Source organism: Streptomyces sp. NPDC002730, from assembly GCF_042888805.1.
Taxonomy (GTDB): Bacteria; Actinomycetota; Actinomycetes; order Streptomycetales; family Streptomycetaceae; genus Streptomyces.
Map to the genome: position 1 here is coordinate 1 of NZ_JBIAQG010000026.1, position 52,128 is coordinate 52,128.

Here is a 52,128-nt window from a genome sequence, read left to right on the forward strand (position 1 = left end):
TCGCTACGAACGCAAAGCCGACCACTTCCTCGCCTTCACCAGCATCGCCTGCACCCTCATCTGCTACCGCAGACTCACCAAATGAGATGACGTCTAAGTAACACAGTCACCGACGCAGACGGCGACATGAGCACCCTGACCTTCGAGGTGTGGACGACTGACGCCAGCGGCAAGCCCAAGGCGCAGGTCAAGCTGACCGACGCCAACCCGTACGGCGTTCTGGTATCGGGCTATGTCGCCTCGGGCAAGCCCGCGTCCGTCCCCGTCCCGTACGGGAAGCTGAAGCCGGGCGTGACGTACACGTTCCACACCAACGCCTTTGACGGCAGCCTGTACGAGACCAATTGGTCCCCGTGGGCGAACTTTCGGATCGAGCCTTACGTGACGTTTCCTGCGCCGCAGGCGTCCTCGTCGATAGATCCGGTCGCGCAGAAGGTGATCGAGGTGACGCGTACCGATCCGGGCCCGGCGCTGTCCACGCTGCGCAAGGACGGTACGACCCTTGAGGCCGGACAGAAGCGGACGTGCGGCATGGCCGACGCGCAGGGGCACAAGCTGTGCATCGAGATCAGCCCGAAGTCCAACAAGGTCAAGCGGTCCTTGGCAGCCGCCCCTTACGTCGAGTTGGTCGGCTGGTGCTACGACAAGCCGTCCGGCAAGGACTACATGACCCGCACCGAAGCCTGCCTGAAGACCATCGGCAGCGGCACACTGATCTTCACCGACACCGATCCTGAGAAGCCCGCACTGGGAACGGCCACCTTCAACATCGAGCAGCGCATAAAGACCTACCCGAAGAAGGGCGACAGCGGCTCTGACTTCGCCGAGTTCGACCAGCAGATCATGCTGGTGCCGACGCACATCGACCCCGTCCTCAAGGGCGTCCACATGAAGTGGAACGTCGGGTCGACGTGCAAGTCCTGTGTGACGTCGAACATCAGGTGGGCGGACGACCAGAACAACCCAGCGGGTGGTGATGCGTACTGGCCCATCGAGATGGACGACCGGTACGGCGGCCGGTGGGGCACCATCCAGACCACCTGGTCCGGCACTGGCAAGGAGATCATCGACCTCGGATGGTCGATCACCGCCAACGTGGACGCCGGCGGAAACCCCGCAACAGCGAACTTTGGCACCAGCGGTGACGTGCGAGTGAGGGAACTCGCCCCGCGCTGCGACGACATCCTCACGGGTGTGGCACCCGGCTGTGTGCTGCCGTTCTTCAAGCCGACCTACACCGTCGACACCAACCTCTACCCGGCGGCCGGTGCGTACTACTGGCTGATGCAGGAGAAGATGCCCGACCACGCCGGCTCGGTGAAGTGGGACTCCCTCCTGCACTACCTCGGCCCGGACACCACGGTCACCAACCCCAACACCGGCAAGCCGTGGACCTCGAAGAACAGCCGCGACAAGGTCTGCCCGGACAGCTGGACCGCGCACCCCAGCGACGCGTCCCTGGGGGCCTTGGGCTGCGACGAGTACGCGATGGCCTCCACGCACGAGAGCGGAGGCTTCCCCGGCGGAGTCAACCAGGTCGGAAACGGTAACGAGTGCGCCCAGCTGTACGCCGACAAGCTAGGCGACGGCAGCGCCAACTTCGGTCTGCTCGCGGACACCCGCGTCGCCAAGAACGGCCCCACCGGCAAGGAGCGCTGCGGGCGGGCCGCGGTCCCGAGAGTCCAGAACGAGGAAGCGTTCAAGAAGCTCCAGCCGTCGGTGTGGCGGCTGCTGGATGATGACGGCTTCTTCGTCAGCAATCCCGGCTTCGAGCACTGCGCAAACGCGAACACCGTCTGCACCTGGCGCAAGGTCGGATAGCAGTTCCTGAACGCACAACGGGGGGACCGACAGATTCCGGTTCCCCCGCTGTAATGTCAGCCAGCAAACGGCACCCACGCCGCCTCGATGTCGGGATCGGTCGGCGGCCCCCACGCCAGGCCCCCATCGGCCAGACCGGGCCTGGCGCCCGTGACAAGGGAGGGCGCTTCAAGAGCATCGGCCATCTCTTCCAGGTAGGTGGTCAGCGACGCGTACTCGGGCCGACGCTCCCCGTACCGGTCCCAGTAGCAGAGCTGTCCGGTCTCAGCATCCAGGTAGAGGCCATAAGTGCGATCGTCCGCGCCGAACGAGCACACCGGAATCCAGGAGACCGTCCAGAATGTGAACTCGTCGTCGCCGTCCCGCTGCTGGGATCGCATCTGCTGCTGGTAGAAGCTGACCACCGAGTCGAGGTCCATCAGGGCCCAGTTCTCCATCAGGAACCGTGCGCCGTGCACGTTGTGGACACCAGAGTGCAGGGACCACAGCGCTTTCAGGTCCGCGGGGATCCTTACACCCAGCGCTTCCTCTAGTGCGGCGATTTCGCCTTCGGATGCGCCGGCCTTGAGCGATGCGTACGAGGCCGGAGCGTGGGCGTGGAGCCAGGTTTCGATCCGCTGCCACGCACCGGTCACCTGCCGCGCCGCAATCTCTTCCAGATGGGGGTCCGGCGCCTGGTCTCGGTCGTGGGCGTCGGTGCCGGTGCCGGAGGCGGGCAGCTGTGCCCCTGCGATGTCTCTGATCTGTACCTGCCCCTCCACCAGCAGGGGAGGGCCGTAGGCGTAGTGCACGTGCAGCGCCGGGCAGTCCTCGAAGGTGTCGCCGTCGATCTCCGCGACGTAGAGGTACCGGTCGCCCGTGGGGCTGCCCAGCAGGGGGTTGTCCTCAAGCTGCCTGCACAGCACCTTCAGGGCGTATTCAACGCCCTTCCCCAACTCTTTGCAGAGCTCCTGTATGTCCGCCGGTATTTCAACAGCCACAGCCTGCTCCTCGTCAGTCGCCGAATACTCAAGGCTCTCAGACCCCGGAGCGGTGGCGGCCGGTTGGCCTGTACCGGGGCCCGGCCGGACGGGGCCGGGCTGCGATACGGGACAGCCGCCCGCCTGCTGGTTCTTCAGCTGGGGCGGGGTGGCGCAGCAGCCGGGTGCGGGGCCCGCTTCGGCCGAGCCACCCCGCCCCCCGGATCATCGGTCCCGGAGCGATCCAACCACTTCGAAGTTCATTTCGTTAGGAGTTCTTAGGGGCAGGAGGAGCCGTCGGTACCGCCTGGATGGCCGGGCTCGTCGTCGGGCTGCACGAGGCCGGTGTGGACCTAGCCGAGGCAGATCTGTTCATCGACCTCGGCAGGCGCGATCGTCGGCGCCCTGCTGGCCTCCGGCCAGAACTGCAGCCGACTTGCCACCCCCGCGCGTGCCGTTGGTTCCCAGGGCACTCCGCCCCAGGTGGACGCTGGTTTACGCGCTGCGTGAGTTGAAGATCGGGGACTTCGGCCTGGGAGTGACCTACGCCTGCGCGGGGCTCGGTGCCGTACTTGGTGGTGCGCTCTCGGGGTGGGTGGTGCGAAGACTGGACGTTGGTGCCACCTTGATCGTGTTCCGCATCCTTGCCGCGGTTGCCTGGCTGCCGCTGGTCCTTGCTGAGCGTGGACCGTGGGGGCTGCTCTCGGTATCGCTGGCCTTCTTCGTGATGTCCTTGGCGATCTCGATCGAAAGCCCGGTGGAGATGAGCTATCGCCAATCGGTGACGCCCGACCGGCTAAGGGGTCGGATGAACGCCACCATCCGCTCGTTCAACTGGGGGATGGTGGCGGTGGGGGCGCCGCTCGGCGGATTGCTCGCCGACCAGGCCAGCTATCGGTTTGCCTTGTGGGTGGGACTGTGTGGAGCGGTCGTCCAGGCACTCGTACTCGCGGTATCCCGCACCCGGGACGCCCGCGCCGCCGATGAACTCGAGCCCTTGGCGACTGCGTAAGACAGGGCGGCGCGGGCGGTGTTGCGGCAACAGGCACTCAGCCTCTGGTCAGGCAGAAGGGGTGCCCGGCCGGGTCGGTGAAGACCCGCCACCTGTCGCCGCCCGGTTGGTACTTCGGCTTGACCGCGCCTAGCTCCAGCAGCAGGTCCTCAGCCTCGTCAAGGTCATCGACCGCGAAGTCGAGGTGGACTTGTTGCGGGACGGTCTGGTCGGGCCAGCGCGGAGCTTGGTAGTGATCGACCCTCTGAAAACCGATGAAGTACTCGTCCCCTCGGGTGAGCCCGGCGAAGTCGCTGGTGGACTTTTCGTGGAGTTCGAGCCCGGTGGCCTGCTGATAGAACGCGGCCAGCGCCAATGGGTCGGGGCAGTCAAGTGTTATCGCCGTCAGCTTCATCTGCGCGGGCATGGAGACTCCGTAACGGCTATCACACTCTCGGACTTTCGCGATGTCCCACGATAAGGATCAGCACCACACTTCGCGATCTAGTTTCGCGTCAACGCAGAGCCCCAGCGCAGAGTGGGGTGTCAACCTGTGCTTCTTTTCTGAGCCTTTCGGGGAACAAGACGCTTCGTGCAGGCTCGGGCACCACGTTCCAGGCCGCGGTCAGCACTGCGACGGCGTGGCTGTCCACCAGGTGCGGCGCGCCGAACGCCATTGCTGCATCGAGTAGCGCACCCCCGGCTGTCCGCCACGGATCCAACACAACCTCGTCGCCGTCCTCGTCGACGTACTCACCCACAGCTCGCCCGGTCGGCAGGGCTGTGCCACCAGCGCGATGCAGACCACCCAGAACCTGGGCCAGATAGCAGTGTTGTGCGTCTCTTGGCCTGTTCAACGCCTGCCTGGGCGCCGGCTCGACCGACGCCGTCGGCTACGGCGCCGCCTTCGGCCTGCTGCTCGCACCGTGCGCCCCGGCCGTCGTGCTCACCGCCCGCGCCCGCAGCGCGTGAGCCGAACCGCTTGGTGGCCAGCGGACCATGGTTCTCACAGCGGGCGTGGGGGGCGGCGCGTGGCTAGTGTGACTGTCATGAACGACGCTTCAGTGACCCGGTTCTACGATCAACTTGCAGCGGACTATCACCTCATCTACGGCGACTGGGACAGCGCAGTAGTGCGCCAGGGCAAGGCTCTGGATGCAGTGATCCGCTCAGCCCTTGGTGCAAAGTCCGCCGCGGTGCTGGACTGCGCATGTGGGATCGGTACCCAGGCTGTTGGCCTCGCGCTGCAAGGACACCGGGTCACGGGTACCGACATCAGCCCGGCTGCCGCCGAGCGTGCGGGGCGGGAGGCGGCTCAGCGCGGCCTGAAGATGCCCACGCAGGCAGCCGACATGCGATCGCTCCCATTCGAAGACGCCGCCTTCGACGTTGTTGTGTGCGCCGACAACTCCCTGCCTCACCTGCTGACCGCGGAAGATCTGCGCACGGCGCTGGGCGAGATGCGCCGCGTGTTGCGCGGCGGGGGCCTCCTGCTGATCAGCACCCGGCCCTACGACCAGATCCGGCAGTCCCATCCCGCCTCGACGGCCCCGCAGCTCCATGGATCAGGAAGCGGTCGGACTGTCACCTTCCAGCTGTGGGACTGGCACGAAGATGGAGAGCACTACGACTTGGAGCACTTCCAGTTGATCCCCGACGGCCATGACTGGCGTGTCGAGGTACGGCGTACCACGTACTGGGCCCTCACCAAGGAACAGCTCACCGGTTTCGTGACTGAGGCGGGATTCGATGCGCCCGCGTGGATGCTGCCCGAAGACAGCGCCTTCTTCCAGCCTCTCCTCACGGCGCGGGTTCCCTGACGCGGGCTGCCACCTTGGGATGCTATCGCTGAGAGTGGTCGAGCGGGCCTTCGCCTGGCTGCACGGCTTCCGGCGCCTGCACGTCCGCTGTTGAACGACGTTGCGACATCCACGAAGCTTTTCTCAAACTCGCCAGCTGCTGCCTCATCACCACCGCCAACTCAGCTCACTGTGTTGGCCGTTGTTGGTCCATGTAAGCCGCGAAGCCGCTGTCGTGAATCACGGGACACGCTTGTTGCGTAGTGACGATCCAGGCATCGACCTCATCAGGGGATGTCCTGATGGCGCTGATCAGCTCTTCGACGACTTCCAGCTTCGACTTGTGCACGTTCATCCTGAGTTGCTCGATCGACACCTCCTGATACGACAGGCTCAGCTGCCACCACAACCGCATGAGATAGCGGCACTCTTGCTGATCCCGGTCGTCCGCGAGCCGGTCATGGATCACTGCCTGGACCCGTCGCCGCTGAGCTTCGTCACGAAAACGCTCACAGAGGTCCGTCAAGGTCACGGTCGGACACTACCAACCACGTTCATCAGCTATCGATCAGTCAGCAGCAGGTTTTCGACGACTCTCCCGAGCCAACGTGCTCAGCCGTCTGGGAGAAGATCAAGCCCGGCTGGCGAAGCTGGCCGGGCCGGGTGTCGCCTGCGGGGGGAGGAGTCGATGTCGGAGCCGAGACCGGCGGTGATCCACCGCAAGCCGCCGGACACACGGCCAGGCAGGCTTTGCCGTGCCTGATGACACGATCAGGGTGAAACCGGGCAGCTCATTCCGTCAGGAGCTCTAACAACGGCTAACACAATGACGTGGAAGGTTGGCGACGCCTCGGTTCATGACGGCCGCCCGCCGAACTGCCAGTTGTGAACCTCGATGTCGGCGTATCGGTCCGGGGTTAGGACGGCGCGTGCCGTGTCCGGGTCCGGTGCCCGCACCAGCGCCGCCGTACCCAGCCAGGTGACGCCGTCATCAGACAGCAGCGGCCCGTACGCGATCAACTCGTCCTGGTCGGGCGGCACGGCGAGGTCGGCGGCCTGGCCCGTGCCGAGGCCGAGCACCAGGTACCGGTTGCCACCGGTGCGGCCACCGGGGAAATCCCACATGGTGCGCCCCAACGTGTTGCGCCACCGGCGCAGCAGCACGTCGCGGTACATGCCTGCCTGGTAGCCAGGCTCGTCGAAGGCGAACGCGCGGGCGGCGGCGGGATCTGACAGGTCGACGATGTGCACGCTGCCGGTGGGCGCGTCGCCGTCGCTGGTGAGGGTCGGGCCGCGGGCGATCATCTCCGTCGCGTACTGGTCCATGTAGGACCAGTGCTCCTCCAGCAGCTCGTGGCGCAGCGCCACGGAGCCGGGCCGATCGCGGTGGTAGCAGAAGAACTCCATGCCCACAGTCTTCATCACCACGCGCAACCCTCTTACATCGGCTCACACAATGAGTTGAGTTAGCGGTGGGTGAAGAGACAGCAGGCCACTTTGAGGAAGGCTTCATGGATGTCGGCTCATCGTTCCCAACGGATTCTGAGGCGTTTGAAGCCGTGAAGCCAGGCGAAGGTTCGCTCGACCACCCATCGGTAGGTTCCCAGGCCAGTTCCGTGCCGGGTGCCCCGGCGGGCGATTGGCGGGCACGATGCCCAGGGCTCGGACCTCGTCGCGGTAGATGTCGTGGTCGTAGCCGAGGTCGGCGAAGAAGGAGTCGGGCTATCGGCGCGGGTGGCCGACGCGGCCCCGGATGGGCACGCGCGTCGAGAGGGGCTGCCGCGCCGTTCTGCCGGTCGAGGTTCGAGCGGTGGACTGACCGGCCCAACTTCGTCTCACCCACCACCCGCCGACCAGCGGTCAGCTCCTGGGCGGCCCGACGCACCCACCCGCCGAGCGGCTCCAGGCTCACGGCCGGCCGCCTGTTCCGGCAAAGCTGGCCGGGCTGCCCGGCCGAGAAGGAGCCGCTCCTGCCGCCTGTAGCCGGGCCCGAGCAGGTCAGGACGGGGTTGTTGGCATCTGCGGTCCATCTCTCGTGGCGGTTACCCTCCCGTCAGGCTTTCGACCTTTCTCCGCGTTTCTCTCGTCAGTTCTTCCACTCGACTGATCTCCGCATTTACTTCCATGATCTGATTCTCGAGAATGACCGGGATTCCGACTCCAGCATATCGAGCCCTCTCGATTTCCAATTTATTCAACGAGCCGTAGTGGACGTTGAGGAGCGTACTCAGCCCTTCAAGTCTCGTTTGCAGCGCTTTTCTCTCAACGTGCAGATCTGTCCAGTTTCCGACACCGTCCGCGTCATCAATCAATTCGACTACATGTCTTCCAGTATTTGCGACGCCACTCTCTTGGTGCCGCCGATCAATTTCCTCGACAGACCGAGGGCTCCTCGCGAGGGTCGCGAGTTCATCCCTGATTTCCGACAGCAGGTCCGACAGGTTGGATTTGAGGTCCGAGGGGGTTGTATCAGCGACCACATCCTGCAGGCGCCCCATGGACGCGGCGAGCCTCTGCCCTTGGGCGGCCACCGACGCCAGCGAGGCGGCACGTTCGTAGAAAACGGTGAGATCACTCTCTCCGACTCCGCCTCTGGCCATAAGGAGCAGGTTGACCTCCTGCAGCGACATGTTCCGGGCGAGCCGGTCACAGATCGTCGGGACCAGGGCAGCGGCAGCGTCGTAGAGAGGGAAACCTGCGACACCAGTCCCCAGAGCCGGGAAAGAAATGCTTCGGATGCGGAGAGTTTCCGCCAAATCCAGGGCGCGGTTCACCAGGGCCCTGATGCATCGATAGTCCGGATACATTCTGCGGTCCAGGTCAATCGTCACCGCATGGAAGATGTATTTTGCAGGGAGTTTCCCTGCGGTCGTCACGGCCACATCGCCGATGCTCAGCGGAATTATCTTCCTGGAATGTTTAAGAACCTCTGAGCCGCCCGACCTCAGGAGAGACTGAGAAACTCCCCCGCCCATGGTCAGGTAATTGTCGTCGGAACTTACGAGAACCTCGGCATTTGAGTCCTGCAGAGGGCCGTAACTGACGCTGAAGGTGGAGCTTCCAATGCGGTAGACGGGTGAATTCCGCGACAACGGCTTGCACCTCTCATTCTTCCAGTCCGAGCCGACGACGCAGCTCGGACAGCCGGCTGCGCTCGTCCTCCAGCTGTGTCAGGAGATGCACGGGGGCGATTCCCGCGTACCGCGCTTCCTGCTCTTCGAGGATCTGGATACTGCGCTCATGAATGCGGAGTAGCTTGTTGAAATGCTCACGCTCCGTTGCTCCGATGCCGGATGGCCCCACGGTCGGAGGACGGGAATTGATTGGCAGCGGCCATGATGTCCAGTAGCGTCCGATGACCTCTACAGGGATCGCGTAACCGGTCCGCGGATCGCCGCTGTCTCCCCGGGGCCGGTCTCGTGTGACGACCATCCCGATCACTGCCGCGAGTTCGACGTCCCACACCGGCGATCCCGAAAAGCCCCGTTCCAGCGCGAAGCCAAGGGAGGAGTCCGATTGCAGCTGCAGCCGCTCGGCACCTGCGGCACCGATCACTACTCCTCGTGAGGGCACTCCGGTTTCCTCATGCCCTCGCGGGTAGCCATACGCACGGAACCGGTGGTCCCATACCCCCACTTCCGTCGAGCAGAGAGGGGCAGGCATGGTGCCCCGTGGCGGTGGCAGCTGCAGTTCGAGAACCGCCACGTCACCTGTGCCGATATTCGGATCCGGGTGCCATCCGTCTTCAACCACCCTCGCGGGAATCGACTGGTGCGGCTCTGCGTGCTGGAACTCGACATGCACAGTGTCCATCAGGGGCGTTCGCCACGCCTCGGCCATGACGACATGCGCGCAGGTGACGATATATCGCTCCCCCACGAAGATCCCTGCTCCTACTGGTGCCTCACTCGTGCTGCGGCGGACCCGCAGCAGCCAGGGGGGCCGCTCGATCGTCGAATCAAGCACCAGCCCGTCCCTCGCTCGACCGTTGCCACCCGAGCCTGACGGTGAAGTGTCCCTCTGCGGCTGTCTTCGCCACGACAACGCCGGCCTCGGCGTTCAACTTGAGCCCGAATTCGATCTCGAACTCGTCCGGCACCATTTCCCGCACGGTCTGGACCACCGCGCGAATGGTGGGACGTGCGGCTTGTAACGCTTCGTCCAACCGACGTCCTGCTTCGATCACTCCGTTGCGATCGCGAGATACGCGCTCAACCCCGAAAGATTCTTCGTCAACTTCGATCAGCACAGGGCCTTGCGTAGTCTCAAAGCGAACTAAATCGCTCATCATCACCGTCCGATGTTCTGTATGAGCACGCGGGCTAGCGTTTCCGGGTGATCAGCCGCTCCAGATGCTGGAGCTCTGGCAGTGGAAGAGTCCCCTCAATGGCTCGCCGACTTTACCCGGTTGGTCACTGACCCGCGCCCGAAGCTCCAGCTCAGTGCGGGCGGGGTTCTGACTTGAGTGCCAGACCTGACAGCGCAGCTGCCATGAAGGCGGCGTCAGTGCCTGCCGATACGGTCCGGCCATGACTGCCAGACCTTCTGAGGCCGGCGTGACGGAGCGGCCGAGGAAGCCCGCGCACTCCGAGCGGGTGCCAACCGCTTTCCAACCTCGCCCCCCGGCATCCACGGCACCCGCAAGCGATTCACGAAGAGAGACGCGACGTTCTAGCCCATCGGGTATCCCTTCTCGAACGCCCAACGGCCGGGCGGGTACGTCGCCTCGTCGACCTCCACCGGGTGATCCTGCATGTCGTATACGACGTGATGAACAATCAGCACCGCCGAACCAGGCTCCAGCTCCAGATCGCCTGCCTCCCCCTCGGTGGCCGGGCACACATCCGGTCCTCGGCATAACTGCCCTGCCGGCCAGTTGATTCTCGACGTACATCAGCGTCCCCTCCCGCCTCCGGTCCGAATCCGGGAGGTTCGGCGCACGCTCACCCGCATCCGGACCGAACCAGGAGGTAGACAGAGTGATCGGGCCCGGACTCATTCTTGGTAACCCGGTGCCGGTGCATCGCGCAGGCGCCGGCCGTCAGATGCAGCGCCTCGGCGACGTAGCTGGGAGCCTCCAGCCATCCGGCCGAGGTGATCAGTACGCTGATGAGGGTGACGCGCTTGATCGTGGCAGCAGGTGGAGGGGGCGACGCAGTCGCCGCCGCAATGCTCGACGCCGCCCTCTACAGCGGAGGGAGCCGGGCGGTGATCCTCACCTATGCGTGGGACCGCCTCTTGATCGACCTCGTGCCCGGTCCGCGAGGGCCGGCCAACTTCACCGGCCTGCGCCCTCTCACCAGAAGCGTCCAAGCCGTGCCCGCCGACGCGACACCCGTCGCGCCCGCCGGATCGACACTCCCCCGGCTTGCCGCCGAGCTGCCGCACACCTTCGCCCTGATCGACCCGCATCACGGCGCCGAGGGCATCACCCGCCAGCTCGAAGAGCTCATCCAGTACCTGGAACCTGAGTCGATCGACCTCCTGGACGTCGGGGGCGACATCCTCGCGCGGGGCGATGAACCAACCCTCCGCAGCCCACTCGCCGACGCCCTCACGCTCGCGGCTTGCTGCCAAGTCAACGCTCCCGTACGGCTCCTGGTCGCCGGCCCCGGCCTGGACGGCGAGCTTTCCGCCGACGACCTACGGAACCGTATGGGCCCACCGGTCATGACTCTCACGGCCGAGCACGTCGAGCCGGTCAGCTCGGTCCTGGAATGGCATCCCTCCGAAGCAACGGCAATGCTCGCGGCCACCGCCGGAGGAGTTCGAGGCCTCTGCGAAGTTCGGGACGCAGGTCTACCGGTCCCCCTCACCGACGAGGGCCCCACCGTCCATGAAGCCGACCTGGACGACGCCCTCAATCGCAACGCACTCGCCCGCGCCATCCTCGCCACGGAAACTCTCGACGAGGCCGAGCAGCACAGTCGTGAAGTGTGCGGCTACTCCGAGATCGACTACGAACGCAACAAGGCCAGTTGGCTCGGCACTCAGCCAGAGCAGAAGCTCGACCCCGAGTCCGCACTCCACCAACTCGACCGATTCGAGGCCGAAGCCCGCAGTCGGGGCGTCACCCACACGACGTTCCGCCGCATCACCGAGGCCCTTGGCCTCGGCGGCAAGCAGCGCCAGGACCTCAGAGCGTTGCTGCTCAGCAGCCGTCCTGAGCAGTACGCGGCCCCGCTCTGGCACATCCCTTCCGATGTGTCGAGCTTCGTTTGACGGCTGACGATGAGGCGTCGGGTGATGCTTGACGCCTGTCCTGGACGATCTTCCGCCGGGTGTACTCGCCGGGCTCGCTGACAACTACCTCCTTGCCCGTGGTACGGGGGAACGGCCGGGCTCCGTTCCCCCGTCAAGCCACCCGCAGCGAAATATTGCAGAGCCTTCTCTGCAGAGAATCCTCTGCAGAGAAGACTCTGCAACATACGCTGTTGGCATGTCCGACCAACCCGAACGCACACCAAAGCCCGCCAAGCCCACCCGGCGCATCGACGCGCGCAGCCTGCGGGGGCTGGCCCATCCCCTACGGATGAACATCTTTGAACTGCTCAGTCTGGACGGCCCCGCCACCGCCACCGGGCTCGCCGAACGCCTCGGGGAGAACACCGGCACCATCAGCTGGCACCTGCGCCACCTCGCCGAGCACGGCTTCATCGAGGAAGAAACCGGACGGGGCACAAAGCGCGAGCGCTGGTGGAGAAGGGTCGGCATCACGAACGAGCTGAACACCGCCGATTTCCGCGACGATCCCGACACCCGGGGCGCGCTGTCGGTCTACCTGCACGAACTGGTACGGCATTACTTCAGCCGGGTCATGAACTACCTCAGCGAGGACTGGGACGACAGGTGGCGGAGCGCCGGCACCATCTCGGACTGGCGTGACCTGCGGATGACACCGGATCAGCTGGAGGCGCTCAACGCGGAGCTGATGGCCGTCATCGCCCGCCATACCCCTGCCCCGGACGCCGAGCCTGCCCCGGACGCGCTCCCTGTCGTTGTGCAGCTCCAGTCCTTCCCCCGCAAGGAGCGTGGCGCCACATGAGCCAGGGCATACGCGGTGGCCTCCTGCGTCGCCACCGCGATTTCCGCCTGCTGTGGTGCGGCGAGACCGTCGGCAAGTTCGGCACGTCCGTCACCGGGGTGGCGATGCCGCTGGTCGCCGTCTCCACCTTGCATGCCAGCACGTTCAAGGTCGGTCTGCTGAGCGCCGCCGCCTGGGCCCCTTGGCTGATCATCGGTCTCCCGGTCGGTGTCTGGGTGGACCGGCTGCGGCGCAAACCGATCATGGTGGCCGCCGCCGCGGTCTCCCTTTTACTCTTCGCCGGCGTCCCGGTCGCCGCCTGGTTCGGCTGGTTGAGTATCGGACTACTGCTGGCCGTCGCACTGCTGACGGGCACGGCAGCGGTGTTCTTCCAGACCGCCTACAGCGCCTATCTCCCCAGCATTCTGGAACCCGATGACCAGCCCGAGGGCAACGCCAAACTGCACGGCAGCGCGTCCGCCGCCCAGATCGCCGGGCTCGGCTCCGGCGGCCTGATCACACAGTTGGCGGGTGCCGTGAACGGGATGTTCGCCAACGCCACGACATTCCTCGTCTCCCTCCTGTGCCTGGCAGGTATCCGGCATCGCGAGCCACGCGTCACCAGGACCGAACATCGCCCCAAATCATTGGTCAGTGAAGTCTGCGAAGGGCTGCGGCTGATCGCCGACGACCCCTGGTTCCGCACACTGACGCTCTTCGGGGCCGCCTCCAACCTGGCTCTGATGGGATACCAGTCGATCCAGGTGGTCTTCCTGGTCCGGAGTGTCGGCCTGACCCCCGGGCCGGTCGGCGCACTCATCGCGGCTACCAGCACCGGAGGCGTTGCCGGGGCCTTCGTCGCACGCCGGGTCGCCGGCCGGATCGGCACGGCCCGCGCCACGCTGCTGTTCGAACTGGGACTTCCCGTGCTCGCTCTGCTCATCCCGCTGACCGTCGGCGGTGCCGGGATCCTGCTCTTTGTGACAGGCGGCTTCTGCGTCTCCGCAGGCGTCGTGGCCGGCAACGTCATCAAAGCAAGCTTCCAGCAACGCTACTGCCCGCCGGATCTCCTCGGTCGCCTCACCGCAAGCACAGCATTCCTCAGCTACGGGACGATCCCTCTCGGAGCACTGCTCGGCGGCTTGCTCGGAACCGCGCTCGGCATCCGCACCGCAATGGCGATCACGACAGCGGGGGTCCCGCTCGCCGCACTGATCCTGTTCTTCTCCCCGATCCGGCGGTCCCGAGACCTGCCGACGTCCCGTCAGCCAACGAGCAATTCCAAGCTTCCGCTGGGTCCCGATGGCGAGCCGGTCCTACCTCGTCATTGACCACGACCGCGCCTGGCGACCGTCCCTCGGCGCCGAGCGCCAGGACCTCCCGTCGTATCTCACGGGAAAACTGCCAAGCGAAGTGAGAGCCAAGCCGTCGGCGTGCCAACGGTTCAGACACACCCCCACCCATAACCCACACCCACACCCACACCCACTGCCATGATCCATGGGACATCCGCGCGAGTCTCGATCCCGCCACCTCGGTAACGGCCCGCCAGCTCCTCTCGCTGTCCGGTGCTCGCTGACGGCGGCGACCACATCGACCTCCAAGACATGCTCCAACTGCACGCCCGCATCGGCGTCGACCTTCCCGCCCTACCGCGACATCGGTTCCTCACAGGAAAGCGCCTCAGGTAGCTCCTTAGCGCTTGAGCTGGCCCGTCTCCTCTCGGCGGCCGCACCGTCCGACTCGCCCCGAGCCCAATGCGACGCGCCTGCGGACGGGCGGTGTGTGTGACGTAGCGTCATGGTCATGACCGCGCCGTCACAGCAGCCACACCAGAGTCCGGGCCCGTACGGGCAGCCCGCCCAGCAGCAGTATCCGCATCACGTCCCGTCTCAGCACCCGTACGGTCAGGCCGGGCCCTATCCGCAGTTCTCGGGCGCCTGGGTGCCGCCGCAGCCCAAGAAGAGGGCGGGTCTGGTAACCGGCGTCGTCGCCGGCGCCCTGGTCCTGCTCGGCGGCCTCGGCTACACGCTGTTCCTCGTGCTGAACGCGGCCGGGGTCGCGGACGGCAACTGGCCGAAGGCCACACATCAACTGACCGTGCCGAAGACGCTGCTGGACGGCGAGTACACGCTGGCCAAGGACTCGTCGAAGACGGAGGGGAAGCAGAGCCTCAAGGATCTGCACGACCACCGTATTCGGAGTCATGCGGCGACCATTGCCTCCTACACCGGCGGGGTGTCCGGTTCCGACGCGCTGGTCATCACCGGTCTGCACGGACAGATCCGGGAGGCGAAGTACGTCCGCCGGGAGATGGTGCGGGGCCTCGAGGAACCGTCCGAGGGCAACGAGCTGTTCGCCCCACCCACGGACATCACCCCGGCAGGGACCAGCGTGACGCTGAGCTGCGCCGTGATGAGCTCCCACGACCACAAACCAGTCACCAACACTGCCTGCGCGTGGGCCGACGGCAGCACGGCAGCCACTGTGTTGTTCGCCAGCGCCGAGCTGGACAAGCAGCGCCCGGAGAACATCGACCTCAGCGAGTACGCAGAGCTCACCCTCGAGGTCCGCGCTCAGACACGTCAGCCGATCGGCTGATCCGACAGGAGGCCGCCCCGCCCAAGGTTTTCAGCCAGCAGGGAGGCACAACCGTTTGAAGGGCTCATCAGGCCTCCATTACGGTCGCGCACTGGGCACAGACGAGCTGGGCGTACTTCGGTGTGTACCACGATGAACCGGGATGCTCCGAGGGCTTCCAGGTGGCCGCCTCCATGGCGAACGTGTCGTGACCGCACAAGGTGCGTGGCCCTGGAGTGGTGGAAGACCCGGGAGCGGCGTTCGCCGCGTGCACCCGCAGGACGGGCCGCTCCTCTACCGGGGACCTTCCGGTGAATGATCGCGCTGCAGGCCGCTGATCGAGCTCGTACATCACGAAGATCTCGCTCATGTTCCGAGGGTAGGCCGATACGGCGGATCATGCAGTGGTGACGTGGACCCGTCTGCTGACCGCAGCAGCTTGGCCGATGTGCTCTCTCCCTGACTGTCAACCGGTGGATGCGCACATGCGAGGGCATATACCCCTGCCACCGTGTGAGGTCGGTTTGAGCATGAGTTCACGCTGAGCCCAGCTGCTCGCGGTCCGTGGTGCGATGATGCGTTCGTGGTCACAGACGCGGAGTGGGCTCGGATTCGAGGAAGCCTGCGTTTCGGGCAGGTCTTCGAGGGCACGATCGTGAAGGTTCCCCGTCCCGGTGCGATCGGGATCTTCGTGGACATCGGGCTGAGCGTCGGAGGCTTCGTCGACGTCCTGCTGCTGCCGGAACAGAATAGTGACTGGCCGGCGGAAGGCACGGTCGCCGACTTCGAGATCTGGTGGGCTGACAGCCGTCAGCAGATCCGGGCCGTCCGATCCTCGCTATCTGCGGAAAGACTTCACGGACTTCGTCGAACGCTTCCGGCCCAATTGGTCATCCGACGTCGGCCGTCCCGTTCGTGCACCAGGGGCCTCCGACCCCCGATGAGTTGCTGGCAATTCGCTCTGATGGAGTACCGGCCAACTCTCCGTGAGACGCAGGTGAGTTGGCCGACGGTCTTGGCGATAGTCAGTCAGCCGGCCACGGCTGAATCTGAAGCTCAAGCTCGGGTGCTAACGGGGCGGTATCGGCTCCGGTCATCCCGACGCTGCCCTGGCAAGTACCTGAGTGCCGTCAAAACTCGGGTTCTGGCTCAACTTCTGTGAGACGAACTCGGCCTCGGACACCACCATGCTGCGCGCCGTCACCACCCAGTCGATCGTCCCGGCGGGCTCGCCTTGGACGTGGGGGCGGTCTTGGCGTGATCCTGCGTGCTGTCCAGAGCGCGCGTTTCACCTTGTCGAGACCAAGACCGCCAGGGGTGAGTCTGCTGCATCACGATGTCCGGCAGGAAGCGATCGCGGAAGCGTCACGCTTCCCTATGAGGATGTGGCCGGTGAGCGGCCCGGTCACGCCCAGGACGCATATGTCGGTGCAACCCATTTCGAGGATGCGGAGGAACAGTCGCTGCCGCGTAGTTCGCGGCCTGCGCCGTCGAAGCCGCGTGGTGCCCTGGTTTGTCGGCGGGATTCATGACGGATGACGACCATCGCTCCATCAGCATGAGGCCGTAGAACGGTGCTGCGCCTGAGCTGCCGACGTGCGTTCGGAACTGTCGGGAAGGGTCAGGAAGAGCGATGTCGTGCTCGGCCTCGAGCGCGGCGATACGCGTTTTGGTCAGCTTGGATCCGAGGCGGAACTGGTGTTGTTCTTCTCCGAAGGAGTGGCTGCGCGGTGGCTGGAGGGCAGTCGCGGCCAGCTTGCGACGCAGGTGGGGACGGCCCCACCCATGGCAATAGAATGCTCGTTCTGCAGCAAGGGGGGAATTCCGCCTTGCCCCACCATGACCCACGGGGAAGACAATGCGGCGTTCAGCCATTCTCATCAGCATCAGTGCCATAGCCGTGTTCGGCTCCGCCTGCTCCTCCGGCTCGGATGGCAAAGCGGCGGAAGGCAAGGGACAGGTGTCGTCCACCGAGTGGTCCGCGTCCCCGTCCGCCGATCCGGGCTCCGCGGTACGGGCCGCGGTCGGCGCCGCGGAGAAGAGCACCGCCCGGATCGACGAAGAGATCCGGCTGACCAATGAGGGCAAGGACTTCACGATCGCGGTGAAGGGCATCTTCGACATGAAGGCCGACAAGGGTCGCCTGACGGCCTCGCTCGGGCAGACCGGCGGCCCCGCCGAGCGCGCGGTGCCCCTGGATGAGGTCTTCAGCGACGGCACCATCTACTTCCGGATGCCGGGTGAGAGGAACGGCGATACCGGCTGGCGCTCCACTCCCCGGGACAAGGCCGAGGTCCACTCCCTGATGCGCGCGCCCCTCAACGACCCGGAACATGTCCTGCGCCAGGTGGCCATGGCGAACGACGTGACCGAGGTGGGTCAGGAGAAGGTGAACGGCACCTCGGCCGTGCACTACCGCGGCAAGCTGGACCGCAAGGCCCTGCTGCTGCGGATGGCGCAGGACCGGCGCGCGAAGCTGGAGACCCCGTTGGAGCAACTGGGCGACAGGCTCCCGGCGTTCGCCGACGTATGGGTCAGCAAGGGCGGACAGATCGTCCGTATCCGTCTTGGCTGCGACTTCGGCGACGTGAAGGTCACGGCGACGGTGAACCTGACGGACCATGGCAAGCCCGTGGCCGCGCCGGTGCCCCCCAAGGATGCCCAGGCCGTGGCCGCCGACTCCGTCGGAGGCCCGCTCACGGGCTGATCGGCATGCGGCCGCTGGTTGAGCTTGCTCTCTATCTTCGGGAGTCACGCAGAGCGACCGTGTCGGGTTGACCCCTTGTCCGAGGCTCTCGACCAGGGTTCGTACTTGGGGCGGGCCTTCGTTGTTCGCCGGTTGTGCGGGCGGCCTTCGCGCGATCGTGTGCCGTGTCGAGTCAGGCATCTAATCAGCACGAAGGCCGTGAACATCACTCTGCCCCGATCCGGGCCCCGGCGGGAAGCGTTGGCGCAAGCCTCCCGGTTCCGGGGCGATTTCTATGCGTGTCTGACCGCCCGGCGCGATGAACTGTTCGAGCTCGCGGACGCGGTGTTGTGTGCGGACGGTCCGGTGAAGTCACCGGTGGACCTGACACTCGTGCCTGAACATCGGCGTGGTCACGGCGGGATGTACGGCGGCCTGAACAAGGGGCGCATCGACGTCGAGCGGCTGAGGAAGGTACTGGCCGCCCTGCCGCTACCGCGCTTTCCCGACGATCGGCTGGTCCTTGCCGTCGACGTCTCGCCGTGGCTGCGTTCCGACGCGCCGTGCTCGGCGGAGCGGCTGTTCTGCCACGTCTACGGCCACGCGAAGTCCGCGTCCCAGTTCATCCCGGGCTGGCCGTACTCCTTCGTCGCGGTCCTGGAGCCGGGCCGCACCTCCTGGACCACAATCGTGGACGTGGTCCGCCTGGGGCCGGCCGATGACGCGACCGCGGTGACCGCAGCTCAGCTCCGAGCCGTGATCGAGCGGCTCATCGCGGCCGACCAGTGGGTACCTGGGGATCCGGAGATCGTAATCGTGGGCGACGCCGGTTACGACATCACCCGCCTGGCCTGGGTGCTGAGGGACCTGCCCGTCGAGCTGGTGGGCAGGGTCCGCTCCGACCGGGTGATGCGGCTGCCGTAGCCGCCCCGCGTCTACGACCCGCAGGGCGGGCGCCCGCCCAAGCACGGGCCGGAGTTCCACTTCACCAAGCCGGAAACCTGGCCGGAGCCCTCCGTCGTCACGGCGACGGACACCACGAACTACGGCAAGGCCCAGACCCAGGCATGGGACCGAGTCCATCCACGCCTGACCCACCGCTCGGCCTGGCTCGACCACGAAGGCGAACTCCCCCTGGTCGAGGGCACATTGATCCGGCTGAAGGTCGCACCTCAGCAAGGACCGCGAGGCGCCGCCGGTGTGGTTGTGGTCCTCCAGGACCGGAGCCTCCCCGCCGGACGTGGACCGCTGCCGGCAGGTCTACCTCCGACGCTTCGACCTGGAGCACACCTTCCGCTTCACGAAGCAGACCCTCGGCTGGACCACCCCGAAACTCCGCACGCCCGAAGCAGCAGACCGCTGGACCTGGGTCCTCATCGCCGCTCTGGCCCAGCTCCGACTCGTCCGCTCCCTGACCGCGGATCTCCGCCGCCCCTGGGAAAAGCCCGTCCTGTCCGAGCAGTTGACCCCGGCCCGAGTCCGCCGCTGACTCCCGACTGCGCACCGTCCCAGTAAGACCGTCCAGGGGTGGGTGTCTCCTGATCGAACCCGCGTAAGCGTCACCAACGTTGTCACGACCGGCGTCCTGATCTTCTGCACCGCAGTCGTCATCGCGCTGATCAACTGCCACTGAAATCAAGCATCACAACGGGGAGTGGATCCGCCAGAACACCTTCCGTACCCATGCCGCAACCGCCACCGTCGCGCTCGCGGCGGGCTGTCCCTGACGGCTTGCCAGAACGACGACAATGCCAACGCGGCCAAGTCATGTGAACGGGCCTTCGCTTGTGAAGCGGCGCAGGTGGTGGGCGAATGTCTCGGCTTCGCCCGGGGGCCACGAGGACAGGCTCGCCACGATGTGGGCAGCCAGACGTGTTCGCAGTTCTGCCACTGCGAGTTCGCCCTGCTCGGTGAGGACGAGTAGGTGTGCGCGTCGGTCGGTGGGGTCGCTCTCGCGACGGATGAGGCCGGCGGCCTCCAGCCGGGAGGCGCGGCGGGTGACGCCGGAGCGGTCGACTCCGACGTCGGGGGCCAGGTCGGCCGCGCTGCGGGGTCCGGTCCGGGCAAGTGCGCTGAGTACCGGGTACGTCAGTTCGTCCACCGCCTCACCCATGCCCTTGGTGAGTTTCTTGTGCAGCTGTGCGCGAGTGGTGCGCCGCAGCAAGATGCCCAGCGCGTCTGCGATCTCGTGTCCTACTTCGTTCTCCACACTCCAAGAATAGCGTGCGCTGCGCACGCATCGCCTGTTACAGTGAAGGAGAAGCGTGCGCGGCGCACGCATTTCTTCGTTCTCGTCCTCGAAAGGGAAGTCCCATGATCCGCACTGGCATAAAGGCCGCCCTCACCGATCTGATCTTCAGCAGCGACCTCACCGTGCAGGAGGCTGCCGACCGCCACTTCACCCCGGAGTACCGCCAGCGCACCGACGGGCAGTGGGACGACCGCGCCGCGTTCGTCGAGCACATCACCCATGTGCGCACCATCGTCGCCGGCGGCCACGTCGAGGTTCACGACGAGCTGTATGACGGCAGCAAGTACGCCGACCGGCACACCGTGCGCGTCACGAAGAAGGACAACTCGACGGTGAGCATGGAGGTTTACGTATTCGCCGAGCTTGCACCCGACGGCCGATTCAGTCGCATCGAGGAGACCACCTTGATGCTCCAGGGCACCGACGCCGATCGCAACATCGGCAGTGCCCGCTAGCACCCGGCACTCGATCACCGACTTGAAGCATGTGGCCCGCGGGTTACAGAGACGTCTCGGGCGGCGAATCACCCGTTCCCAGACCCTTTCGACGCCCGGCCGGGTCGGAGACGAATGCTGCCGTATCCGTGGGTGTCAGAGACTGATACCGCGCTCGGATACGGCAGTTGCATCTTCTGAGCTTGTGTCGGCGGCGGGAAGCATCACTGCCCGAGCTTGGGCGCCTGAGCCGTAGCCTCCTCATGGACCACGCGGTCGAAGTCGTTGCCGCTCAGATATGTCCACTTGCCCAGGTAGATCGGGTCTATACCGACATGCTGAAGCTGGGCGACGATGTGGCGGAATGTGCGCTCGGGAAACGCTGAAAAGGGATATCCGCTACGGAAGATGCGGGTATCGGTCTTCCCGGGGGCCATGGTGTGGGTGCGTGAGATGTTGATGTCGATGCCCGCGAGGTCCGCCTCGACCCACGCCCAGTAGTTCTCGGCGTCGGTGATGTGAACCCGCGCGTCGAGCGCTGCCGCGAGTTCTCCGAGTGACAGATGGCTCCGGAACCAGATGTCGGTGGACTCTTGGGCTTCCATGGATGTGTCGGCTCCTTCGACCGGAGAACCGGCCCTTATTTGGTAACGGCGGTTCTGCCGAGGTTAAGTAGTGGTGGCCACCGCGTGATCACGGGTGCCTGTGGAGTCAACTTCAACACATGAACCACCAAGTCGCACCGGAGTAAAGGCCGGTGAGCAGCTGCGGCCCCGCTGCGCCATGTCGGTGGCGACCACGAGCCGGGTGGTGCCGTCAGGGCCCCACCGGCCCAGCTGTGCGTCGGCGGCCCACCAGGTGGCGGTGTGCCCGTCGCGGAAGGTACGCGTGACTGCCGTCAGGTGCGGCGCCGCTCACGAGGCTCTGCCCACGAGGTCGCACAAAGCGTCGATCCGTGGCCCGTACCGCGCGTCCGGCTCAGTTCGCGCAGTGCGTGTCCTGCTCCGGCCGCTCGCCGGTCGTCAGGAACTCGGTGACCTTCCGGTCACCGCACGCGTTGCCGTTGCCCAGATATGCGCCGTGGCCGCCCTGTCCCACCGTGACGAGGCGGGTCCGGTCGCCAAGGGCTCGGCGCATCTTCAGGGCACCGAAGTACGGGGTGGCCGGGTCGCGGAGGCCCTGGATCATCAGGATGTTGGACGGGCCCCGGGAGGTGATCCGGGTGGGCTTGTCCGCCGGGGCGCTTTTCCAGAACGTGCAGGGTGTGATGTTCGCCGGCATCCCGGCCGTCAGCGGGTACCGGGCCCGGTCGGCGGCGACAGCGCGTGCGTACGAGGCGGCCGTCCCGCGCCACCGCACGTCGTTGCAGATCACAGCGACCGTGAGCGACGCGTCGGAGTCCGGCAGGGGGTACGCCAGGTCGTCGGGGAGAACGGGCTTCCCCTCGGGGTGCCCGGCCGCCTGGATCAGCTGGGCCAGCCGGGGGAAAGAGCCATTGCTGTACAAGGCGCTCTGGACCGCCAGACGCAGCATGTTGCCGGTGAGCGGAACACCTGCCGTGTGCGTCTCCTTCGGCTCGCGGTCCAGCTTCGCGGCCAGGGCGAGGACCAGCGGGAGCACCTCCTCGCTCCGTCCGGCCAGCCGCAGGTTCTCGTACTCGGCGGGCGGGTTGGCCGCCCAGTCGGCGAAGTCCGGGAACCTCTCGTGCGCAGCCCTGGACATGTTCTCCAGCCAGCCCTGCCCGACCCGCTCCGGATCCGGGTCGCCGCTGCTGTCCAGAACCCAGCGGTCCGTGTGCCGGGGGTACTTCTGCGCATACACGGAACCGACGTAGGCCCCGTACGAGGCGCCCCAGGCCGACAGCTTCTCCTCGCCCAGCGCCTGACGGAGACGGTCGATGTCGCGCACCTGGTTCGCGGTGCTGAAGCTCCGCAGTGCCTCGCCCCCGTTCCGGTCACAGGCCTCGGCGGTCCGCCGGGCGCGGGCAACGTTCTCCGTGATGTCGCCGCCCGGCTTCGGCCAAGCCCGCAGGGTCCCCAGCCGGCGGTCGTCCTCGTCGAGCCCGCAGCCCGCCTTCGTACTGCCTCCCACCCCGCGCGGATCGAGGCTGACGAGGTCGTACGCGCCGTCCATCTCCCCCACCAGCGCCTTGCCCTTGTCCGTCAGCCGCCGCACCCCGGAGCTGCCCGGGCCTCCGGGGATCACCAGCAGCACTCCGCGCCGCGCCTCGGGCCGGTCGCTGCGGATACGGGACACCGCGAGGTCGAGCTGCGGACCGCTGGGGTCACGGTAGTCGACCGGTACGGGCAGGACGGCGCACTCCTGACCGGCCGGACCGTCGGTCTTGGCACAGGACCGCCAACTGAGGGCGGGTACGGGGGAGGTTCCGGCGGCGGCCGACGTTCCCGCGTACGCCACCGGGGCGGCTGAGGCGGTCAGGCCGGTCGCGACCGCTGTCGCGGAAAGGGCGAGAACAAGGGCCTTGGTTCGGTAAGTCGTCATGTCCCAAGGGTGGTTGAGCGAACCACCCGAGCCCATACAGCAGGCATGACAACGCAGGTGGGGCTGTCCCCCGGGTATGCGCGGCCCCGCCCTGCCGTCCCCGGCACCGAGTACCTCGATACACGCCTTGGCCGGGTGGGCGCTGCGCGGCGTGCTGGCAGGTCAGCCTGGACGACTCTGCGGGTGCAGATCAGGACCTCGCTGCCCACCCGGCCGCTTCGACCAACGGCCTCAGCCCCCCCTGCCAGCCGCCGAGGGCCGCTCGGGTGACCTGCCCGGCTCCAGGGCAAGAGGAACACCGGTGCCCTGGCTCCACGCTCCTATCGTGAAAAGACAGACAAGCGGCGGCGTCGAGGCGGGAAAGACGTGACGGAACCGGAGATCGACTACACAGCGGTGTTCCAAGCCCTTCCGGGGGCGGTGGCGCTACTGACCCCGCAGCTGCTCTACGCGGACGCCAACGACGGGTTCTTGCGCATGCGCGGCCTCACCCGCGAGCAAGTGGTCGGCCGCTACCTGCCCGACGACGTCCCCGACAACCCGAACGACCCCACCGCGGCCGTCCTGCGCAACCTTGAGGCGTCATTGATCCGGGCGGCGAACACCGGCGAGCGCGACACCATCGCGCTGGAGCGCGTCGACGTGGAAGACCCCGACCAGCCTGGGGTATGGGACGAGCGGTACTGGAGCCTCCTCAACGTCCCCGTCATCGGTCCGGACGGGCGGGTGGCGCTGCTGCTGCACCGGGTGGAGGAGGTCACCGAACTCATCCGCGCCCGCGAAGTCGCGCTGAGCCTGCAAGAAGCGATGCTGCCCCGCCCCCGCCCGGTCGGGCGCCACCGGGCGGCTGTACGCTACCGGCCCGCCGTCGGCACGCTGAACGTGTGCGGCGACTGGTACGACCTGGTCGACCTGCCCGGCGACCGCATCGCGGTCGCCGTCGGCGACGTTGTCGGTCACGGCCTGTCCGCGGCCGGCGTCATGGGACAGCTGCGCAGCGCGCTCGGCGCCGCCTCCCGAGCCGTCGACGGTCCTTGCCCGGGCCCTGGAAGTCCTCGGGCTGTACGCCCGCTCCGTCGACGGCGCTGAGAACACCACAGTGGCCAAGACGTTCATCGACTGGGGCACCCACACCATCACCTGCAGCAGCGCCGGCCACCCCCCACCGGCCCTCCTGCAGGTGGACGGCACCGTCGAGTTCCTGGACCAGGCCACCGACCCCCCACTCGGCGCCCGCATTGAACACGGCCCCCGGGTACAGGCCGCCGCGCCATTCACCGAAGGCGCCGTCCTCGTGCTGTACACCGACGGCCTGATCGAACGCCGTCGCGAAGATATCGACACCGGCCTCGCGCGGCTCGCCGACTCCCTGGCCCGCCATCAGGCGGCCGACCCCGAAACCCTCGCCGACGCCCTGCTGGCCGACCTGCTCCCGCCCGACGGTCTCACCGACGACACCGCCCTGGTCATCGTGCGCCTATGACTCGGCCTGCCACCACTCCCCCGCATCCGTGTCGAGCCGGCGAATGGACCTGACCTCATGTCAAGAACCCGCCATCTGCACCGAGCACAGGGCCCGTGTCATCGAGGCATTCATCGCGCTCGCCAACGCGATCATCATCGTCCGCCGACTACTGGCCCAACCCTGGACCAGCCACCGCTGGGACACCCGACCCAGCCGATACCCCTGACCTATCCGCGCGATCTCTTGGAGTCGACGTCTTCCGTGCTTCTGTTGGCGGACTCCAACTCCGCTGCTCGGTCTTGCGGTTGCTTCGCCCACGTATACGGGAACGCGGCCGACCGTGGCGAGCGTACGCGACGCTACCTGTCGGACCTGATGGACGCCGCCTGACGCTCGACGCCATCCGCCACCGCCTGGACAACGGCGTGAAGTGGCATGCCCTGCCTGCCGATTGCCCCGCACGGGACCGGGTCTGCGCCTTCTTCCGCCGCTGGTTGCGCCATGGCCTACGAGCGGTTCCACGACCGGCTGTGCGGCCGGGTGCGACAGGTTGAGGACCGATCACCGGAGCCGACAGCCGCCGTGATGACCGACTCGCAGTCCATGCGCTCCGCGTCCGCTGGCTGGGCCCGGATGGCGCTCCGGCCGGGGGCACCTGGCAGATCGAGGCGAGGAGCGATATGATCACCGCGATGATGACTCATTCTGTTAACAGATTGGGGGTCCCGTCCGCGCAAGGTGAGTGCTGATGCTCACTCAGATCGCGAATGGGGATTCCCGCCTTCCCTTCTGGCTGCGCGTGCGAGAGTTCGCCGTGCCGCCGTCCATGATCGAGACTGCGACCGCCCGCCGTTGTGCCGGGGACTGGGCAGGGGCGTGCGCCGCCGCAGGCGTCGATGTCGATCTCAATCTGCGGTCCGTGGCACGCACCCACGGCCAGGAACTCGCAGCCCAAGTCCGGGCCGATCTCCGCCATCTGGCGCCCGACCTGTTGCGCTGGCATTTGCCGAGGATCGCTCCTAACGGGCTGCTGCGCCCAGGTCTGACCATCTCTCTGGCTCGGCACGTCGCCGCGGGGCGTGACGGCGCAAGCCCCATGCACCTCGTGGCCCGGACTCCGCCGGCTTGGGCGGATGCCGGTCAGCGGATCAGCCTCGCGCTGTGGGACGGATCCGACTCCGCGGCCGGCGCCTCCCGTCATCCGCACCCCCGTCCCAACCAGCGGTTCCGCCTCGACCTGCACCGCCATCTGTGGGACGCGCGCAGGACCGATGAGCTGCGGATCCGGTCCGGGGCCGATCGGCTGCCCGCCGACGGCCGCCCTGTGCTGGACCCGGAGCTGCTGGGGACGGTGCCGCAGGGGCACCGCTGCGCCGTTGACCGGTGGGCGGCCGAGGCGGGGATACTGCTCCACGCCGAAGGGCGGTCCACCGGTACCGTCACCGTGCGGTTCCGGGCCCGGCATCGGCTGGTCTTGGACCTGGTCGCGGACAGGGACGGCGTAGCGCCGCCCGCATTGCGGATCGCGGCGGCGTCCACGGACGGCAGCGCCTCCGCGCTGCCCGTCCTGCCCGACGCGGCAACCTGGGTGCTGCCCGACCTGGAACTGATCCGCACCGGTTCGATCGAGGCCGATCGGCTGCACCCGCTGGTCGCCTCGGCACTGGTACCGGATCATTCGCCGGCCGGTCCGCCCCGGACTGCGGACCGGGCAGGACAACCGCGCCTCGTGGAGTGCCGGGGAGCTCAGCACCGGATCGGCCTGGTCAACGGAGTACTTGCACCGCTGGATCACGAACCGGCCGAGATCCGCCGGGAGGAACTGCTGGTCGCGCTGACCGGTACGCCGCTCCCCTGCCTGCAGGCAATCGACGAAGCGCACCGTCATCCGGACTGTCTCACCGGCGTCCGCGAACGTCTGGACCACGGCGACACAGCCGGTGCGCTGGCCGTCGTCGAGGGCCTGTTGGGCCCGGACGCACTGCTGCGTACCGGCGCTCTGCGGGACGAACTGGAGACGGCCGCGCTACGGCGGATCACATACGGGTTGTACAGGGCAGGTCTGATCGGACCCGGACCTCGCCCCACCCACCTGGATCGTCGCCGTCCGCGTGACCAACGCTCGCACCCGCGCCACGCGACCACTCGCTGACCCGGGGACCTCTGTCCCCCTGCACCCACTCGGCTCCACCACGAACTCATAGGTGATCAAACATGCCCGCATACGCCCCGCTCGCTGCTACCAGCCCTCTCTTCGACCCAGCCCACGCCTCCCAGCTCGACGTCGCCGGCGAATTGCTGACCCTGCTGCGCGACGCAACCACCGAACCGCGCCCCGACACACAACTGGAGGCCCTGACTCTGGCCGTGGCCGCCGACCTGCCCGTGCTCCTGTGGGGTGAGCCGGGGATCGGCAAGACCGCGGCCCTTACACAGCTTGCCGCGGCCCTGGACCTTCCGCTGACCACAGTGATCGCCAGTGTGCACGAGCCGTCCGACTTCTCGGGCCTGCCCATCGTCGGTAACGATCCCGCGGAACAGGGTGTCCCGATGGCCCCGCCCGACTGGGCAGTGCGCCTGGTACGGGCCGGCCGAGGGCTGCTGTTCCTGGACGAGCTGTCCACCGCACCACCGGCCGTTCAAGCCGCCCTGCTCCGGCTCGTACTGGAGCGGCGGATCGGCGCCCTGCAACTGCCGCCCGGGGTCAGGATCGTGGCTGCCGCCAATCCGCGATCCTCGGCGGCCGACGGCTGGGAGCTGAGCCCACCGCTGGCCAACCGGTTCGTTCATCTTCAGTGGACCCACGATCACGAGGTCGTCGTACGCGGCCTCGGTGGGACGTGGCCCCGGGCAACACTGCCACGGCTCGCCCCGGAGAAGTTGCCGGAGGCCGTGGACTTCGCCCGGCGCGCGGTGTGCGGGCTCCTCACCGCCCGCCCCAAACTCGTTCACCAACTGCCCAGCAATGAAACGCGCCGGGGTGGACCCTGGCCGTCACCCCGAAGCTGGGAGATGGCCCTGTGCCTGATCGCCTTCGCGACCGCGGCCGACTCCTCCCGGGAAGTACTTTCCCTCCTGGTCAGGGGCACCGTGGGAGACGGTCCGGGGCTGGAGTTGCTGGCCGGCCTGGACCGGATGGACCTCCCGGACCCCGAGGTGCTTCTCGCCGACCCGGCGAGTGCCGCCCTGCCCGAGCGGGGGGATCTGCGCCAAGCCGTGCTCGACGGTGTCGTGGACGCGGTCCGCAAGCGCCCGGAGAAGTCCCGCTGGGACGCGGCGTGGGCGCTCCTGGTCCGGGCGTTGGAGTCCGGAGCCCCCGACCTGGTGGTCGTCCCCGCGACCACCCTCGCCTCACTGCGCCAGGAGGACTGGGACGTTCCGGCATCGATCGAGCGGCTCGCCGGAGTGGTGTCCCTGTCCCGGCGAGCAGACCACGCGGCGGCCCGGGCCGCGGTCGCCGCGAAGGCCGGCCGATGATCCCGGACGCACCGGGGACACTGGACCTCGACAAGCTCTTCGCCGCCCGACTGCACGCCGCCCGGGTCCGGCCCTACTTGGCGACGGCCCTGTTCGCCCTGCACACCGTCGAGTCACGGCTGGTACCGACGATGGCCGTCGACCGGCACTGGCGGTGCTACGTCTCACCGGCGTTCGTGGACCGCACGCCGGTGGAGGAACTGGCCGGGGTATGGGTGCACGAGGTGTCGCACCTACTGCGCGACCACCACGGGCGCAGTGACCGGGTCGCGCGGGAGCGCGGGCTGACCGGCCCGGGGGAACGGCTGCGGATGAACATCGCCGCGGACTGCGAGATCAACGACGACGCGTTCGGCGACGGGCTGCTCCGGCCCGAAGGTGCTGTCGAACCGGTGTCCTTGGGGCTGCCCGAGGGGGAACTCATGGAGGACTACCTGCGCCGATTCCGGCTCGGGCCGCGTACGCAGAGCATGGCCTGGCTGGACTGCGGCAGCGGCGCCGACGGACTGGAGCGGGAGTGGGAGCTGGGACCGGACGGCTCGCACGGCCTCAGCGAGCAGGAACGGGACGCGGTCCGGTTCCGGGTGGCGCAGGGCATCACCGCCCGTCCGGGGAACACCCCGAAGGGGTGGCAGCGGTGGGCAGAGGAGGCGTTCCACCCGCCGCAGCCGTGGCGGGAGTTGCTGGGCGCGGCGGTCCGCTCGGCAGCCTCCGGCCCCGGCGCAGGTGAGGACTACACCTACGGTCGGCCGTCGCGGCGCTCGGCCGGAGTGCCTGGCGCTGTTCTGCCGAGCCTGCGGCGCAGACCGCCTCGGGTCTCCGTGGTCATAGACACATCCGGCTCGGTCAGTGACACCGAACTGGGCAGCGCGCTCCTCGAGGTTGCCGCGATCTCCCGTGCCGTGGGCGGCCGTCGCGACCTGGTCACCGTGCTGTCGTGCGACGCGGCGGCCCGGGTCGTGCACCCGCTGTGCCGTGCCGAGGGAATACCGCTGGTGGGCGGCGGGGGTACGGATCTGCGCACGGGCTTTGCCAAGGCGCTCCGAGCGCAGCCCCGCCCCGACGTCATCGTGGTCCTGACCGACGGCCAGACGCCCTGGCCGGGCACACGACCACCGTGCCGGACGGTGGTGGGTCTATTCCCTCGGCAGCATGCAGCCCGGTCGTGGGACGAGGACGATCCCGATTACGAACCGGACTCGCCGCCCGCGTGGGCACGAGTAGTTGACATCAGGTCGGCTCCCACTGCTCGGTGAGCCCCCTCAGGATGGCGCGGACACATCTCTTCCGATGCGTCACTGACAAGCCGTTGCTCTCTCGATCATGGTGAGCCTGGGATGGAGTGTGGCTTCCCGGTCGGGTGATCTTCTGACAGGCCGGGCAGCGAAGACACCGCAGTCGACGGAGAGGACGTGCGTCGGGTCGTCACTCTGGCCATCGACGCCCTGAGGGATGCAGATCCCCAGGCGTGGGAGGCCAAGGCGGGAACGCTCGAGTGGACGTGTTGGGAGACGCTCGAGCATCTGGCCGATGACCTGTTCACGTGTTCCTGGGTCCCATGCCGGTTGGAAGTGACGTCACAGCGTTACGAAGCACAGCAGACCACGACCCAGGCTCCGGGGCGTGCACCAAGCGGGCGGTCGAGGTGAGATCGCCCGCGCGGCCGGACCGGAGGGCGCGGGCCGCACTCCGGGCCGCCTGGAGTCGCTCTCCCAGACCGCCACCGGTCAGGCCGTCGGCCCCTCCCCCCTGCGGACCAGCCGCCAGGCCTCGGTGAACAGCTCGGGGAGCGTGCCCAGGAGCAGCTCGAAGGCCCTCACCTCGCTCCCGTCGGCGCTCAGCTGCGCGCCGATCAGGGGCGCTTTCCAGGACTCCATCGGCGGCAGCGGCTTCTTGGCGTGCGACCACGGGCCGGGCAGGAAGAGCGTGCGTCCCGCGCGGGCCCGGCGGTCCTCCACCACCAGGCCGCGCGCCACCAGCTCCGCCGCGGCCGCCTTGTGGCGGGCCGGCGTCCAGGCGTTCCAGCGCCGCACGTTGCGGTCCGACGGCACGGGGAGTAGCAGGAGCTGGAGGTAGAGGGCGGCGGCATCCTCGGGCAGGTCGAGGGTGGCGGCGACGTCGGCGACCAGGTCGGGGGCGCAGGCGCGCGGGTCGGACTCGTAGCGGCCCGGAGGCAGGTCGTCGGCGGTGATGCGGGCTATGACGCGGTCGCAGGTGCCGTCCGCCAGCCAGTCCCAGCGCCGGCTCCCCCGGTTGCCGCGGATCACGCCCGAGTGGAGGACCCGGGCCGGTGAGTCGCGGCCGGCCAGCACCTTGCGCAGGTGGTGGACGGCCTCCGGCGCCCGGGTGCGTAGGGGGTCCCCGGCGGGGAGGTCCGCGTACGCCCACGGCAGGCCGGCGAAGACGGCGTCCGCGACGGTCTCGGCGTCGTAGTCGCCCATGACGTCCCACGCGGTGCGCAGGTGGCGGTGCTCGGACGGGCAGGGCCAGACCCGCAGGTAGAAGCCCGGCGGCAGGGTGGCGTTCGCCGGGTCGAGGAACAGGTGGCACAGGTGGGTCGCCGGCATCCGGGTCTCCAGGGCGACCGCGGCCTGCCAGGTGCTCCACGGCGCGTGCGGACGGGCGCCGTGCTGCTCCGCCCAGGCCGCGGCGGTGCGCTCCGCGACGCGGGCGAGGCCGCCCGGCTCCCACAGGTCCGCAGGGTCCGCGGGCATCACGTCTGCGAGCAGGGTGAGCCGCTCGTCGTCGTGCAGCATCGACAACTCGGCGCGCGCCGATTCGAGTTCGCCGGCCTTGAAGCCGAACGCGGCGCGCTCGTGCTCGTCGAGGAAGGGCGTGTAGTAGCCGCCCGCACCGGGGTTGCCGGCCAGGACGAGGGCCGCAGCGGGGCGGCTCAGGCCGGTCGCCTCGCTCAGGGCGAGGGCCGCGTCCCCGTCCCAGGCGACCGGGCCGCGCTCCCGGACGAGCTCCACCAGGCGCAGCAGTTGCCCCGGGGTGCCCCAACCGCGGTGGCAGTCCACGACGTAGAGCGGTTCCTCGGGGCGCGGGGCGGCCTCGCCGCCGGGGAGCACGGCCTCGAAGTAGCGGGTCTCGCGCGCGGCCGGCAGGTGCAGGCCGAAGGAGGCGCCCTGGTGGTCGCGGACGGTGAACGAGGTGGTTCCGGCGAGCCGGCCCAGTCGGAAACGGTAGGCCGGGTCGGCGAACGGCGTCCGCGCCCACATCTCCAGGAAGTCGAGGAGCACCTCGCGGCGCGCCGGCCTGGTCGCGGGGGCGGCCGCGCGCAGCGCGAGTGCGCCCGTGCGCCCTATGAGTTCCGTCCAGCTGCCCGCCGCGGGCGGACGGACCTCCCGTTCGCCCGGCTCGGGCGCCCAACTGCCTTCGATGTAGCGGCCGATGCGCCTGATGTCGGCGAAGGAGTCGTCGTTCCAGCAGCCCGAGGCCCCGACGAGACCCTGCAGGGCGGCGGATGCGGCGAATCCGCTCCACGTGCGGGGGGTCCGGGGTGCGGCCGTGTCGATCTCGTTCATGCGTCCGATCATGACGGACGGCACTGACAACGGGTCGCGCCGGCCCGCGGCCCGCTTCGCCCCGCCGCCTCGTACGCTGGGTCCGAATCGCGCCACCACGCGGGTACGCGGCACGGCACCCGCACGGACGGAGGACGCGGCGATGGCAGAACCGGTGAAGGGTCCCGCGAGCTACTTCCCCTCGATCGAGAAGAAGTACGGTCGGCCGATCGAGAAGTGGCAAGAGCTCAACCGCACCTCCCCACTGACGAAGCACTCGGAGCTGGTCGCCTGACTCAAGACCGAGCACGGACTCGGCCACGGCCACGCGAACGCCCTGGTGGCCCACACCCTCGCCGACCGCACACAGCCCGCCGCACCCCGGGCGCGGCGGGCTGCCTGACAAGCAGCTCAGCCCAGCCGGAAGCGGAGCCGGCAGATCACCGCGTCCGTGTCACGACGCACCGCATGCGCCACGACCGCACCACGCTGGTTCTGCAGAACCCGCTGCCACAGATGCGCGGGCTCAACCTCCGGGATCAGCACGGTAACCCGGGCACCGGGCTCGGCCGCCGCCAACTCCCGTACGTACGCGGCGACCGGGCGGCGCAGCGTGCGGCGGTCCGACGACACGCGCACCAGCTCCACGCCCGGGTTCCACAGCGCCCAGTCGCGCTCCAGCGCCTCTGTCTGGGCGCGGTCCTCCCCGTCCGGGTGGCAGACCGTGACCGCCCGGACCTCGTCCCCAGGGACACCGCCGCCGTCAGGGCCTCGCTGGTGAGACGAGTCAGCGAAGAGACCGGAACGATGACCGACGAGCGGTCGCGGTGCGGCGGTTCGGGGATGCGGCCGACGCCGAGGCGTTCGCCGATCTTCCCGTACGCACGATGGATGCACTCGAACACGGCGACCAGCAGGGGCAGAGCGACCACGATCAGCCAAGCGCCGTCGTGGAACTTGGTGGCGGTGACGACGACCGCACTGACTCCGGTGAGCACCGCGCCCAGCCCGTTGAGCAGTACCTTGCCCGCCCACTTCGGGCCGCGCTCCTGCCGCCAGTGCAGCACCATGCCGGTCTGCGCGATGGTGAAGCCGACGAAGACGCCGATCGCGAACACGTCTGCTCGATGCGGGCGCCCGACCTCCCTGGGCCGAGGGACGCTGCTGTGCGGGGCATGGCGGTGGACTCTTTGAGTCGCGTCTGCCTCTAGTGGTAGGCGGAGTACGGGATACGAGTAGTGCTCCGTGAGGTCTGCTGTGCGGCGTCACACCGGTTTCGCATGAGACACCGGAGCGTCGAGGCAGTGCACGCTTGGGGTGTCCGGCCAGACGAGTACCTACGGTGTGGTTGGTGGTCCGCCCGCCTATCGATCTTGTGGGGCGTCGCAGGTGCGAGGGATCCCGCTTCCCGCGGCTGTCAGTGGCAGCCTGTTCAATATGGCTCATGGAGATGGATACGCAAAGGCGTGGGTTGTTCTGGGATGTGCAGGCGGGGCGGGTCCCACCGCCACCTGCGGCGGTGCTTCTGGGATGGGAACTGGTTGGGGTGGATCCGAAGCAGGGGACTATCGAGGTGGCGTTTGAGGCGGGCGACCAGTTCGCGAACCCTGTCGGTGTGATCCAGGGCGGGTTCTTGGCCGCAATGCTCGATGACACTCTGGGTCCGGCGCTGGTCGCGACATTGCCGGAAAACCAGTTCGCGCCGACTCTCGATCTCCATGTTCAGTTCCTCCGTCCAGCCCGCCCCGGACGGCTTCTGGGGCGGGGACGGATCGTGCAGCGCGGCAAGGACGTGTGCTTTCTCGCCGGCGAGCTCATCGGCACCGACGGCAAGCCGGTGGCTGTGGCGACCGCGACCGCACGAATCCAGACCATTCGTTAATGGTCGCAGGCGATCAGGAAGGGACCGGACCGCCCGTCGAACAGAGCGCTCACCGATGCGGGTGGTCGGATTCACCGCGGAAACGATCGGTTCAAGGGCGTGCCCGGGACGGCTTTCCTGGCTTGTAGAGCCAATCGTTGAACAGAGCATCGAGGGCCGGCCCGGACTTTTTGCGGCACAGGTCGATAAAGTCCGCCGACTGGGCGCCTCCATGCCGGTGCTCCTCAGTCCACGTTCGCAGAATGGAGAAGAAGGTCTTGTCGCCTACTGCTTTGCGGAGTTGATGCAGGGTCATGGCTCCTCGGCCGTAGACCGGCGGGTCGGACACCTGTTCCGGAGCGGGCGGAGCTGCCGGGGGAAAGTCCCAGATGCCTTCGCTCTCCGGGTGAGTGCCGTTGTAGAAGGCGTCGAAGGTCTGCTGGGCTGTGTTGCCGTCCTGTTCTTCTTCCCACAACCATTCTGCGTAGGTGGCGAAGCCTTCGTTGAGCCACATGTCCTTCCACGAGCGGGGCGTCACCGAGTTGCCGAACCACTGGTGAGCGATCTCGTGGATGACCAGCTTGTCGTCCGGGGCCTGGTGGAAGTAGGGCCTGGTCTGTGTCTCGAGGGCGTCGTAGTCCAGCTCGGGGAAGTGGTCGACGATGGCACCGGTGGATGCGAACGGGTAGGGGCCGAATCGCGTGGCGGCCCAAGCGGTCGCGTCGCTCACCAGGGAAGGTATGCGCTGTGCCTTGGCTTTTTCGTCTGGGTCTGTCGCCACGTACACGGGCAGGTCACCGCTCGCGGTCTCGCTGATCTCGAAGTCGCCGACCGCGACGGTGGCGGCATAGCTGGGCATGGGCTCTGGGCTGCTCCACGCATATGTCGCCCATCCTCCTTTCGCTGTTCGGGTTTTCAGTGTGCCGTTGGAGATGGCCTGCAATGGCTCGGGGACGGTGATGGTGATGTCATAGCCGGCTTTGTCGGAGGGGTGATGGTTGCCGGGGAACCAGGCCATGGATCCTGTGGGTTCTCCCAGCCCCACCGCACCGTCGTCCGTCTCCATCCAGCCTTCCGTCGCCCCTTTCGAGTCCTCAATGGTTTCCGGCACACCGTCGTAGACGATCACGGTGGTGAACTTCTGGCCTCGGCCGACTGTGGCTGATGGCGTCACTACCAGTTCGTCACCGCGGCGCACCGTCTGTGCCGCATGCTTGTTGACCGTGGCCTTGCGCACGGAGAGGCCGTGCAGATCCAGGTTGAAGGAGCTCAGCGCCTGGGTGGCCCGCGCAGTGATCACTGCTGTGGCCTTCAGCATGTTCTCGTCGGGCTGGTAGGTGAGAGTGAGGGAGTAGTGGGCAACGTCGTATCCACCGTTGCCCAGCCGGGGAAAGAGCGTGTCGCCTACGCCGGCTGCGCCCGGTGAGGCAGTGGTGTGGGAGGTGGGCTTGCTTGTCGGCGCCGAGCCAGTACAGGCCGAGCAGGCCAGCAGAACGGCGGCGGCCGGCAGAGCCAACTGCCGCAGTGCGCGGGACACTCAGTCTCCTTGTCACCAGATGTGGGGTGGCTGTTCAAGGCGGGAAGCAGTTCGACGCTATCGCACAAGGGAACGCGACGCCCGTGTGATCACAGGCGTCGCTTCTCATTGACCTTGACCTCACTCCAGAGAACCGTGGGGGCAAAGTCGCAGACGCTGAGTGCGGAATCAACCCATCAAGCACCACCGGGCCATGGCCACGAGATACAACAAGCCCGCCGTCCGCTACGAGGCCACCGTGCTGGTCGCGGCCATTAACGAGTGGCTGTGACCACGCGGTCGCAACAGCCCCCAATACCCCTTTGCAGAGGGGCTGCAGAGTAGTTACGTTCTCCCGGACGTCCCTGCTGTTCCTGTTGCGGACCAGCGCCGTCGACAAGGAGGTGTGGAGCACATGCGCAGGAGTGCCCAGCAGTTGATTCCGCGTACTGAAAATTGCCACCTTCTCACGGCGGAGACACCTTGTCGCTTCACATCACCCCACTGACCGACCCCGATGGCAGCCTGTACAGCCGACGTCTCGCTTGGCTGGCGAGCGGCGCCGATGCAATACCCGTCGGGGCAGCTTTTCTACGCCTGTTCACCGATGCCGGGCAGAAGCACCTGGCCGAACTGACTATCCACGTCCATCCGGTGGAGCGGCGCAAGTGCGTCGGTTCCCGGCTTCTCGACGTCGCTGTGGCGGCAGCCCGGGACGACGCCAGACGCTGCCTCATCGCACAGACCGAGGCCGGATCGCCTGGCGACCGGTTTCTGTCGGCTCGAGGCTTCCGCAAGGTCCTCACCCTGAGGTTCACCCGCTTGTCACTCGCCGACGTGGACATCACCACCCTCGCCGAGATCATTGGGCGTCCGCGTCCCGGCTACCGGCTGGCGTCATGGCAGGGAACCGTTCCCGACGACATCGCCCAGACGTTTGCCGCCTCACGCCGCGCCATGGACGACATGCCGATGGACGACACCGACCATGGCACCGTGACCTGGGACGTGGACCGGGTCCGGGCCGTGGCGCAGGCCGTCGAAGAACGCGGCGATCTACTGCACACTGTCGTCGCCATCGACACGTCCGACGGCTCGATCGCCGGGTTCACAGAACTGGTCGTGCCCGGCAATGGCAAGGGCGATGGCCAGCACTACGGCACTGGCGTGCTGCCCGAACACCGCGGGCACGGCCTCGGCCGATGGATGAAGGCTGAGTCGATCAGCCAGGCCCATGGGCGCTATCCGGACCTCGGCGGCCTGTTGACCGACACCGCCGACAACAACACATACATGAGACACATCAACGACAGCCTCGGCTACCTCCCCACGCACGAGGTGCTCCAGTACCAGCTCGATCTGTAAGGATGAAAGGACGGGCCGGACCTGGGCCTCACCTCGGTCCGGCCCGTCGATCGTGCTGTTGCGACGACACGCTCATGCGTCAACCAGCGGCTGTTGACCAGCTCGCAACAGGCTCTGGCTCAGTGCGTCCTCCATCAGTTGAGAACCCACAGGTCGTGCAGGCCCAGGAGGCCGCGCGAAAGCTGCAGGATCTCGCCCCGGACACGGGCGCGGTGTCCGACCGGGCAACCAGGCCCATGGAGTCCTGCCGGAGCAGGCTCAGGCTCTGCCGGCAGGATTCTCCTTTCACAGGCTGGGCTGACCCTGGCTATGTGCTCCCTTGCCGCTCAGTCTGGACGCTGGTGAGACCCACGTATACCCACGGTTCGTAGCGCCACAAGCGCACTTCGCCGACGACCAGTTCGATGGTTGTTCCCACTGACGGGAGGTCCTGATGGCGGCGGTCTACGTGCCGATGCTGCTGTTCGGCATCACGGAGAAGACCGCAATGCACTACAGCTGCGCCGCCCATCCGGAGCGCACCGCGAAGCGATCGGCGGCGGGGATGCGTGAGCGGGGTGGGGTCGTCCTGCCACGCCTGAAGTGCCGACCCTCGTGACCACGCTTCCCCCTACCGCCGGACAGATAGCGCTCGGGGGTCGCTACCGGCAGCGGCGTTGACGTTCTCCTGCCACGTTTCGTACTCCCGCTCCAGTCCGGGCAGAACCTTCTGACCGATGACTACCGTCGCCCCGGCGTCTCGGAGCTTTCCGGTGTTCAACGCTCAGGCCGTCGGCACCGACTGGATTTCGCTGAGCCGGCTGTAAATTCGTTCCGGAGTCAGGGGCAGCGCGCGGTAGCGGACGCCCGTGGCGTCGTGGAGCGCATTCGCCAACGCGGGGGCCACCGGGTTGATACAGCACTCCGCCATCCCCTTCGACCGCATGGGCCCAACGGAATCCGCCGAGTCCACCAGGAGCACCTCGGTGCGGGGGATATCGGCGTAGGCGGGGATGCGGTAGTTGCGAAAGTTCGGGTTGACCATGACACCGTTCGCGTCGACGTGGTAATTCTCGGTCAATGTGAAGCCGATTCCCTGGGCGACACCGCCTTCTACCTGTCCCTGAACTTGCGCGGGGTTGATGACTACGCCGGCGTCGGTCGCCTGGACGCTGTAAAGGATACGGATCTCACCCGTCACCCGATGGACAGCAATTCGGAACCCCTGCGTATTGGAAATAACGCTTCGAGGTGAGCCGTAGGCCTTGCGGGCGGCAGTGAATCGAATCCCGCGCGCTCGGGCCAACGCGACGAGCTCGGCCAACGACACGCGCTGGTCGCCGCAGACGACAACCTCGTCGTCCATCGAGCACATCACGAGATGGACACCTGTGTGCGCGGCAGCAAATTCCAGGATGCGGTCGCGCACAGCATTGGCCGCTCGAAGTACCGCGTTGCCCGACACGAAAAGGCCTGCACTCGCAAAGGCGCCGGAATCGAATCCCGTGCGGTCGGTGTCGGATTGCACCAGGCGAATCCGCGACGGCGTCGTGCCCAGCTGGTTGGCCGCGATCTGGACATGCGCGGTCGACGTACCCTCGCCGAATTCGACTGTTCCGACGGCCAACTCGTACATGAGGTCGTCGCCAAGCGTGACCCAGGCCTCGGAGATGTGCTCGGTTGGGGGCGCGGTCTCGTGCAATGAACTCGCGACGCCGGCCCCGACGAGCCACCCGGGGCCGGGGGACGGCTCATCGGCTGTACGGGCCATGGCGTCATCCACCAGATCGATGCACTTCGCGAGTCCGTCCTCGGTGAACATCACATCGTCGGGGCCGTCATGCATGGCGACGAGCGGATCACCAGGTCGCACGATATTGCGTCGTCGCAGTTCGAGCGGATCGATGTGCAATGCGAGTGCCAGTTCGTGCATCGCCGATTCCACGGCGAACGCCGGTTGCGTCATCCCGTAACCGCGCAGCGCCCCGCTCGGAACGGTGTTCGTATAGACGGAGAACGCGTCGTACTTCTTGTTGGGGCAGCGGTAGATCATGACGGCAGAGCCGCCTGCATACAGCGTTTCGCCGCCGTGGTTGCCGTAGGCGCCCGTGTTCGACACATTGCGGACTTGGAACGCCGTGAGTGTTCCGTCTGCCTTCGCGCCGAGCTTGACCGTCAACGTCATCGGATGCCGTGGCGAAGCCGTTGTGAACTCCTCCTCGCGGGTGTACTCGAAGCAGACAGGTCGCCCGGTGTCCAGGGTGGCGAGCGCGACCAGATCCTCCGAGATCACTTCCTGCTTGCCGCCGAAGCCGCCACCGACGCGTTTGCAGTACACGCGGAGCTGGTCCGGGCGCAGCGCGAACAGATGGGCGAGTTTGACTTTCCCGATCGACGGTGACTGCGAACTGGTGCGGACGTTCAGACGACCGTTCTCCATCCAGGCAATGGAGCCGTGGGTCTCGAGATGCGCATGTTGCACTCGAGGTGAGGAGTACGTGCCTTCGTGGATCAGGTCTGCTTCGGCGAACCCTGCGTCGATATCGCCGATGTGCGAATGTATCTCGAGCAAGATGTTGTGGACGGGATCGCGGACGAATAGATCCTCCGCGCCGTGCAGCTGTGGCGCCCCCTCGGCCATTGCCTCTTCGGGGTCGAATACTGCCGGCATTACCTCGTATTCGACGACGACCCTTCGGCAGCCCTCTTCTGCCGCCCCGACCGTGTCGGCCAGGACCGCAACGACGCGTTGGCCGACGAAGCGGACCGTGTTGTCGAGGATGAAGGTGTCGTCCGGATCGACAAGATGGTCGGTGTGGATCGCCGTAGTAAAAGGCTTGCGCGGCACATCTTCCCAGGTGTAGACCCGATGCACCCCGGGAACTGCGAGTGCAGCGGTCTTGTCGATCGAGACGATCCGAGCGTGCGCGTGTGGTGAGTGCAACACCTTGAGGTGCAGCATGCCTTCAATGTGGGTGTCCATCGTGAACTCGGCCCGACCGGTTACCACGTCGTTGGCTGCCGGCGCACTGACGCTCGTCCCGACGGCCTTTCCCGGCGCGGCTGTCTCTACGCCGGCGACGCCCTTCACGGCATCCTCAATCCCTCGATAGCCAGTGCAGCGGCAGAGGTTGCCCTTCAACGCCTGTGGCAAGTCCTCTTTCTGGGCCTCGGTGAACGTTGCCGACGTCATGATCATCCCTGCGGTGCAGAAACCGCATTGGAACCCCGGGGCGTCGCGGAACTGTCGCTGCATTGGATGCAGGTTGCCGGGTGATCCGAGACCCTCGATCGTAGTCACCTCGCGACCGTCCGCGCGGAAAGCAGGGGTGATGCAGCTGTGCACCGGACTGCCGTCCAACCACACCGTGCATGCGCCGCAATCGCCTGCGTCGCAACCCTTTTTGACGCCATAGAGGCCGAGTGAGCGGAGGAATGTGCGCAGGCACTGGCCGGGGTCTGGTTCTTCGTCGAAGCTCGTGCCGTTCACGATGTATGTCATGCCAGGCCCCCAGCTATGAGTTCGCGACGAATCTCTTCCGCGAAGTGCTTTGTCAGGTGGCGACGGTGGTCGGGGGTCCCGTTGGGATCGGCGAACCAAACGTCGGCTGGGACAACGTCGATGCTCTGCTGCAGAGTTCGGGCATCGGGCATGGTGTCGAAAGCAATGCGCACAGGCCGTGTAGTGCCGGCTGTGACGGTGAGCAGCAGGTCGCTCATTCCTGGCGTTTGAGTGCCGATGAGGAATACCGTCGAACGGCCGAGGTGGGTCAGCGTGAAGCGGCGGTGTGCGGTGCGTTTCCTCAGGGCACGCGCTGGAATGTCGATGCGCCGCAAGACTTCCCCGGGAGTAAGAATGTTCCGATTGTTGCCGGTCACGAAGTCGAGGGCATCGACGATGCGCGCGGACCCGTCAGGAGCCCACAGCTCGTACTTTGCCTCGAGTGCGACCGTCAGCGTGATCATTGGGCCAGCAGGCAAAGACATGCAGATATTGCCGCCGACGGTCGCCGAGTTCCAGACTTTGAACGAGGACAAGAACGCCTCGCAGCTTTTCGCGAAAAGGGTGCCCGCGATCCAATCACCCAGCGGCGCAAAGGAATACAGGTCGCGGATGGTACACGTTGCGCCGATTTCGAGGCCCGCGTCGCTCGGGACGAGGGGGCCCCAACGCAACGCTGTCAGGTCGATCAGGCGGCGCAGGCTTGGCTGCTCCGCGGAAAACAGCCACGTTCCGCCTGCGAGCCAAGCGTCGCCTTCGCGCCAGTCCACGCCTGGCCGATCGGACGGTCGCCGGATGACTTCGGTTATGGTGTTGAGGTCCATGGGAACCGATCTCCCTCACGACGATAATCGTGCGACGGACCGCCTACCGAACTCGATCAACCAGCGCGTGGCGCCGCTAGCATCTCCCCGATCTTATTGTTGCAGGTAGGGCTGCGAACGTACTTTTTCGATTGCGGACATTCGGCTCGACACACTCGTCGAATGTCGACGGGTCACGATGCGCGCTGGGAGCGGCACAACCTCGAGCGACAGAATCGAATTTTGGCCGCTGCGGTCGAACTGCTCGAGGAAAGACCGGCGGGCGCACAAATTCCTTTCAAGCATATCGCGGAACGGGCTGTTCTCGCCAAGTCAGGGCTTCGGCGTGAAGTCGTGATGTCTGGTTCGTGGTCATGTACTCGCGATGCCGAGTCAGGCCAGTGGGCGTAGGGCGTCGCGGGCGTTTCGGCGCAGGGCGGCTGCGATGTTGCAGCGTCCGGCGACGCGCAGGGTGCCGATGGCAAGGTTTGCGCCAGGTCGCCGTGGCCCGGGGGCGCGTTGCCGGTACGAAGCTGGGAGCCGTCCTCGCCGAAGGTCACATCGCGGAGGTGGTGCAGGGATTCCACGGCCCATTGACCGCGGATCATGGACGCGAGTCGGGCCGGGTCGGCCGGCTCAGCCGGCAGGCTGGTGATCGCGTACACGGTCTCGAACGTGGACTTGCCACTCTTGCGGTGGCGGCGGCGCCGCTTGAGCTTCAGGATCAACGTAGCGTGGCTGGAGTTGCCCCTGGCAGCCATCGACCTGATCGCCTGGACCCAGGCGCTCCTGCTGGACGGCGAGTTGGCCACTGCCGAGTCGAGGCCACCCGCGCCGGCGCCGGCAGGACCGCCACGTGTGCCGTCGTCAGTCGCCTCGCCAAATGTTGTCGAAGGCCGCCTCGTCGATGGCTCGCCGCTGCCGTTCGACCTCCAGTTCCCTCAACGCGTCATTGACGGCGGCGAGCGCTGTCGCCACCGCGTCGTCGGTCACGCTCGGGGAGGCGTCAGTCTGCTTGTCGCGGATCCCGAGAGCCACTGCAAGAGCGGCGAGGATGGGCTCATCCGATGTCATGCGGTTCGCCGCCAGGCGGCGATCGGACGAATCGACCAGCACCATCTGGCTGGTCCGGGAGGGTATCCAGCGGTGGCGGCGTTGCCGAGTGAGCTGGCCTTCCGCCTCAAGGGCTGCCAGATAGGCCGCGGACAGGCCGCGGCCTCTGCGCCACAGCCAGTCGTCGACCGACTCGTACGGCGCTTGTCGGGCAAGTGACGACGCGGCCTCGTCCAACAGGCGATCAGCAATTGCTCGCCGATCGCTCGGCACGATGTGATCGCCGTCCAGTCTGATGGCTTGAGCACCCAGGAGGTCGATCAATTCGGCGCCCGCGAGCGCAAGCGACAGATCGCCCGGTTCGACAGTGCGACTGGACGCCATGTCCAAGGCGACGATCATCAGGTCCCGCGGTGTGGTCATGAATGGCTCCACGTCAGGGGCATCAGTAGCGATGCGTCGCGGTTCAGCGTGTCCGGCGCCCGGCATGACGCCGAGCGGCAAGGTCAGCTGCCGTTGTCGGAGGCCGCCGCGATCGCGGCACGGATTTGCTGCGCGTAGCCGACGGGCGTGAAGTCCGGGCCGACGCCGTCAACCAGGATCAGGTCACTGATCGTGCGGTCGGTACGCAAGGGCAGGATCTTCTGGTACTCGGGCGAGTTGTACCACTCCCTGGCCTTCGCCATGTCGGGGAACTCGAGCAGCACCACCGAGCCAGGCCAAGCGCCTTCGAGGACTTGCACCTCGGCGTCCATCGCAGGCCACTTTCCTCCGTACGGCGCTGTGGTGGCTTCCACCTGCTCCAGATAGGCCAGGTTTTCCTCCTGCGGTATGCCGGGGATGCGCAGCTGATTGATCAGGTATGTGGTCATGTCGCGCCTCTCCTACTGTGTCGCACTGAGCCGTTACCCGGGCGAAGCGCGTGCCGCTTGCGCCAGGTGACGGATTCCCGTCAGCTGAACTTGACGTCGCTGAGGTCCAGCGTGATCGGGATCCACGACAGGTACGGGGTTCGGCCCTTTCGAGGCGGGTGCGCATGTGCCGCTTGGTCGGCACCACGATCCCGTCGAAACGGATGTAGTGGGCGACCGGCGGCCTGACCGTTGGCGTCCGGCTGGTAGTCCATCCGGCGCAGCAGAGCGGTGTCGAGGCTCCACTTGGTCCGGGGTATAGCCGTCGAACGCCGCCCGCAGGTTCTCCAGCGCCTCGATGATCTCGCCGTCCGCTCCGGTGACCGCCACCGGATTGGCCTTCTTGTCGAAAACGACCGTGCGACCGGTCGGCTCCTGGACCTGACGGAAGTACTCCTCCTGGAGGTTCGCCTCGGTGTTCTCGGGGTCGGCGAAGTCGGCGTGCCCGTTGAACTCCCAGAACGAGCCCGCCATAAGTGACCCGCGCGCTGACGGTCACGAGGCTCTTCCAGCGGTCGAGCCCGCCATCGGCTTCGAGCACACGCTCAAGCATTGCGTCCATCGTTGCTCCTGATGAGGACCAATGAGTGCGAGCGGGCCGCCCTCGCCATGGATCTGATGGGTGAGCGGTGGACCCTGCTGGTCGTCCGCGAGAGTTGATGTTCGACTCGAAGCGCTTCACGGATCTGCGCTTCGAGCCGGAAGGCGAGCCGGAACGTGCTGAACCAGCGCCTCGAGGAGCTGGAGGCGAGGGGCGTCGTGCGCCGAGCGGGACCTACCCGCCGACGAGCACTCCCGTATACGAGCTTACGGAGTGAGGACGGCAGCTGCATCCGTCACGACGCGCGAGCGCCGGCTCGACAGTGTCGTTGCGTCCCACGTACACAGCATCTCCCTACTGATCCCGAGGTCCCTGGCCACCGCCGCGTACGTGCGCTTGCCCTCCGCCGCGCGGTACAGAGCGACACCGTGGCGAGGGCGCTGTACCGGGCGGGCCGCTTGGCGGGGCGGGGGCGGTGGCCACCGGCCCAGGGGGCGGTCGGTCCGTGGCGACACTTCCAGCTTCGTTGAAGTGTTTGTGCGTCTTCGATCTGGGCCCGAAGAATGAAGGCAGCCACGAGTGAAGGAGAGACATATGCGCAAAGGGATTACTGCGGCCCTTGCCGCGTCCGCCGCTATGTTCGGCGTCATCGCGTTAGCGCCCACCGCCTCTGCCGAGCCGAACCCGGCCGGCTGCCCCAAGGGGTACTTCTGTGCCTGGAGCGGGCCGGACCAGACAGGCACCCTGGTTCTGAAAACGGCAGGCAACTGGAGCGGGAGCGTGGCATTCCGGTCCGTATTCAACAATGGGTACCGCCTGCCCGGGGCCGATCACGTCGACATGACGTATTGGTACGAAGGAGACGGCACGGTAACCAGTTGTCTTCACTACAACCCGGGGCCAGGCGAATACAAATGGACTGCCCCCTACACCGAAGTCATCTACGGCGTCAGGTGGCGGGGCGAGTGTTAGTGGAGTTCTTCCACACTCCGCGGAGCCGAGGAAACACATAGCCATATGGCGCGGCGCAGTGCTGGCTGATGCGACGGGCCAACAGAACCCGCGTCTGTCATCAGAGGTAGAGGCTGCCAGTTGGAACAGCGAGAGGGCGCCAGCCACCACATACAGGGTGGCGCCCTCCAGCGCGTCTGCCTCTAGAGGTAGGCGGCGTACGGGTACCAGGGCCGCGCCCATCAGTACGCCGCAGGCTCCCGCATCCTCGCACCGCGCATGACAGTCCTTAATGCGCGGTGGTGTACGGGCGGTCGCGCCGGGCGTCGTGGAGGACCGAGCCCCACCACAGGAGCTGGTCGAGCAGTACCTTCGCGGCACCATTGGGGCCCTCGGGGTCCCTGAGGATGCCGTCGGGGCCGAAGAGCTCGTAGTACCGGGGGAAGGCGACGTAGTCGCGGACCGTGTGGGCCTGCAACTCGCCGAAGACCTGGCGCAGCTGCTCCACCGCCAGGATGCCGCCGCTCCCCCCGCTGTAGCCGACGAAACCGACCGCCTTGGTCTGCCACTCGGTGTAGTGCCAGTCGATGGCGGCCTTCAGCGAGGCCGGGAAGCTGCGGTTGTACTCCGGCGTCACCACGACGATCGCGTCGGCCGCCGCGATCCGCCGGGTGAGGCCCGCCATCTCGGCGGGACGGGCCATGTCGGGCTCGAGCGCCGGCGGCACGGGCGGCAGCTCGAGCGGCAGGGGCGTATCCGCGAGATCGATCAGGTCCACAGTGAACTGGCCGTGCTGCACGGCCTGCTCGACGAACCATCGCGCGACTACTGGGCCGAACCGGCCCTCCCTGACGCTGCCGATGATCACCGCGAGGTTGAGGGTCTCACTGGGCATGGCTGTGCTCCTTCTCCGCAAGTCAGTAGGTGACAGGTGACCTCGGTGGTCACGACCCTCAACCTGCCGGGCGGGGCGGAGACCAGGAAGGCCGGGCCGAGACTGGTATTGGCAGGGCCACGATCCCGGCGGTCGCGCCTGTTACGTTCGCAACGTGAGCGACAACGAGCTGGGCATGTTCCTGCGTATCCGCCGTGAAGCCGTTACACCCGCCGAGGTGGGGCTGCCCACTGGGCCCCGCCGCCGTACGCCGGGCCTGCGCCGGGCCGAGCTGGCCACGCTCGCCGGAGTCAGCGTCGAATACGTGACACGGCTCGAGCAGGGACGCGACCGCCGGCCGTCCGCGCACGTGCTCTCCGCACTGGCCGACGCGCTACGGCTGACCGCGAGCGAACGCATCCACCTGCACCGTCTCACCAAGGCGGCCGAGGGCGGCTTCACTTGTATGGGCGGCGCGACACCGGCCCGCGCGGTGCGCCCCACCGTGCAGGCGCTGCTCGACCGCCTTGAGCCCGCCCCCGCCGTGCTACTCAACCGGCTGAGCGAGATCCTCGCCTGCACCGCAGGTTACGAGCGGCTGGCAGGACCCATGGGTCTGCTGGACGGCAGGCCGCCGAACCTCGCCCGCTTCGTGTTCACCGACGACCGGGCGCGTACCGTCTACCCCGACTGGGACCGCATCGCCGACGAACAAGTCGCCGCCCTCAAGCAAGGGCCGTTCCGGGCGGATCGGCATGTCGCGGCGCTCGCGGACGAGTTGACCGTCACCGCCGGGGCGACTTTCGCCGAGCGCGTGGACACCCTGCCCGGCCTTCCGAAGTCCAGCGGCGTAGCACGGCTGATCCACCCCGAGGCGGGCGAGCTGCGCCTGGCATACGAAACCCTCGAACTGCCCGCCGACGACGACCAGCGCCTCATCGTCCACCTCCCCGCCGACGACGCCACATCCGCCGCACTCGACCGCCTCACCGGCCGCCTGCCGGGCGCGCTGCGCGCAGTGTCCGGCTGACGCGGGCCGGCGTGGCACGCGAGGTACGGCTACGAGGCCCTGTTGACAGCAGGGCTGCCGACGATTCGCGCGACGTCGTGGACGCGACGCTGCGCGCACTCACCCGCAGCACGTCGTCAGTGATCGACGGGGCGGGCCAACGCGCTGACCGCGTTGATCTTCGGCAGGCTGCTGCCGCCCCAGTTCTCCGCGCTCATTGCCGAAAGGGTGATGTGCACGTCCTGAGGCCGACCCCGAGACTGGTCAGCTCTGCGACCGGCACGCGAGCATGGGTCGGTCCGGACAAGACCCCGTGCCGTGCCGCCAGGTCGCCGAGCACCCCGCATACGGCGTCTTCCGGCACGGTGACCGTGACCTCAACCACCGGTTCCAGCAGCTCCATCACGCTGACGCGCAGGGCCTTCCGACGCACAAGCCGGCCAGCTGACTGGAATGGGTGGCTCCGTCGGTCCGTGTGCCGAAGTCCGGCGCGGGGAGGACCGGTGGACCGAACCGGCACGGGGCGTCACCCCTAGTAGTGATCGATCGGGCCGTACTCATCCATGGCCTTGGTTACCCCCACTGCCCTGGCGGTTCTGGTGGCCGCGTCCGATTCGGCGATCCTCACCTGTTTCTCGGCCCTCCCGGTCCGTCTTCCCCGGTGGCGCATGCCCCAGCGGTCGCCGCGTCCCGGCTTGCCGGTTGTCCATTCCTCGAGATAGAGACCGACATGTGAGATAAGTGCCGAAATACGCAATCCCTGTAGCCGCGTCTGCCGAATAACAAGTGAGACATCCGTCTGCGGCTCGCGTCGAGCATCCACGGAACCGGATTGGGGAGCCCCCCGACCGGCCCACCGTCCGCGCCCGGAAGGCTACCCACCGTACGGGTCGCACGCCCCGACCCTTGCCGGGGTGCAGCGCCGGGGCCCGGAACATGGGCCCGTGGTGGCGGGTGGCGGCCGCAACTTCTCCAGGGAGCTCACATGGTCGGAAACCCGGTCGAGGCATTGACCTCCGGCCAGGAGGAGTCCCCACCCCTTCGGGGCGGGTATGACGAACCGGCCGCTGATACCGAGAGGATCCTCGCCGAGGTGCTGGCTGACGTCGTGTGCGTCGGGCGGGTGTCGGCCGACAGTCACTTCTTCGACGAACTGGGCGCCGACTCGTTGGTGATGGCGCATTTCTGCGCGCGGGTGAGGAAGCGCGCGGACCTGCCGTCGGTATCGATGAAGGACATCTACCGGCATCCGACGATCAGGAGCCTGGCGACGGCGCTGGCGGACTCAGCGCCCGACTCCCCGGTCGAGCCGTCGGCCTCGGTGTCAGCGGCACCGGCGGGGATGCCCCAGTACGCTTTGTGCGGCGCCCTGCAGCTCCTGACTTTCCTCGGATACTCCTACCTCCTCGCGCTCGTCACCGCTCGGGGCTACGAGTGGATCTCCGCCGGGTCGGGCGTGATCGACGTTTATCTGCGATCGATCGTGTTCGGCGCTGCAGGCCTTCTGGTTCTGTGCGCCCTTCCGATCCTGGTGAAATGGACCCTCATCGGTCGGTGGAAGCCGCGACAGATCCGCATCTGGAGCCTGGCGTACGTCCGCTTCTGGATCGTCAAGACGCTGGTCCGGTCGGACCCGCTGGTCCTGTTCGTTGGTTCGCCGCTCTACGCGCTCTATCTCAAGGCGCTAGGCGCGAGAATCGGGCGGGGCGTCGCGGTCTTCTCGCGGAATGTGCCCGTGTGCACCGATCTCCTCGTCATCGGCGACCGCACAGTCATCCGCAAGGACTCGTTCTTCAACTGCTACCGGGCTCGCGCCGGCATGATCCAGGTGGGCCGGGTCAACCTCGGGAAGGACGTGGTCGTCAGCGAGGCCACCGTGCTCGACATCGAGACCTCGCTGGGCAACGGGGCTCAGCTCGGCCATGCATCCTCCCTGCACAGTGGTCAGGCGGTGCCTGACGGCGAGCACTGGCACGGCTCACCGGCGCAGCCCACCCAGGTGGAGTACCAGGTGGTGGGCCCGGCCGGCTGCGGTGGCCTGAGAAGGGCGACCCACAGCGTCCTGCAGCTTCTGGCCGTGTTGCTCCTGTACGTGCCGCTGGCGGTCGGCGGCGCGGGCATGCTGCTCGCTCTGGCCCCGCAGCTCCACGCGGTCCTGGAACCGGGGCCTGCGGTCCTCACGAGCTGGACGTTCTTCCTCGACACTCTGGCGGCCTCCGCCGTGCTCTTTTTCGGCGCTGTGCCCCTACTTCTTCTCGTCCTGGCCACTGTCCCCCGCCTGCTCGGCCGGGCCATCACACCTGGCAGGGTCTATCCCCTGTACGGCTTCCACTACGGGGTGCACCGGGCGATCGCGTTCGTAACCAACAGGAGGTTCCTGACGCGCCTGTTCGGCGACAGTTCCTGCATCGTCCACTATCTGCGTTTCCTCGGGTACGACCTCTCCAGGATCGAGCAGACCGGGTCGAACTTCGGTACGGAGGTGAGGCACGAAACCCCGTACCTGAGTTCCGTCGGGAGCGGAACGATGGTCGCCGACGGTCTGTCGATCATCAACGCCGACTTCTCGAGCACCTCTTTTCGCGTGTCCCGGGCGTCGATCGGAGCACGCAACTTCCTCGGCAACAGGATCGCCTACCCCTCGCGGGGCAGGACGGGCGACAACTGCCTCCTCGCCACGAAGGTCATGGTCCCTGTCGACGGGGAGATCCGGGAGGGTGTCGGGCTTCTCGGCTCGCCCAGCTTCGAGATTCCGCGATCGGTGCAGCGGGACAGCACGTTCGACGGGTTGAAGAGCGGCGAGAAGCTGCGCAGCCGCCTCGCATCCAAGAACAGGCACAATGCCGCCACCATGGGGCTGTTCCTGCTGGTGGGATGGATCCACTTGTTCGGTGTCACCCTGCTCCTCTCGGGCGCCGCGGACCTCTACGCCTCGTTTGGTGCGTCGGCGATCGCACTGGCCTACGTCCTCGTACTTCCGTTCACTGCCGTGTACTTCGTGCTGGTCGAACGTGCCGTCACGGTGTTGCACCCCTTGGGTCCGCTTTTCTGCTCGATCTACGACCTCCGCTTCTGGCGGCGTGAGCGCTTCTGGAAGGTGCCGTCGGAGACATATCTGCGGGTCTTCAACGGCACCCCGTTCAAGAACGTGATCTGGCGCCTGCTGGGTGTCCAGCTAGGCCGCAGGGTCTTCGACGACGGCTGCATGCTGACTGAGCGAACGATGGTCGCCATCGGGGACGGCTGCACGCTCAACGCGGGGAGCGTCATCCAGTGCCACTCGCAGGAGGACGGCACCTTCAAGTCCGACCGCAGCACGATCGGCTCCGGCTGCACCCTCGGGGTCGGTGCTTTCGTCCACTACGGCGTGACGATCGGCAACGGCGCTGTGCTCGCCCCCGACTCCTTCCTCATGAAGGGCGAGGTCGTCCCGGAGCACGCGCGGTGGGGCGGCAATCCGGCCCGGCAGATCCGCCGGAACAGCGGCGAGGAGTGGAAGTAGACCACCATGGGAACGCCCGTGAATGCCAACGTGGAGTTCTGGCGCGGTGTGCTCGTTGCCGGTGGATTCACCGAGATCCCGCGGTGGACGCTCAATCCGGTGCCGGGCGTCGTCGAGCACGAGGCGGCGATCCCGGACCACGTCGTGGCGGCGTCGCACCGACTGGCGAACGAGCTGGCACTGCCGCTCGGTTCGGTACTGCTGGCCGCGCATGCCAAGGTGCTCTCGGCACTGTCCGGCGAGCAGGAGGTCACCACCGGCTACGTCGCCGCCGCCGATGCCGGCCGACCGCTGCCGTGTCGGTTGACCACCGCACCTGGCTCGTGGCGGGCGCTGCTGCTGAACACCCATCAAGTCGCCTCGGAACTGCTGTCGCACAAGGACTTCCCGGTCGATGACCTCAGGCGCGAACTGGGCCTGACCCAAGCGCCGTTCGAAACCGTGCTCGACCTCACCGGAGGCGGCGGCGACATCGCCGAGGACACCGTGCTGGAGGTGGGAATCTCACAGGACGGCGACCAGCTCGCGCTGCGGCTGCGCTACCGCACCGACGCCCTGGACGCCGACTGCGCCGCCAGGATCGCCGGCTACCACCTCACCGCACTCGCACTGATCGCCGCCGATCCGGACGCCGAGCACGGGCGGCAGAGTCTGCTGTCCGCCGAGGAACTCCGCTTCCAGCTCGAGGGGCTGGCCGGACCGCGCCGGGAGTTGCCGGACCGCCGGGTGCACGAGCTGTTCGAGGAGCGGGTGCGGGCGCATCCGGATGCCGTCGCAGCCGTGCACGGCGAGAGGCAGTGGACCTACCGGGAACTCAACGCCCGCGCGAACCGGCTGGCACGCGCCCTGCTGGCCCGCGGCCTTGGCCGCGAGGGCGTCGTGGCGGTGGTGACGGAGCGCAACCTGGACTGGCTGGCCGCCGTGCTGGCGGTCTTCAAGGCCGGCGGCGCATACCTGCCCATCGAGCCGCACTTCCCGGCCGGGCGCATCGCGACCACGCTCTCCCGCGCCGAATGCGGGCTCGTGCTGACCGAACCGGGCAGCACCACCACCCTCGACCAGGCCCTCGACTCGCTGCCCGCAGTCCAGACGCTGGTCATCGACGCGGCCTACGAAGAAGACCATCCCGACGGTGATCCCGGCATCGACGTCGCGCCGGACCAGCTCGCCTACATCTACTTCACCTCCGGCTCCACAGGCGAGCCGAAGGGCGCGATGTGCGAGCACGCGGGCATGCTCAACCACCTCTACGCCAAGATCGACGATCTGGGGATCGGCGAGGGCCAGGTCGTGGCCCAGACCGCACCGCAGTGCTTCGACATCTCGCTGTGGCAACTGCTCTCCGCGCTCCTGGTCGGCGGGCGGACCCTGCTGGTCGAGCAGGAGGCGATCCTGGACGCCCAACAGTTCCTCGACACGATCGTCGACGGCCGGGTCGGCGTGCTCCAAGTCGTGCCGTCCTACCTTGAAGTCGTGCTGTCCAGTCTGGAGCAGCGCCCCCGCGAACTGCCGGACCTGCGGTGCGTCTCGGTGACCGGTGAGGCGCTGAAGAAGGAGCTCACCCAGCGCTGGTTCGCGGCAGAACCCGGGATCAAGTTGGTCAACGCCTACGGGCTGACGGAGACCTCCGACGACACCAACCACGAGGTCATGGACCGGGTGCCGGACCGGATCCTGCTCGGCCGCGCGGTCAACAACGTCCACGTGTACGTCGTCGACGAACACCTCACACCCGTGCCGCTCGGCGCCCCCGGTGAGATTGTCTTCTCCGGGGTCTGCGTCGGCCGCGGGTACGTGAACGACCCGGAGCGCACCCGGCTGGCTTTCATGGCGGATCCACACCGAAAGGGCCGGCGGCTCTACCGGGGCGGTGACTTCGGCCGCTGGCACCCGTCGGGGAAGCTGGAGTTCCTCGGCCGCCGGGATGCCCAGGTCAAGATCCGCGGGTTCCGGATCGAGATCGGCGAGATCGAGAACACCCTGCTGCGCCTCCCTGATGTCCGCGACGGCGCGGTAGTGGTCGCCGAGCGGACCGGCCGCAGCAAGTTCCTGGTGGCCTTCTACTCGGGTCCGCTCCTGCTGAAGTCCGGTTTCCTACGGGACCGGCTGAGCGAGTCGCTGCCCGAGTACATGGTCCCGTCGGTCTTCCACTGGCGGGAAAGTCTGCCGCTGACGGCCAATGGCAAGATCGACAGGAGAGCATTGGCCTCACTCGCCGAAGAACTCGACACAGTCGAGGAGGCCTACCAGGCACCCAGCACGCCGACCGAACAGCGGCTGGCCGCCACGTGGGCCAAGGTCCTCGGCATCCCACAGAACCGGATCAGCAGACGGGACCACTTCTTCGACCGGGGCGGCACCTCACTGTCGGCAGTGAGGCTCGCCATCTCGCTGGACCGAATGGTCTCCCTCAAGGACGTCACCCGTCACCCGGTGCTCGCCGATCTGGCCGGGCTGGTCGACGGCCGGTCCGACCGGAGCTCCGTGCTGCAGCAACTGACGGAAAGTGACGGTGGTCAAGCAGGTGCTCTGGTTGGCTTCCCCTGCGCCGGCGGCGATGCGATGCACTTCCAGGCGCTGGCCAGGGCACTGCCGGCCGGCGGACCAGCGGTCTACGCCGTCGACGTGCGCGATTCCGATACTCCCGGCGGGAGCGAGCCGTTCGCGTCGGTCGCAGAGGTGGTTGAACAGGTCATCGCCGAGATCACCCGGCGTGGCCTGACCAGGATCCTGCTGTGGGGCCACTCCTCGGGCACGGCGTTGGCC

At 67.2% G+C, this 52,128-nt stretch carries 38 protein-coding genes and 7 pseudogenes; 23 read left to right on the forward strand and 22 right to left on the reverse strand.

Annotated elements, in window-relative coordinates; genetic code table 11:
• The first annotated feature begins 126 nt into the window (after positions 1–126).
• Positions 127–1,821, forward strand: a complete 1,695-nt coding sequence (locus ACFYXH_RS40170) for a hypothetical protein (protein ID WP_389574172.1) — start codon at positions 127–129, stop codon at positions 1,819–1,821.
• Positions 1,822–1,877: 56 nt separating this feature from the next.
• Here ACFYXH_RS40170 and ACFYXH_RS40175 read toward each other — a convergent pair whose 3' ends face one another.
• The gene (locus ACFYXH_RS40175) at positions 1,878–2,801 is read right to left on the reverse strand and encodes an SMI1/KNR4 family protein (protein WP_389574174.1); all 924 of its coding nucleotides are present in this window, start codon (positions 2,799–2,801) and stop codon (positions 1,878–1,880) included.
• Positions 2,802–3,270: 469 nt separating this feature from the next.
• On the opposite strand from ACFYXH_RS40175, the pseudogene ACFYXH_RS40180 reads away from it, so the two are divergent.
• A pseudogene (locus tag ACFYXH_RS40180) lies at positions 3,271–3,792 on the forward strand (MFS transporter); the annotation flags it as partial.
• Positions 3,793–3,829: 37 nt separating this feature from the next.
• Here ACFYXH_RS40180 and ACFYXH_RS40185 read toward each other — a convergent pair.
• A complete protein-coding gene (locus tag ACFYXH_RS40185) occupies positions 3,830–4,198 on the reverse strand; it encodes a VOC family protein (protein ID WP_389574177.1) in 369 nt (122 codons plus the stop codon).
• 622 nt (positions 4,199–4,820) lie between these two features.
• Here ACFYXH_RS40185 and ACFYXH_RS40190 point away from each other — a divergent pair.
• The gene (locus ACFYXH_RS40190) at positions 4,821–5,591 is read left to right on the forward strand and encodes a class I SAM-dependent methyltransferase (RefSeq protein ID WP_389574180.1); all 771 of its coding nucleotides are present in this window, start codon (positions 4,821–4,823) and stop codon (positions 5,589–5,591) included.
• Between the two features lie 166 nt (positions 5,592–5,757).
• On the opposite strand, the gene ACFYXH_RS40195 is transcribed toward ACFYXH_RS40190, so the two are convergent.
• The 7 genes and pseudogenes from ACFYXH_RS40195 to ACFYXH_RS40225 all read right to left on the reverse strand — a co-directional run bounded on the left by ACFYXH_RS40195 (position 5,758) and on the right by ACFYXH_RS40225 (position 10,412).
• Positions 5,758–6,102, reverse strand: a complete 345-nt coding sequence (locus ACFYXH_RS40195) for a hypothetical protein (protein WP_389574182.1) — start codon at positions 6,100–6,102, stop codon at positions 5,758–5,760.
• A 323-nt stretch (positions 6,103–6,425) separates the two neighbouring features.
• Positions 6,426–6,977, reverse strand: coding sequence for a YciI family protein (locus ACFYXH_RS40200; RefSeq protein ID WP_389574260.1), 552 nt, complete (start codon positions 6,975–6,977; stop codon positions 6,426–6,428).
• Positions 6,978–7,096: 119 nt separating this feature from the next.
• A pseudogene (locus ACFYXH_RS40205) lies at positions 7,097–7,328 on the reverse strand (transposase); the annotation flags it as partial.
• Positions 7,329–7,612: 284 nt separating this feature from the next.
• The gene (locus ACFYXH_RS40210; protein WP_389574184.1) at positions 7,613–8,662 is read right to left on the reverse strand and encodes a macro domain-containing protein; all 1,050 of its coding nucleotides are present in this window, start codon (positions 8,660–8,662) and stop codon (positions 7,613–7,615) included.
• Between the two features lie 13 nt (positions 8,663–8,675).
• On the reverse strand, positions 8,676–9,536 hold the full coding sequence (locus ACFYXH_RS40215; RefSeq protein WP_389574186.1) for a serine protease: 861 nt from the start codon (positions 9,534–9,536) through the stop codon (positions 8,676–8,678).
• Positions 9,529–9,819: a CU044_2847 family protein gene (locus tag ACFYXH_RS40220; protein WP_362694185.1), complete on the reverse strand. Its 291-nt coding sequence runs from the start codon at positions 9,817–9,819 to the stop codon at positions 9,529–9,531. The genes ACFYXH_RS40215 and ACFYXH_RS40220 overlap by 8 nt, the downstream gene beginning before the upstream one ends.
• A gap of 422 nt (positions 9,820–10,241) precedes the next feature.
• The gene (locus ACFYXH_RS40225) at positions 10,242–10,412 is read right to left on the reverse strand and encodes a UTRA domain-containing protein (protein ID WP_389574189.1); all 171 of its coding nucleotides are present in this window, start codon (positions 10,410–10,412) and stop codon (positions 10,242–10,244) included.
• Between the two features lie 267 nt (positions 10,413–10,679).
• Between ACFYXH_RS40225 and ACFYXH_RS40230 the strand changes: the two genes are divergently transcribed.
• From ACFYXH_RS40230 to ACFYXH_RS40245, 4 genes are all read left to right on the forward strand, one after another.
• Positions 10,680–11,792 (forward strand): DUF1152 domain-containing protein, encoded by a 1,113-nt coding sequence (locus ACFYXH_RS40230; RefSeq protein WP_389574191.1) that lies wholly within the window; start codon positions 10,680–10,682, stop codon positions 11,790–11,792.
• A 217-nt stretch (positions 11,793–12,009) separates the two neighbouring features.
• Positions 12,010–12,615, forward strand: a complete 606-nt coding sequence (locus tag ACFYXH_RS40235; protein ID WP_389574193.1) for a helix-turn-helix domain-containing protein — start codon at positions 12,010–12,012, stop codon at positions 12,613–12,615.
• Entirely contained in the window at positions 12,612–13,925 is a 1,314-nt protein-coding gene (locus ACFYXH_RS40240; protein WP_389574195.1) for an MFS transporter, read from the forward strand. Before ACFYXH_RS40235 ends, ACFYXH_RS40240 begins: the two co-directional genes overlap by 4 nt.
• A 475-nt stretch (positions 13,926–14,400) precedes the next feature.
• Positions 14,401–15,195, forward strand: coding sequence for a hypothetical protein (locus tag ACFYXH_RS40245; protein WP_389574197.1), 795 nt, complete (start codon positions 14,401–14,403; stop codon positions 15,193–15,195).
• A gap of 67 nt (positions 15,196–15,262) precedes the next feature.
• On the opposite strand, the gene ACFYXH_RS40250 is transcribed toward ACFYXH_RS40245, so the two are convergent.
• The gene (locus ACFYXH_RS40250) at positions 15,263–15,544 is read right to left on the reverse strand and encodes a hypothetical protein (RefSeq protein WP_389574199.1); all 282 of its coding nucleotides are present in this window, start codon (positions 15,542–15,544) and stop codon (positions 15,263–15,265) included.
• A gap of 1,488 nt (positions 15,545–17,032) precedes the next feature.
• On the opposite strand from ACFYXH_RS40250, the gene ACFYXH_RS40255 reads away from it, so the two are divergent.
• Both ACFYXH_RS40255 and ACFYXH_RS40260 read left to right on the forward strand, forming a co-directional pair.
• Positions 17,033–17,881, forward strand: coding sequence for a hypothetical protein (locus ACFYXH_RS40255; RefSeq protein ID WP_389574202.1), 849 nt, complete (start codon positions 17,033–17,035; stop codon positions 17,879–17,881).
• Between the two features lie 204 nt (positions 17,882–18,085).
• Positions 18,086–19,346: pseudogene (locus ACFYXH_RS40260) on the forward strand (NF041680 family putative transposase); the annotation flags it as partial.
• A 279-nt stretch (positions 19,347–19,625) separates the two neighbouring features.
• Here the strand turns inward: ACFYXH_RS40260 and ACFYXH_RS40265 are convergent.
• Positions 19,626–20,069, reverse strand: a complete 444-nt coding sequence (locus ACFYXH_RS40265; protein WP_389574203.1) for a MarR family winged helix-turn-helix transcriptional regulator — start codon at positions 20,067–20,069, stop codon at positions 19,626–19,628.
• 104 nt (positions 20,070–20,173) lie between these two features.
• Between ACFYXH_RS40265 and ACFYXH_RS40270 the strand changes: the two genes are divergently transcribed.
• Positions 20,174–20,566 carry a nuclear transport factor 2 family protein gene (locus ACFYXH_RS40270; RefSeq protein WP_389574206.1) on the forward strand — a complete coding sequence of 131 codons (393 nt, stop codon included), beginning with the start codon at positions 20,174–20,176 and terminating at the stop codon, positions 20,564–20,566.
• A 203-nt stretch (positions 20,567–20,769) separates the two neighbouring features.
• Here the strand turns inward: ACFYXH_RS40270 and ACFYXH_RS40275 are convergent, their stop codons facing one another.
• Both ACFYXH_RS40275 and ACFYXH_RS40280 read right to left on the reverse strand, forming a co-directional pair.
• Positions 20,770–21,150 carry a hypothetical protein gene (locus tag ACFYXH_RS40275; protein ID WP_389574209.1) on the reverse strand — a complete coding sequence of 127 codons (381 nt, stop codon included), beginning with the start codon at positions 21,148–21,150 and terminating at the stop codon, positions 20,770–20,772.
• 373 nt (positions 21,151–21,523) lie between these two features.
• Positions 21,524–23,047: an alpha/beta hydrolase gene (locus tag ACFYXH_RS40280; protein WP_389574211.1), complete on the reverse strand. Its 1,524-nt coding sequence runs from the start codon at positions 23,045–23,047 to the stop codon at positions 21,524–21,526.
• A gap of 366 nt (positions 23,048–23,413) precedes the next feature.
• Here ACFYXH_RS40280 and ACFYXH_RS40285 point away from each other — a divergent pair.
• From ACFYXH_RS40285 to ACFYXH_RS40305, 5 genes and pseudogenes are all read left to right on the forward strand, one after another.
• Positions 23,414–24,530 (forward strand): annotated as a pseudogene (locus tag ACFYXH_RS40285) (PP2C family protein-serine/threonine phosphatase).
• 70 nt (positions 24,531–24,600) lie between these two features.
• A pseudogene (locus tag ACFYXH_RS40290) lies at positions 24,601–24,738 on the forward strand (IS5/IS1182 family transposase); the annotation flags it as partial.
• Positions 24,739–25,260: 522 nt separating this feature from the next.
• Positions 25,261–26,664, forward strand: coding sequence for a hypothetical protein (locus ACFYXH_RS40295; protein WP_389574214.1), 1,404 nt, complete (start codon positions 25,261–25,263; stop codon positions 26,662–26,664).
• A 62-nt stretch (positions 26,665–26,726) separates the two neighbouring features.
• Complete coding sequence (locus ACFYXH_RS40300) at positions 26,727–27,989, forward strand: AAA family ATPase (protein WP_389574217.1); 1,263 nt, start codon at positions 26,727–26,729, stop codon at positions 27,987–27,989.
• Positions 27,986–29,245: a VWA-like domain-containing protein gene (locus ACFYXH_RS40305; protein WP_389574220.1), complete on the forward strand. Its 1,260-nt coding sequence runs from the start codon at positions 27,986–27,988 to the stop codon at positions 29,243–29,245. The genes ACFYXH_RS40300 and ACFYXH_RS40305 overlap by 4 nt, the downstream gene beginning before the upstream one ends.
• A gap of 471 nt (positions 29,246–29,716) precedes the next feature.
• Here the strand turns inward: ACFYXH_RS40305 and ACFYXH_RS40310 are convergent, their stop codons facing one another.
• Positions 29,717–31,516: a hypothetical protein gene (locus tag ACFYXH_RS40310; RefSeq protein WP_389574223.1), complete on the reverse strand. Its 1,800-nt coding sequence runs from the start codon at positions 31,514–31,516 to the stop codon at positions 29,717–29,719.
• A gap of 142 nt (positions 31,517–31,658) precedes the next feature.
• Here ACFYXH_RS40310 and ACFYXH_RS40315 point away from each other — a divergent pair.
• Positions 31,659–31,898: pseudogene (locus ACFYXH_RS40315) on the forward strand (DUF4287 domain-containing protein).
• An 8-nt stretch (positions 31,899–31,906) separates the two neighbouring features.
• On the opposite strand, the pseudogene ACFYXH_RS40320 reads toward ACFYXH_RS40315, so the two are convergent.
• Positions 31,907–32,613 (reverse strand): annotated as a pseudogene (locus ACFYXH_RS40320) (amino acid permease); the annotation flags it as partial.
• A 326-nt stretch (positions 32,614–32,939) separates the two neighbouring features.
• Between ACFYXH_RS40320 and ACFYXH_RS40325 the strand changes: the two are divergent.
• Positions 32,940–33,377: a PaaI family thioesterase gene (locus tag ACFYXH_RS40325; protein WP_389574226.1), complete on the forward strand. Its 438-nt coding sequence runs from the start codon at positions 32,940–32,942 to the stop codon at positions 33,375–33,377.
• 91 nt (positions 33,378–33,468) lie between these two features.
• Here ACFYXH_RS40325 and ACFYXH_RS40330 read toward each other — a convergent pair whose 3' ends face one another.
• Positions 33,469–34,893 (reverse strand): M1 family metallopeptidase, encoded by a 1,425-nt coding sequence (locus ACFYXH_RS40330; RefSeq protein WP_389574228.1) that lies wholly within the window; start codon positions 34,891–34,893, stop codon positions 33,469–33,471.
• Positions 34,894–35,355: 462 nt separating this feature from the next.
• Between ACFYXH_RS40330 and ACFYXH_RS40335 the strand changes: the two genes are divergently transcribed.
• Together ACFYXH_RS40335 and ACFYXH_RS40340 are read left to right on the forward strand one after the other, a co-directional pair.
• Positions 35,356–36,237, forward strand: a complete 882-nt coding sequence (locus ACFYXH_RS40335) for a GNAT family N-acetyltransferase (protein WP_389574231.1) — start codon at positions 35,356–35,358, stop codon at positions 36,235–36,237.
• 433 nt (positions 36,238–36,670) lie between these two features.
• Positions 36,671–36,835 carry a hypothetical protein gene (locus tag ACFYXH_RS40340; RefSeq protein WP_389574233.1) on the forward strand — a complete coding sequence of 55 codons (165 nt, stop codon included), beginning with the start codon at positions 36,671–36,673 and terminating at the stop codon, positions 36,833–36,835.
• A 165-nt stretch (positions 36,836–37,000) separates the two neighbouring features.
• On the opposite strand, the gene ACFYXH_RS40345 is transcribed toward ACFYXH_RS40340, so the two are convergent.
• The 4 genes from ACFYXH_RS40345 to ACFYXH_RS40360 all read right to left on the reverse strand — a co-directional run bounded on the left by ACFYXH_RS40345 (position 37,001) and on the right by ACFYXH_RS40360 (position 42,446).
• Complete coding sequence (locus tag ACFYXH_RS40345) at positions 37,001–39,718, reverse strand: molybdopterin-dependent oxidoreductase (RefSeq protein WP_389574235.1); 2,718 nt, start codon at positions 39,716–39,718, stop codon at positions 37,001–37,003.
• The gene (locus ACFYXH_RS40350; RefSeq protein WP_389574237.1) at positions 39,715–40,542 is read right to left on the reverse strand and encodes an FAD binding domain-containing protein; all 828 of its coding nucleotides are present in this window, start codon (positions 40,540–40,542) and stop codon (positions 39,715–39,717) included. The genes ACFYXH_RS40345 and ACFYXH_RS40350 overlap by 4 nt, the downstream gene beginning before the upstream one ends.
• Before the next feature lie 846 nt (positions 40,543–41,388).
• Complete coding sequence (locus ACFYXH_RS40355) at positions 41,389–41,997, reverse strand: GPP34 family phosphoprotein (RefSeq protein ID WP_389574240.1); 609 nt, start codon at positions 41,995–41,997, stop codon at positions 41,389–41,391.
• An 83-nt stretch (positions 41,998–42,080) separates the two neighbouring features.
• Positions 42,081–42,446, reverse strand: a complete 366-nt coding sequence (locus tag ACFYXH_RS40360) for a DUF1330 domain-containing protein (RefSeq protein WP_389574243.1) — start codon at positions 42,444–42,446, stop codon at positions 42,081–42,083.
• A 1,174-nt stretch (positions 42,447–43,620) separates the two neighbouring features.
• On the opposite strand from ACFYXH_RS40360, the gene ACFYXH_RS40365 reads away from it, so the two are divergent.
• The gene (locus ACFYXH_RS40365; RefSeq protein WP_327321410.1) at positions 43,621–43,998 is read left to right on the forward strand and encodes a peptidase inhibitor family I36 protein; all 378 of its coding nucleotides are present in this window, start codon (positions 43,621–43,623) and stop codon (positions 43,996–43,998) included.
• Between the two features lie 268 nt (positions 43,999–44,266).
• On the opposite strand, the gene ACFYXH_RS40370 is transcribed toward ACFYXH_RS40365, so the two are convergent.
• Positions 44,267–44,872 carry an NADPH-dependent FMN reductase gene (locus ACFYXH_RS40370; RefSeq protein WP_389574246.1) on the reverse strand — a complete coding sequence of 202 codons (606 nt, stop codon included), beginning with the start codon at positions 44,870–44,872 and terminating at the stop codon, positions 44,267–44,269.
• Positions 44,873–45,026: 154 nt separating this feature from the next.
• Between ACFYXH_RS40370 and ACFYXH_RS40375 the strand changes: the two genes are divergently transcribed.
• Positions 45,027–45,881, forward strand: a complete 855-nt coding sequence (locus ACFYXH_RS40375) for a helix-turn-helix domain-containing protein (RefSeq protein ID WP_389574249.1) — start codon at positions 45,027–45,029, stop codon at positions 45,879–45,881.
• A 193-nt stretch (positions 45,882–46,074) separates the two neighbouring features.
• On the opposite strand, the gene ACFYXH_RS40380 is transcribed toward ACFYXH_RS40375, so the two are convergent.
• Positions 46,075–46,263 carry a hypothetical protein gene (locus ACFYXH_RS40380; protein ID WP_389574252.1) on the reverse strand — a complete coding sequence of 63 codons (189 nt, stop codon included), beginning with the start codon at positions 46,261–46,263 and terminating at the stop codon, positions 46,075–46,077.
• A 582-nt stretch (positions 46,264–46,845) separates the two neighbouring features.
• Between ACFYXH_RS40380 and ACFYXH_RS40385 the strand changes: the two genes are divergently transcribed.
• Positions 46,846–49,362, forward strand: coding sequence for a Pls/PosA family non-ribosomal peptide synthetase (locus ACFYXH_RS40385; protein WP_389574254.1), 2,517 nt, complete (start codon positions 46,846–46,848; stop codon positions 49,360–49,362).
• A gap of 6 nt (positions 49,363–49,368) precedes the next feature.
• The coding region (locus ACFYXH_RS40390) for an amino acid adenylation domain-containing protein (RefSeq protein WP_389574257.1) at positions 49,369–52,128 on the forward strand (2,760 nt) is incomplete at its 3' end.

What these genes read in the sequence shown, in the direction of transcription:
- ACFYXH_RS40300 (WP_389574217.1), top strand. Translation starts at nt 26,727, where the DNA reads ATGCCCGCATACGCCCCGCTCGCTGCTACCAGCCCTCTCTTCGACCCA.
- ACFYXH_RS40370 (WP_389574246.1), bottom strand. Translation starts at nt 44,872, where the DNA reads ATGCCCAGTGAGACCCTCAACCTCGCGGTGATCATCGGCAGCGTCAGG.
- ACFYXH_RS40305 (WP_389574220.1), top strand. Translation starts at nt 27,986, where the DNA reads ATGATCCCGGACGCACCGGGGACACTGGACCTCGACAAGCTCTTCGCC.
- ACFYXH_RS40355 (WP_389574240.1), bottom strand. Translation starts at nt 41,997, where the DNA reads ATGACCACACCGCGGGACCTGATGATCGTCGCCTTGGACATGGCGTCC.
- ACFYXH_RS40360 (WP_389574243.1), bottom strand. Translation starts at nt 42,446, where the DNA reads ATGACCACATACCTGATCAATCAGCTGCGCATCCCCGGCATACCGCAG.
- ACFYXH_RS40310 (WP_389574223.1), bottom strand. Translation starts at nt 31,516, where the DNA reads ATGAACGAGATCGACACGGCCGCACCCCGGACCCCCCGCACGTGGAGC.
- ACFYXH_RS40295 (WP_389574214.1), top strand. Translation starts at nt 25,261, where the DNA reads ATGCTCACTCAGATCGCGAATGGGGATTCCCGCCTTCCCTTCTGGCTG.
- ACFYXH_RS40200 (WP_389574260.1), bottom strand. Translation starts at nt 6,977, where the DNA reads ATGGAGTTCTTCTGCTACCACCGCGATCGGCCCGGCTCCGTGGCGCTG.
- ACFYXH_RS40385 (WP_389574254.1), top strand. Translation starts at nt 46,846, where the DNA reads ATGGTCGGAAACCCGGTCGAGGCATTGACCTCCGGCCAGGAGGAGTCC.
- ACFYXH_RS40240 (WP_389574195.1), top strand. Translation starts at nt 12,612, where the DNA reads ATGAGCCAGGGCATACGCGGTGGCCTCCTGCGTCGCCACCGCGATTTC.
- ACFYXH_RS40380 (WP_389574252.1), bottom strand. Translation starts at nt 46,263, where the DNA reads ATGGAGCTGCTGGAACCGGTGGTTGAGGTCACGGTCACCGTGCCGGAA.
- ACFYXH_RS40270 (WP_389574206.1), top strand. Translation starts at nt 20,174, where the DNA reads ATGATCCGCACTGGCATAAAGGCCGCCCTCACCGATCTGATCTTCAGC.
- ACFYXH_RS40250 (WP_389574199.1), bottom strand. Translation starts at nt 15,544, where the DNA reads ATGAGCGAGATCTTCGTGATGTACGAGCTCGATCAGCGGCCTGCAGCG.
- ACFYXH_RS40340 (WP_389574233.1), top strand. Translation starts at nt 36,671, where the DNA reads ATGGCGGCGGTCTACGTGCCGATGCTGCTGTTCGGCATCACGGAGAAG.
- ACFYXH_RS40350 (WP_389574237.1), bottom strand. Translation starts at nt 40,542, where the DNA reads ATGGACCTCAACACCATAACCGAAGTCATCCGGCGACCGTCCGATCGG.
- ACFYXH_RS40275 (WP_389574209.1), bottom strand. Translation starts at nt 21,150, where the DNA reads ATGGAAGCCCAAGAGTCCACCGACATCTGGTTCCGGAGCCATCTGTCA.
- ACFYXH_RS40235 (WP_389574193.1), top strand. Translation starts at nt 12,010, where the DNA reads ATGTCCGACCAACCCGAACGCACACCAAAGCCCGCCAAGCCCACCCGG.
- ACFYXH_RS40280 (WP_389574211.1), bottom strand. Translation starts at nt 23,047, where the DNA reads ATGACGACTTACCGAACCAAGGCCCTTGTTCTCGCCCTTTCCGCGACA.
- ACFYXH_RS40170 (WP_389574172.1), top strand. Translation starts at nt 127, where the DNA reads ATGAGCACCCTGACCTTCGAGGTGTGGACGACTGACGCCAGCGGCAAG.
- ACFYXH_RS40245 (WP_389574197.1), top strand. Translation starts at nt 14,401, where the DNA reads ATGACCGCGCCGTCACAGCAGCCACACCAGAGTCCGGGCCCGTACGGG.
- ACFYXH_RS40230 (WP_389574191.1), top strand. Translation starts at nt 10,680, where the DNA reads ATGAGGGTGACGCGCTTGATCGTGGCAGCAGGTGGAGGGGGCGACGCA.
- ACFYXH_RS40190 (WP_389574180.1), top strand. Translation starts at nt 4,821, where the DNA reads ATGAACGACGCTTCAGTGACCCGGTTCTACGATCAACTTGCAGCGGAC.
- ACFYXH_RS40255 (WP_389574202.1), top strand. Translation starts at nt 17,033, where the DNA reads ATGCGGCGTTCAGCCATTCTCATCAGCATCAGTGCCATAGCCGTGTTC.
- ACFYXH_RS40365 (WP_327321410.1), top strand. Translation starts at nt 43,621, where the DNA reads ATGCGCAAAGGGATTACTGCGGCCCTTGCCGCGTCCGCCGCTATGTTC.
- ACFYXH_RS40185 (WP_389574177.1), bottom strand. Translation starts at nt 4,198, where the DNA reads ATGCCCGCGCAGATGAAGCTGACGGCGATAACACTTGACTGCCCCGAC.
- ACFYXH_RS40345 (WP_389574235.1), bottom strand. Translation starts at nt 39,718, where the DNA reads ATGACATACATCGTGAACGGCACGAGCTTCGACGAAGAACCAGACCCC.
- ACFYXH_RS40325 (WP_389574226.1), top strand. Translation starts at nt 32,940, where the DNA reads ATGGAGATGGATACGCAAAGGCGTGGGTTGTTCTGGGATGTGCAGGCG.